At 65.2% G+C, this 56,419-nt stretch carries 51 protein-coding genes (2 of these 51 cut by a window edge); 22 read left to right on the top strand and 29 right to left on the bottom strand.

Annotated features, from left to right (window positions below):
• From upp to ACOZ9V_RS04405, 3 genes are all read left to right on the top strand, one after another.
• A protein-coding gene (upp, locus tag ACOZ9V_RS04415; RefSeq protein ID WP_139469287.1) for a uracil phosphoribosyltransferase crosses the window boundary here: on the top strand, positions 1-387 show its 3' portion. Its footprint begins 252 nt before the window's first position; 387 of the gene's 639 nt are visible here — the last part of the coding sequence; its start codon lies off the left edge, out of view; it ends in the stop codon at positions 385-387.
• A 287-nt stretch (positions 388-674) separates the two neighbouring features.
• Positions 675-1,493: a winged helix-turn-helix domain-containing protein gene (locus ACOZ9V_RS04410; RefSeq protein ID WP_434593994.1), complete on the top strand. Its 819-nt coding sequence runs from the start codon at positions 675-677 to the stop codon at positions 1,491-1,493.
• Between the two features lie 75 nt (positions 1,494-1,568).
• Positions 1,569-2,510 carry an endonuclease/exonuclease/phosphatase family protein gene (locus tag ACOZ9V_RS04405; protein ID WP_434593992.1) on the top strand — a complete coding sequence of 314 codons (942 nt, stop codon included), beginning with the start codon at positions 1,569-1,571 and terminating at the stop codon, positions 2,508-2,510.
• 24 nt (positions 2,511-2,534) lie between these two features.
• Here ACOZ9V_RS04405 and ACOZ9V_RS04400 read toward each other — a convergent pair whose 3' ends face one another.
• On the bottom strand, positions 2,535-3,725 hold the full coding sequence (locus tag ACOZ9V_RS04400) for a MarP family serine protease (RefSeq protein ID WP_434593989.1): 1,191 nt from the start codon (positions 3,723-3,725) through the stop codon (positions 2,535-2,537).
• A gap of 9 nt (positions 3,726-3,734) precedes the next feature.
• Positions 3,735-4,994, bottom strand: coding sequence for a PrsW family intramembrane metalloprotease (locus ACOZ9V_RS04395; protein ID WP_434593986.1), 1,260 nt, complete (start codon positions 4,992-4,994; stop codon positions 3,735-3,737).
• A gap of 880 nt (positions 4,995-5,874) precedes the next feature.
• Between ACOZ9V_RS04395 and ACOZ9V_RS04390 the strand changes: the two genes are divergently transcribed.
• Positions 5,875-7,839: an LPXTG cell wall anchor domain-containing protein gene (locus ACOZ9V_RS04390; protein WP_434593983.1), complete on the top strand. Its 1,965-nt coding sequence runs from the start codon at positions 5,875-5,877 to the stop codon at positions 7,837-7,839.
• A 9-nt stretch (positions 7,840-7,848) separates the two neighbouring features.
• On the opposite strand, the gene ACOZ9V_RS04385 is transcribed toward ACOZ9V_RS04390, so the two are convergent.
• Positions 7,849-8,574, bottom strand: coding sequence for a MerR family transcriptional regulator (locus tag ACOZ9V_RS04385; protein WP_434593980.1), 726 nt, complete (start codon positions 8,572-8,574; stop codon positions 7,849-7,851).
• Positions 8,575-8,621: 47 nt separating this feature from the next.
• On the opposite strand from ACOZ9V_RS04385, the gene ACOZ9V_RS04380 reads away from it, so the two are divergent.
• Entirely contained in the window at positions 8,622-9,095 is a 474-nt protein-coding gene (locus ACOZ9V_RS04380; RefSeq protein WP_216657199.1) for a DUF6194 family protein, read from the top strand.
• On the opposite strand, the gene ACOZ9V_RS04375 is transcribed toward ACOZ9V_RS04380, so the two are convergent.
• The 6 genes from ACOZ9V_RS04375 to ACOZ9V_RS04350 are packed head-to-tail and all read right to left on the bottom strand — an operon-like array spanning position 9,086 to position 15,493.
• A complete protein-coding gene (locus ACOZ9V_RS04375; protein ID WP_139469277.1) occupies positions 9,086-9,874 on the bottom strand; it encodes an HpcH/HpaI aldolase family protein in 789 nt (262 codons plus the stop codon). The two genes, ACOZ9V_RS04380 and ACOZ9V_RS04375, sit on opposite strands and share 10 nt — an antisense overlap.
• Positions 9,859-10,644, bottom strand: coding sequence for a fumarylacetoacetate hydrolase family protein (locus tag ACOZ9V_RS04370; RefSeq protein ID WP_139469275.1), 786 nt, complete (start codon positions 10,642-10,644; stop codon positions 9,859-9,861). Before ACOZ9V_RS04370 ends, ACOZ9V_RS04375 begins: the two co-directional genes overlap by 16 nt.
• A gap of 11 nt (positions 10,645-10,655) precedes the next feature.
• Positions 10,656-11,792: a 3,4-dihydroxyphenylacetate 2,3-dioxygenase gene (gene hpaD, locus ACOZ9V_RS04365; RefSeq protein WP_434593975.1), complete on the bottom strand. Its 1,137-nt coding sequence runs from the start codon at positions 11,790-11,792 to the stop codon at positions 10,656-10,658.
• A gap of 7 nt (positions 11,793-11,799) precedes the next feature.
• The gene (hpaE, locus tag ACOZ9V_RS04360) at positions 11,800-13,305 is read right to left on the bottom strand and encodes a 5-carboxymethyl-2-hydroxymuconate semialdehyde dehydrogenase (protein WP_434593972.1); all 1,506 of its coding nucleotides are present in this window, start codon (positions 13,303-13,305) and stop codon (positions 11,800-11,802) included.
• On the bottom strand, positions 13,302-14,042 hold the full coding sequence (locus ACOZ9V_RS04355; protein ID WP_434593969.1) for a GntR family transcriptional regulator: 741 nt from the start codon (positions 14,040-14,042) through the stop codon (positions 13,302-13,304). Before ACOZ9V_RS04355 ends, hpaE begins: the two co-directional genes overlap by 4 nt.
• On the bottom strand, positions 14,003-15,493 hold the full coding sequence (locus ACOZ9V_RS04350; protein WP_434593966.1) for a fumarylacetoacetate hydrolase family protein: 1,491 nt from the start codon (positions 15,491-15,493) through the stop codon (positions 14,003-14,005). The genes ACOZ9V_RS04355 and ACOZ9V_RS04350 overlap by 40 nt, the downstream gene beginning before the upstream one ends.
• Positions 15,494-15,611: 118 nt before the next feature.
• On the opposite strand from ACOZ9V_RS04350, the gene ACOZ9V_RS04345 reads away from it, so the two are divergent.
• Positions 15,612-17,015 (top strand): MFS transporter, encoded by a 1,404-nt coding sequence (locus ACOZ9V_RS04345; RefSeq protein WP_181271001.1) that lies wholly within the window; start codon positions 15,612-15,614, stop codon positions 17,013-17,015.
• A 45-nt stretch (positions 17,016-17,060) separates the two neighbouring features.
• Positions 17,061-18,995 carry an FAD-binding monooxygenase gene (locus ACOZ9V_RS04340; RefSeq protein WP_181271002.1) on the top strand — a complete coding sequence of 645 codons (1,935 nt, stop codon included), beginning with the start codon at positions 17,061-17,063 and terminating at the stop codon, positions 18,993-18,995.
• A gap of 19 nt (positions 18,996-19,014) precedes the next feature.
• Here the strand turns inward: ACOZ9V_RS04340 and ACOZ9V_RS04335 are convergent, their stop codons facing one another.
• From ACOZ9V_RS04335 to ACOZ9V_RS04315, 5 genes are all read right to left on the bottom strand, one after another.
• Positions 19,015-20,541: a hypothetical protein gene (locus ACOZ9V_RS04335; RefSeq protein WP_434593962.1), complete on the bottom strand. Its 1,527-nt coding sequence runs from the start codon at positions 20,539-20,541 to the stop codon at positions 19,015-19,017.
• A gap of 73 nt (positions 20,542-20,614) precedes the next feature.
• On the bottom strand, positions 20,615-21,118 hold the full coding sequence (locus ACOZ9V_RS04330; RefSeq protein WP_434593959.1) for a hypothetical protein: 504 nt from the start codon (positions 21,116-21,118) through the stop codon (positions 20,615-20,617).
• 132 nt (positions 21,119-21,250) lie between these two features.
• Positions 21,251-22,855: a DUF222 domain-containing protein gene (locus tag ACOZ9V_RS04325; RefSeq protein ID WP_434593956.1), complete on the bottom strand. Its 1,605-nt coding sequence runs from the start codon at positions 22,853-22,855 to the stop codon at positions 21,251-21,253.
• A gap of 86 nt (positions 22,856-22,941) precedes the next feature.
• Complete coding sequence (udk, locus tag ACOZ9V_RS04320) at positions 22,942-23,553, bottom strand: uridine kinase (protein ID WP_139469259.1); 612 nt, start codon at positions 23,551-23,553, stop codon at positions 22,942-22,944.
• A gap of 51 nt (positions 23,554-23,604) precedes the next feature.
• Entirely contained in the window at positions 23,605-25,146 is a 1,542-nt protein-coding gene (locus ACOZ9V_RS04315; RefSeq protein ID WP_181271006.1) for an FCD domain-containing protein, read from the bottom strand.
• Positions 25,147-25,300: 154 nt separating this feature from the next.
• On the opposite strand from ACOZ9V_RS04315, the gene ACOZ9V_RS04310 reads away from it, so the two are divergent.
• Both ACOZ9V_RS04310 and ACOZ9V_RS04305 read left to right on the top strand, forming a co-directional pair.
• Positions 25,301-28,708 (top strand): bifunctional proline dehydrogenase/L-glutamate gamma-semialdehyde dehydrogenase, encoded by a 3,408-nt coding sequence (locus ACOZ9V_RS04310; RefSeq protein WP_434593952.1) that lies wholly within the window; start codon positions 25,301-25,303, stop codon positions 28,706-28,708.
• Positions 28,709-28,949: 241 nt separating this feature from the next.
• Positions 28,950-31,631 (top strand): ExeM/NucH family extracellular endonuclease, encoded by a 2,682-nt coding sequence (locus ACOZ9V_RS04305; protein ID WP_181271007.1) that lies wholly within the window; start codon positions 28,950-28,952, stop codon positions 31,629-31,631.
• Positions 31,632-31,634: 3 nt separating this feature from the next.
• On the opposite strand, the gene ACOZ9V_RS04300 is transcribed toward ACOZ9V_RS04305, so the two are convergent.
• Genes ACOZ9V_RS04300 through ACOZ9V_RS04290 form a run of 3 tightly spaced genes read right to left on the bottom strand, consistent with a single transcriptional unit; the run spans position 31,635 to position 35,572 of the window.
• Complete coding sequence (locus tag ACOZ9V_RS04300; protein ID WP_434593949.1) at positions 31,635-32,801, bottom strand: PrpF domain-containing protein; 1,167 nt, start codon at positions 32,799-32,801, stop codon at positions 31,635-31,637.
• A 4-nt stretch (positions 32,802-32,805) separates the two neighbouring features.
• Positions 32,806-34,086: an MFS transporter gene (locus ACOZ9V_RS04295; RefSeq protein WP_434593946.1), complete on the bottom strand. Its 1,281-nt coding sequence runs from the start codon at positions 34,084-34,086 to the stop codon at positions 32,806-32,808.
• Positions 34,087-34,114: 28 nt separating this feature from the next.
• Positions 34,115-35,572 (bottom strand): benzaldehyde dehydrogenase, encoded by a 1,458-nt coding sequence (locus tag ACOZ9V_RS04290; RefSeq protein WP_181271010.1) that lies wholly within the window; start codon positions 35,570-35,572, stop codon positions 34,115-34,117.
• A 131-nt stretch (positions 35,573-35,703) separates the two neighbouring features.
• Between ACOZ9V_RS04290 and ACOZ9V_RS04285 the strand changes: the two genes are divergently transcribed.
• The gene (locus ACOZ9V_RS04285) at positions 35,704-36,474 is read left to right on the top strand and encodes an IclR family transcriptional regulator (RefSeq protein WP_181271011.1); all 771 of its coding nucleotides are present in this window, start codon (positions 35,704-35,706) and stop codon (positions 36,472-36,474) included.
• Between the two features lie 16 nt (positions 36,475-36,490).
• Here ACOZ9V_RS04285 and ACOZ9V_RS04280 read toward each other — a convergent pair whose 3' ends face one another.
• Together ACOZ9V_RS04280 and ACOZ9V_RS04275 are read right to left on the bottom strand one after the other, a co-directional pair.
• Complete coding sequence (locus ACOZ9V_RS04280; RefSeq protein ID WP_139907082.1) at positions 36,491-36,877, bottom strand: DUF1304 domain-containing protein; 387 nt, start codon at positions 36,875-36,877, stop codon at positions 36,491-36,493.
• Complete coding sequence (locus ACOZ9V_RS04275; protein WP_039207958.1) at positions 36,874-37,137, bottom strand: DUF2277 domain-containing protein; 264 nt, start codon at positions 37,135-37,137, stop codon at positions 36,874-36,876. The genes ACOZ9V_RS04280 and ACOZ9V_RS04275 overlap by 4 nt, the downstream gene beginning before the upstream one ends.
• Before the next feature lie 63 nt (positions 37,138-37,200).
• On the opposite strand from ACOZ9V_RS04275, the gene ACOZ9V_RS04270 reads away from it, so the two are divergent.
• Complete coding sequence (locus ACOZ9V_RS04270) at positions 37,201-37,950, top strand: GTP pyrophosphokinase (RefSeq protein WP_434593941.1); 750 nt, start codon at positions 37,201-37,203, stop codon at positions 37,948-37,950.
• Here ACOZ9V_RS04270 and ACOZ9V_RS04265 read toward each other — a convergent pair.
• Positions 37,931-38,509 carry a dihydrofolate reductase family protein gene (locus ACOZ9V_RS04265; protein ID WP_139469242.1) on the bottom strand — a complete coding sequence of 193 codons (579 nt, stop codon included), beginning with the start codon at positions 38,507-38,509 and terminating at the stop codon, positions 37,931-37,933. The genes ACOZ9V_RS04270 and ACOZ9V_RS04265 overlap by 20 nt on opposite strands.
• A gap of 198 nt (positions 38,510-38,707) precedes the next feature.
• Between ACOZ9V_RS04265 and ACOZ9V_RS04260 the strand changes: the two genes are divergently transcribed.
• Positions 38,708-39,466 (top strand): SDR family NAD(P)-dependent oxidoreductase, encoded by a 759-nt coding sequence (locus ACOZ9V_RS04260; RefSeq protein ID WP_167194120.1) that lies wholly within the window; start codon positions 38,708-38,710, stop codon positions 39,464-39,466.
• Positions 39,467-39,502: 36 nt separating this feature from the next.
• Here ACOZ9V_RS04260 and ACOZ9V_RS04255 read toward each other — a convergent pair whose 3' ends face one another.
• Together ACOZ9V_RS04255 and ACOZ9V_RS04250 are read right to left on the bottom strand one after the other, a co-directional pair.
• Complete coding sequence (locus ACOZ9V_RS04255) at positions 39,503-41,011, bottom strand: multicopper oxidase family protein (RefSeq protein WP_181271013.1); 1,509 nt, start codon at positions 41,009-41,011, stop codon at positions 39,503-39,505.
• Positions 41,008-41,412, bottom strand: a complete 405-nt coding sequence (locus tag ACOZ9V_RS04250) for a hypothetical protein (protein WP_039207963.1) — start codon at positions 41,410-41,412, stop codon at positions 41,008-41,010. Before ACOZ9V_RS04250 ends, ACOZ9V_RS04255 begins: the two co-directional genes overlap by 4 nt.
• Before the next feature lie 152 nt (positions 41,413-41,564).
• On the opposite strand from ACOZ9V_RS04250, the gene ACOZ9V_RS04245 reads away from it, so the two are divergent.
• The 3 genes from ACOZ9V_RS04245 to ACOZ9V_RS04235 all read left to right on the top strand — a co-directional run bounded on the left by ACOZ9V_RS04245 (position 41,565) and on the right by ACOZ9V_RS04235 (position 43,793).
• The gene (locus ACOZ9V_RS04245) at positions 41,565-42,743 is read left to right on the top strand and encodes a sensor histidine kinase (RefSeq protein ID WP_139469237.1); all 1,179 of its coding nucleotides are present in this window, start codon (positions 41,565-41,567) and stop codon (positions 42,741-42,743) included.
• Positions 42,740-43,420 carry a response regulator gene (locus tag ACOZ9V_RS04240; RefSeq protein WP_181271014.1) on the top strand — a complete coding sequence of 227 codons (681 nt, stop codon included), beginning with the start codon at positions 42,740-42,742 and terminating at the stop codon, positions 43,418-43,420. Before ACOZ9V_RS04245 ends, ACOZ9V_RS04240 begins: the two co-directional genes overlap by 4 nt.
• Positions 43,421-43,541: 121 nt before the next feature.
• A complete protein-coding gene (locus tag ACOZ9V_RS04235) occupies positions 43,542-43,793 on the top strand; it encodes a hypothetical protein (protein ID WP_139469233.1) in 252 nt (83 codons plus the stop codon).
• Between the two features lie 18 nt (positions 43,794-43,811).
• Here ACOZ9V_RS04235 and ACOZ9V_RS04230 read toward each other — a convergent pair whose 3' ends face one another.
• From ACOZ9V_RS04230 to ACOZ9V_RS04215, 4 genes are all read right to left on the bottom strand, one after another.
• Positions 43,812-44,165, bottom strand: coding sequence for a VOC family protein (locus ACOZ9V_RS04230; protein ID WP_139469231.1), 354 nt, complete (start codon positions 44,163-44,165; stop codon positions 43,812-43,814).
• 4 nt (positions 44,166-44,169) lie between these two features.
• Positions 44,170-44,703, bottom strand: a complete 534-nt coding sequence (locus tag ACOZ9V_RS04225; protein ID WP_139469229.1) for an O-acetyl-ADP-ribose deacetylase — start codon at positions 44,701-44,703, stop codon at positions 44,170-44,172.
• Between the two features lie 91 nt (positions 44,704-44,794).
• Complete coding sequence (locus ACOZ9V_RS04220) at positions 44,795-45,019, bottom strand: sulfurtransferase TusA family protein (protein WP_039207979.1); 225 nt, start codon at positions 45,017-45,019, stop codon at positions 44,795-44,797.
• A complete protein-coding gene (locus ACOZ9V_RS04215; RefSeq protein ID WP_139469227.1) occupies positions 45,016-46,071 on the bottom strand; it encodes a YeeE/YedE family protein in 1,056 nt (351 codons plus the stop codon). The genes ACOZ9V_RS04220 and ACOZ9V_RS04215 overlap by 4 nt, the downstream gene beginning before the upstream one ends.
• Positions 46,072-46,277: 206 nt before the next feature.
• On the opposite strand from ACOZ9V_RS04215, the gene ACOZ9V_RS04210 reads away from it, so the two are divergent.
• Both ACOZ9V_RS04210 and ACOZ9V_RS04205 read left to right on the top strand, forming a co-directional pair.
• Complete coding sequence (locus ACOZ9V_RS04210) at positions 46,278-47,678, top strand: MmgE/PrpD family protein (RefSeq protein ID WP_434593930.1); 1,401 nt, start codon at positions 46,278-46,280, stop codon at positions 47,676-47,678.
• 69 nt (positions 47,679-47,747) lie between these two features.
• Positions 47,748-48,584: a phosphosulfolactate synthase gene (locus ACOZ9V_RS04205; RefSeq protein ID WP_139469225.1), complete on the top strand. Its 837-nt coding sequence runs from the start codon at positions 47,748-47,750 to the stop codon at positions 48,582-48,584.
• A 626-nt stretch (positions 48,585-49,210) separates the two neighbouring features.
• Here the strand turns inward: ACOZ9V_RS04205 and ACOZ9V_RS04200 are convergent.
• The 3 genes from ACOZ9V_RS04200 to ACOZ9V_RS04190 are packed head-to-tail and all read right to left on the bottom strand — an operon-like array spanning position 49,211 to position 51,887.
• A complete protein-coding gene (locus tag ACOZ9V_RS04200; protein WP_258233273.1) occupies positions 49,211-50,551 on the bottom strand; it encodes a signal peptidase I in 1,341 nt (446 codons plus the stop codon).
• Between the two features lie 14 nt (positions 50,552-50,565).
• Positions 50,566-51,264 carry a SipW-dependent-type signal peptide-containing protein gene (locus ACOZ9V_RS04195; protein ID WP_139469221.1) on the bottom strand — a complete coding sequence of 233 codons (699 nt, stop codon included), beginning with the start codon at positions 51,262-51,264 and terminating at the stop codon, positions 50,566-50,568.
• A gap of 17 nt (positions 51,265-51,281) precedes the next feature.
• Entirely contained in the window at positions 51,282-51,887 is a 606-nt protein-coding gene (locus ACOZ9V_RS04190) for a SipW-dependent-type signal peptide-containing protein (protein WP_139469219.1), read from the bottom strand.
• Between the two features lie 287 nt (positions 51,888-52,174).
• Here ACOZ9V_RS04190 and ACOZ9V_RS04185 point away from each other — a divergent pair, with 287 nt between their 5' ends.
• The 5 genes from ACOZ9V_RS04185 to pcaDC all read left to right on the top strand — a co-directional run.
• A complete protein-coding gene (locus ACOZ9V_RS04185; RefSeq protein WP_434593924.1) occupies positions 52,175-53,359 on the top strand; it encodes a 4-hydroxybenzoate 3-monooxygenase in 1,185 nt (394 codons plus the stop codon).
• A 62-nt stretch (positions 53,360-53,421) separates the two neighbouring features.
• Positions 53,422-54,246 (top strand): protocatechuate 3,4-dioxygenase subunit beta, encoded by an 825-nt coding sequence (gene pcaH, locus ACOZ9V_RS04180; protein WP_434593921.1) that lies wholly within the window; start codon positions 53,422-53,424, stop codon positions 54,244-54,246.
• On the top strand, positions 54,239-54,823 hold the full coding sequence (pcaG, locus tag ACOZ9V_RS04175; protein ID WP_101546370.1) for a protocatechuate 3,4-dioxygenase subunit alpha: 585 nt from the start codon (positions 54,239-54,241) through the stop codon (positions 54,821-54,823). The genes pcaH and pcaG overlap by 8 nt, the downstream gene beginning before the upstream one ends.
• Before the next feature lie 6 nt (positions 54,824-54,829).
• Entirely contained in the window at positions 54,830-56,200 is a 1,371-nt protein-coding gene (locus tag ACOZ9V_RS04170) for a lyase family protein (RefSeq protein WP_434593917.1), read from the top strand.
• Positions 56,201-56,244: 44 nt separating this feature from the next.
• Positions 56,245-56,419: the 5' portion of a bifunctional 3-oxoadipate enol-lactonase/4-carboxymuconolactone decarboxylase PcaDC gene (pcaDC, locus tag ACOZ9V_RS04165; protein ID WP_434593914.1), read on the top strand. Its footprint extends 1,130 nt past the window's final position; the window shows 175 of its 1,305 coding nt (coding positions 1-175); the start codon lies at positions 56,245-56,247; the stop codon falls past the right edge of the window.

The following is a 56,419-nucleotide window of genomic DNA, read 5'->3' as shown; positions in this document are numbered from 1 at the left end:
GACGGAATGCTGCGCATCCTCCCCACCGCCGAGGTGGGCTTCCTCGGAATGGTCCGCGACGAGACCACTTTCGAACCCAGCGCCTATGCCGATCGCCTGCCCGATGACCTCACCGGCAGGCAGATCTTCGTCGTCGATCCGATGCTCGCCACCGGCGGCACCCTGGCCATGGCCATCGACTTCCTGCTCGCTCGCGGAGCCCGCGACGTCACCGCCGTGTGCCTCGTCTCCGCACCCGAGGGCGTCCAGCGCATCGAGCGCGACTACAGCGATTCCGCCGAGGTGAAGGTGTACACCGCGGCACTCGATGAGAAGCTCAACGAGAAGGGCTACATCGTGCCCGGACTCGGCGATGCCGGGGACCGGATGTACGGAATCGTCGACTGACGGCACCTGCGGATGACGATTTCGGTCGTCGACCCCGGCGACTGTGACGTCATATTTCGTCACAGTCGTCTCATTTTCGGGTTTTCCTTTGCGCGGCCGAAGTTTTGTGACAAATAATGAAGTCATGACTTCGACGATCCATCAGATGCGAATGCCGGGCGCACATATGTGTATGCCCTGCGTTCGTGGTCGGTGATCGTACTCCCGCTGTCCGGCCTCGAACGAGTTCACTCAAGCAGCGGACTCTTCCAGTCATATCGACCTCATGGTCGGAGCAAAGGACAGCCATGCCGAATCCAGAACCCGCCTACGTCCACCCCCGCAGTGCAGTGGCCACTCGACGTGCAGGAGCCAGGTTGAGCGCAGTCGACCCGCAGAACCCACCGCACACCTACGGGCCCGCCGGAGTCGTCCCCTCGCCGAAGGCCGCCCGCGGAATCATCGTCTACATCGGACTCGACGAGACCAAGGCCGCCGCCGACGGCACGAACCTCTCCGCAATCGCCGCTGAGCTGCAGGCCTACGCCAAGGAACTCGCCAGCCAGGCCGAGACCCAGGCCGTCATCGCCTTGGCACCGGAGGGCCGCGGCAGCGATATCGACGCCGTGCGAGCCGTGGCCAACGGCTCCCCCGCCGCGACCGGTGCACCGGCGGCGACACACGGCCCCGTGCGTTCGCGCATTCCCAACCGCATCCACCCGCCGGCCCTGCGCGAGGAGGCTGCTCCGGCGGCTCTCGCACCCCGCGGTTTCGGCGGACGGGCCGGCGACGCCTACACCCAGGCCACCGGCGAACGTCTGCGCATCGACATCCCTCGCCGCGAGGTCCGCATCGATGGCGACCTCGTCGATGTCACGACGAAGGAATTCGACCTGCTCGCCACCCTCGTCTCCCATGCCGATGAGACCCTGCCCCGTGAGGACCTCATCACCGCGGTATGGTCCGGCGGTGAGGTTCCCGACGAACGCACCGTGGACGTCCACATCCGCCGACTGCGGCGCCGCCTCGGCGAATATGCCTCCGTGGTGCGCACGATGAGGGGTTCGGGGTATCGCTACGACACCCACCCCGATGTGACTGTGTGGAGCGCGACAGCGCGTCGCTGACGTCGTGCGGCTGTGAGCCGCGTCGCAAGTCGCTTCCAGCGTGGGGCCAGACTTCCCGGTTAAGATCGTTGATCGATGAACCAGGCATATTCCTCACCGCGCAGAAGGCACAGCCCCGCGAAGGGCATCACCGCATTGATCTTCGGGATCCTCTATGCGGCATTCCTGCTTCTCCACGATCTGCTGCCGACGCGGATGGGCATCGCGCTCATCCTCGAATCGGTGCTGCCGTGGACGGGAATCTTCCTCGCGCTCGTGCTGCTCATGTTCCTCATCCGCTTCTCGTGGCTCTCGGCCATCGGGTTCCTCGTGCCTGCTCTCGTGTGGACGGGGATGTTCGGCCCTGCCCTGCTGCCGAATGAGGATTCCGGTGATCCGGACCTGACGGTGGCCACCCACAATGTGGGGGCGAGGATGCCACAGCCCACGGCTGCCGCGCAGAACATCGTCGGACGTGATCCGGACATCGTCACGATCCAGGAACTCGAATCCCTGTCCGGCAAGATCATCCACAAGGAGCTCGACTCCTCGTTCGAGCATTCGCAGGTCGTCGACACCATCGGCGTGTGGTCGAAATGGCCGATGTCGGAGCCCGAGGAGGTCGACCTCGGTCTGCAGTGGCCGCGCGCATTCGCGACCACGATCTCGAGCGATCACGGTGACATCCGCTTCTATGCCGTGCATATGCCTTCGGTGCGCCCCGGGCACGAATCGATGCGCAACGCAGCTCTGCGCCGCCTGGCCACGACAGTGGAGACCGATGGTGCCGAGCATGTCATCATCGCCGGCGACTTCAACACGGCGACCACGGACAACAATATGGAGACCTTGGTGCCGCCGCTGCAGGATACCCGGGAAGAGGCCCGAGGCGGCTTCGGCTTCACTTGGCCCTCCCAGTTCCCCGTCACCCGGCTCGACCATGTCCTCTACCGTGGTTTCGACGCCACCTCCGACGAGGTGCTCGAACGCGGATCGAGCGACCACCGCGCCGTCCTCGCCGGACTCGACCTCAAGTAGTCAGGGTCAGTTCGTGCACTGGTTTCAGTTCGTGCACTGCCCCGTCGGCTGCGGTGTGCGCTCGGCGGCACCGGCGTCGAGTTCGTCGGCGATCTCGGCTCGGGTGAGGGCATAGCCGGTTTCGTCATCGGTGGCGGAGCGGGCGAAGACCATGCCGACGACGTTTCCGTCGGCGTCGATGAGCGGTCCGCCCGAATTGCCTTCCCTCACGATTCCACGCAGTGCATAGACTTCGCGGACGACCGACTGCGAATCGTAGATGTCGAGTCCGCGGGCGTTGATCTTCTCCCGCACTCGGGTCGGTGAGATCGTATAGGGACCGTTCGCGGGGAATCCGACGACGACGGAGTCGTCTCCCGGTCCGAGCCCGTTGCCGAAGTCGAGAGCGGGAGCATCGAGACCCTGGACCCGGAGCACGGCCACATCGGCTTCGGCGTCGAATTCGACCACCTCGGCGCGGTAGGGCCTGCCCTTGCCCCCGACCTGTACGGCCAACTCCGTGGATCCGGCCACGACGTGGGCGTTGGTGGCGACGAGTCCGTCTTCATAGACGAAGCCGGAGCCTTCCGAACCGGCGGCGCAGCTGGTGGCCGTCGTCGTGATCTTGACGACCGAGTCCTCGACGCTGCGTCCGACGTCGACCATGCCTTCGTCGGGTTCTCCGACTCCGCGGATCTGTTCGGGCTGCCCGGAGAACACCTGAGGGAATCCGGAGGCGCTCAGTCCTTTCGCCAGTCCGCCCAGGGCGTTCTGGGAGGAGTAGGGAATGGTGCGGTCGATCGCGGCGATGACGGAGGAGTCGGCGACCCAGCGGTTGGGTTCGACGAGCGGGGTGGTGCGGATGAATCCGGCGGCGAGCCAGATGACGAGGACATAGACGATTCCGGCGGTGACGGTGCCGCCGACGGCGTCGATGCCCTGGCCGAGGTCGGAGTCCATATTGTTCTTGATCCACGCCCCGATGCCGCTGCCGGCGAAGGCGAAGAGGACGCTGAGGACCAACGGCATCGAGGCCAGCAGCATGAGCACGCCCTGGTTGTCCATGACGTCGGTGCCGGCGCTCAGCGATTCGACGAGCGGGGAGAGCAATCGGCCGAGGATCCAGCCGACGATGAAGCCCGCCGCCGTTCCGAGGGCGGTGATGATGCCCTGGCGGAACCCGGCGAAGAGCGCCCCGATGCCGAGGACGATGAGGAGAATGTCGAAGATCGTCACCGCTGGAACTTACCGCACAGTCTGTTGGGAGGCGGTCTGTTTGGAGGCCGCGAGCAGACGTTCACGGGCGTCGGCGAACTGCTGGAGTTCGGCCCGTTCGATCTTGCGTTCCTGTTCTCCGCCGATTCCGGCGAGCACGCGCATCCGCGTCGTCGACAGCTTGCCGGAGGTGCGGATCATGGTCTTCATCTCCTCCTTGCCGCCCGGGAACGACTTCGCCCAGTCGCGTCCGTTCTTCCGGCCCTTCCAGGTGCCGAGCATGTCGACCTCGGCATGAGTGAGCCAACCGGAGTTCGCATAGTCACCGAGCATGTTCTGAGTGTGCATGCGTTCGCTGCGGCGCAGGATGAGACCGAGCGTCACCCAGGCGGCGGAGAGGATGACGCTGAGGACGACGAGGCCGATGATCTGCGGAAGCATTCCGCCCATCACGTCACTGGTCGCTTGGCCGAGGACACCGAGGAACGTCATCGAGGCGTTCCAGAAACCGTGCAGGATCATGCCGAGTGCAAGTCCGGGCAGCCACATGAGGATGAGTGACCACCACGGCCATTTGCGGGCGGCGAGTCCGATCGACACACCAGCGCAGGTTGAGAACGCCGTGTGGAGCAGCGGCGATCCGAGGCAGCGCATGGCGAACGTCATGGCGAGGCCCAGAAACTCGCCGTCGTTCCACGACTGGCCGAGGTAGAGGATGTTCTCTGTGAAGGCGAAGCCCGCACCGATGAGCGAACCGTAGACGAGCCCGTCGAGGGGCCCTTCGAAATAGCGGCGAGCGGCAAGGACGATGACGAGGAGGAGGACGGTCTTCGTCGATTCCTCGAGGATCGGAGCTTGAATCACCGCACCGATGACGTCGGGCACACCATTGATGCCGATCATATAGAGCGCGACCTCACCGACGAGTGAGAAGCCGAGGGTGAGGATAACCGAGGCGACAGCACCCCAGAGGAGACAGATGCCCAGGAGGAGCTTCGGCTGCGGTCTCCAGCGGTCGAGCCAGAGGACGTAGGCGATTATGCCGAGAAGAGGGATCGCCGCGAGTCCGATGAGACCGAAGAGGCGGACGCCGAAGCTCAGTCCGCCGAGCAGGGCAAGTAATGCCAATCCGATGACAAGCCCGACGAGAACGAGGATTGCAGCGACGAGCCGGATGATGTTTCCGGTCGAGTCGGGTTCGGTCTCCGGTTGTGTTTTCCGCACGGCGCCGGTCCAGGGAGTGTCGGTGACGACCTGCTGGGGTGCCTGCATGCCTGCACGGATACGCATCTCCTGCGTCACCGTCGGAGCAAACCGCGGCTGAGCATAGACGCGGGCCTGCGCAGGCGGGTGCGCGTACATCACCGGTTGACCAGGCATGGGTTGACCAGGCATGGGTTGACCGGGCATGGGTTGGCCGGGGACAGGCTGCATCTGAGGCTGCATGGGTCGGCCGGGCGCCGGCATCGGCTGTCCCTGATGCGGCATCGGCTGCCACTGCCTAGGCGGCTGGTTCTGCTGCGGCATGGATCGGCCGGGTGCCTGCTGGGGGACTTGTGGCTGCTGCGACCCCTGTGGTCGCGGCCGGAACCGATCATGATTCTGCGACTGACCCTGCTGCGGATTGTGTGGCTGCGGCGGAGGGACCTGGCCCTGAGGCGGCATCTGTCCCTGTGCCGGGGGCACGTTCGGGTTCGGTGGGCCCTGCACCTGGGGCGGCTGCGGTCTCTGCGAACCGGGACCGTTCTGTGCCGACATAGTCTGTCCTTCTGCGATGGGGGAATTTCCGCTCACCTCAGTCTAGAGTCCCAGCCCGCCGTGAACGGCCCCGCCGTGTATCCGTCCAGCAACACTTCAGCCGACTGCCACGTTCTTCAAACGACGTCCCCCGCCCCACTCAAGCATTTTCGACTGTGGATGGACGCAGTTTCGTCGACTCTGTGTCGGCCGGGGAACCAGACCGCCCCTGCACCCACGACCGTCGCCCGACGGTCGGCATCGCCCACCACACGCACCCGACGCGGCCGTTCCTCCCCGGGGCCACTCCCCTCCCTGCAGCGACCAGCACCTCCCCCACTCACACGTCAGAACCTGTGGACGCTCAAAGCGGTATCCACAGCCCCTCAATCAGCCCTAGATGACCAGCCAGCGCCCAATGTCGAATCGGTCCATGACTACTCTCAGAATCGCATCGCTGCGCACCGCGCTGCTGCTCACCGTCCTCACAATCGCTTCGCTCATCGGGCTGGGACCGGCCATGGCCGCGGGACCGCCGGTCGGCCTCGGCGAGGTTCCGGTGCACACCGCACCCAACGCCTACGGTCCGGGCATCTGGCACCATGCGAAACAGGGCAAGACCTGGTACGGCTCCTACCGGACCTTCCCTGACACCTCCGCCTACTGCATCGATGCGGGCAAAAAGTCTCCGCTGCCGAAGTACTTCAAGAATGCGAAGGCCGACACGGTCACCTCGGCTCGCACAGCGTGGGCACTGCACGAATATGCCGGCTCGACGTCGAAAGATGTGCAGGCCGCGTTGAGCGCGATGGCCCGACTCGACAAGGCGCTCCCCCACGATCACAAGGTGCCGCCGCAGAAGCCGGCCGATCTGGGCAAGAAGTTCGCGGCGGCCGCGAAGAAGCACTCGACGATCCTCGCCGAGGCCAAGAAGTTGGCCGGTCCCTACACCCTCGACATCAGCCTCGAGCCGGTCATGCGCATGCCCGTGCTCGAACCCTATGCCGCCCCGGAATCCACCACTTCTCCTGACTCCTGGGCCTCCGACAAAACTGACAAGCCGAAGGTCCTCGGTACTCCCACCGATGAGGCGACGCTGACGGTCTCCCTGCTCAGCGCCTCAGGTGCACAGGTCCCCGACGTTCCTGTCACGCTCAAGACCACCGGCACTGCGAAAGCCCCGACGACTGTGACCACGGGGAAGGAACCCGTGACCACGACACTGCGGGCGAGCGCCCCCGGCACTCTGTCCGTGACCGCCTCGGCGAAGGTCGCCCCGCAGACCGTGCGCGTCTTCGAACCGACGTCCGGCACTCGGGTACAGCGAGTCATCACCCCGGACACCCCCGATTCCGTCACGGACAAGGCGTCACTGGAGCTGAGTTCCCAGCCGAAGGTGACCACCGAGATCTCCGACCAGACACCGACACCGGGTGAGACGGTCACCGACGAATTCACCGTCTCCGGCCTCATCGGCGACCACACCGTCACCGTCGAACACACCCTGTGGCAGACCGCGACGGCACCGAGGCAGGGCATCAAGAACGATGACGCTCGCGAAATCGGATCCGTGACCTCGAAGAATGTCGGCAACGGCACCCACACATCCGACGAGATCACCGTGCCCGAGGACTTCCGCGGCTGGCTGTACTTCACCGAGACGATCGCCGGGGACAAGGCAACGAAGGAATGGAAGGGAATCCACGGCCAACCCCGTGAGACGGGGTTCGCCCCGTGGACTCCGACCGCCGACACCGAGGCAGTGCTCGAGGGGACATCTACCCACGACGAGGTGGCCGTGACCGGACTGCGGCCGGGTTCCGAAGCCGTCCTCACCATCACCGCCTACCACGTGGAGACCGAGCCCGCGCAGTCGAAGAAGCCCGACGGCACCGAGCTGTCCGTGCAGGACTTCACCGTCAACGCCGACGAGGATGGCCGCGTCGAGATCGACACGGAGCCGATCGACATGTCCGTCGGCTGGGTCACCTATGTGACGGCGATCGAGGGCAGCGACGTCAACAAGGCGTGGACGAGCGACTGGGGCGTTCCCGCCGAGACCGTGCACCGCCCACCCGAGGAGAAGCCGTCGACTCCCCCGGAAGAACCCAGCACGCCGCCGGAGGAGCCAAGCATGCCGCCGGCTCCCCCGGAACAGCCGGAACAGCCCGAAAGGCCTGAAGCGCCCGAACGACCTGAGGAGCCAGACACCCCACCGGTCGAACCGGTCGCGGAAACTCCCGAGACCCCCGCATCTCCGGCGGCCCCGGCACCATCCGGTGAGCTGCCCCGCACCGGCACGACAGGCAACGGGATGCTCATCGGCTTGGGCATCGTCCTCGTCGGACTCGGCTCGACGATCCTGCTGATCTCCGGCAGCCGCCGCGAGAAGGACTGAGAAGTGAGCTCAGGGGTGTCCTCCGCCGATCGTCCCGGCGAGAACACCCCCGGCTCGCAAGACCGCCGCCCCACGCAACGCCAGATCGTCCAGTCTGTCGTCGAGTGCGGCGAGCATCGAGCTCGTATCACCGAGCCCTCGCACCACTGCCAAAGCTTCGCGGATCTCGTGAATGCCGTACCCTCCGGACCGCAGCGCGGCAGTGATCCTTGCATCTCTGATCGCTCCGAACCGATAGAGACGCGCGGTTCGAGCTCCGGAGCCCACCCGGAGCGGGGTAGTCAGTCCCTCCGATTCCCAGTATCGCAACGTGGATGCACGCACGCCCACCGCCTCAGCAAGTTCGGTGATCGTCATCGATTCGTCGGTCGTCTCGCGCCCATGCTCGCCGGCAGTTTCAGCTTCTGACTGGATCGAGAGCAGCATCGAGCGTGCTGCAACGACCTGACGTCGATGCTCGTCCACTTCAGTCACTTTGCCGGTGAGAAGGGCGATCGCCTCACGGGGATCGAGCCGCGGAAGTTCGGTCATCACCGATCGGGCCGCAACAGGACCGACGGCGAAAGCAAGATCACGGTATGCGGACAATGCACTGACATGCACGTCTGAATACCGCCGGTAGCCATTGTCCTCCCGAGCGGCTGCGGGAATGACACCGCGGGATTCGAGCTGACGGATCTGCTGCACCGAATACCCGCTGAGCGAAGCCACGTCCGCAGTGCGCAGAGTGATCACCTCCCGACAAAAACCCGACATGAACACTTCAAGTGCACACTTGAACCATGAGTATGCACGAGATCATCGACCGTTTCCACACTCTCGACGGACTGCTCCACATCGCTCCCGAGGCCGGCGGCCCGTACCCCGAGCTGACCTGGGGAGACCACTTCTTCTATTTCGCTCCCGACGGAGAAGTGCTTGCGAACACTCAGCCGTTCGCCACCATCATCACCAAGGACTACCCCGACGACACGGCCTCCGAGCTCTCGGCTCCCGATCGCTGGAGGCTCAATCTCCACATCGGGCGTGCCCGGTTCTCCGCACTCTTCGGCGAGCCCGGCCCCGATGTCGACGCGAACGCGGACACCCCGGGTCAGCAGTCCGTCACAGACGCAATCCACCCTCACCCGCTGTATCGCAGGCAGGGGTGGGTAGCGGTCGTGAATCCAGGCTCACGCACTGAGAAGCAGGTCGACGAACTCCTCATCGCCGCCCACGATGATGCCCGGCACCGCTGGGAGCGAGCTCAGTCCTGAACCCAAGTGTCGGCCCAGGCGCGGGCGCCGTTCATCATCAGACCGACGTCGGCTCCGACGAGGACGAAGGACGCTCCGGCTTCCAGGTACTTCCGTGCCTGCTCGGGGTCGAAGGCGTTGACACCGACGGGTTTGCCGGCGGCCTTCACTGCTTCGAAGGTCCGGGCCACCGCATCGGTGACGTCCGGATGGGTCTGCTGGCCGAGCAGACCCATCGACGCAGCCAGGTCGGAGGGCCCGACGAAGATCTGGTCGATTCCGTCGACCGCGGCGATCTCAGCGGCGTTGTCCACCGCGGTCGCCGATTCGATCTGCACCGTCAGGGACACGAACTCATCGGCGCGCCCCAGGTACCCGTCCACGGCGTTCCACCGGGAGGCCCTGGCCAGGGCCGAACCGACCCCGCGCACACCCTTCGGCGGATAATGGACGGCCGCCACAGCCGCCTCGGCGTCGGATTTCGTATCGACCATCGGCACGAGCAGATTCTGCGCGCCGAGGTCGAGGTGCTGCTTGATGAGCACCGTGTCGTTGACCGGCACCCGCACGACGGGGGTCGCCGGGTAGCCGTTCATCGCGCGCAGCAGACTCGTCGTCGTCTCGAGTCCGATCGGGGAATGCTCGGCGTCGATGAGCACCCACTGCATTCCCGAGGCGGCGGCGATCTCGGCGGCCACGGGCGAACCCGAGCACACCCACATCCCGGCCAGGTACTCCCCGTCGCCGAGGCCGGCCACCCGGTCGGCGAAGGTCTGCGGAAGCTCTACTCGAAACGGCATGTGATGACTCCCAGCTCTCCGTAGTCGGCGTGCACGGTGTCGCCGGGATGCACCCACATGGGGCGGGTGAACGACCCGGCGAGCACGGTCTCTCCGGCTTGCAACACATCTCCGTGCTCGGCGAGTTTGTTTGCCAACCACACGATTCCGCGGGCCGGATGGTCGAGGACGGCGGCGGCGACTCCGGAGTCCTCGATCGTCTCATTGCGGTAGAGCAGGGCGTTCACGCGACGCAGGTCGACGGCATCGACGGCAACGGGACGGCCGCCGAGGACCATCGCCCCCAGTGCCGCATTGTCCGAGATGGTGTCGACGATCGTGCGGCCCTCCATCTCGATGCGCGAGGACAGCACCTCGAGTGCGGGGACGACGTATTCGGTGGCCCGGAGGACGTCGAAGAGACTGACGTCGGGTCCGCGCAGTTCGTCGCGCAGCACGAAGGCGAGTTCGACCTCGATGCGTACGCCCGAATACTGCGAATGGTCGATCACGGACCCGGTGTCATAGACCTGATCGGCGAAGATCGCTCCGTAGTCGGGTTCGGTGATGCCGGTGGCCTGCTGCATCGGCTTCGAGGTCAGTCCGATCTTGTGACCATAGAGTCGACGACCGGCGGCTTCACCGCGACGGCGCCATTCGTTCTGCACCGCATACGAGTCCTCGACCGTCATGTCCGGATACTTCGCGGTGAGCAGACCGATCTTCGACCGAGTCTGCTCCGCCTGAGCGAGATCGTCGGCGATGACCGCGATCGTTGCCTCATCGAGCATGTGGATTCCTTTCAGAGCTGGTTGCCCAGCTTGCCCTCATTCTCATCCGCGCGGGTGTAGGAGAACCCGTCGGCACCGATCGTCACGGCCATCTCCGAATCGTCCGTGCGGGCGTGCACGGGCTGCGGGTTGCCGTCGAGATCGAGGACGAGCGAGGCGTCCGTGTACCAGGACGGCACGACGGGGTTGCCCCACCAGTCGCGGCGCTGATTGTCGTGGACGTCCCACGTGATGACCGGGTTGTCCGGGTCGCCGGTGTAGTAGTCCTGCGTGTACACCTCGACGCGGTGACCATCGGGGTCGCGCAGGTAGAGGTAGAACGCGTTCGAGACACCGTGGCGGCCGGGTCCGCGTTCAATCGAGTCGGATCGGCGCAGGGCCCCGAGCTTGTCGCAGATGGAGAGGATGTTGTGCTTCTCATGCGTGGCGAAGCAGACATGGTGCATGCGCGGTCCGTCTCCGCCGGTCATCGCTGTGTCGTGGACGGTGGACTTGCGGCGCATCCACGCGGCATAGACCGTGCCCTCCTCGTCCTGGATGTCCTCCGTGACACGGAAGCCGAGATCCTGCATGTACTTCACCGCACGCGGCACATCCGGGGTGACCTGGTTGAAGTGGTCGAGGCGGACGAGTTCGCCGGGGATGTGCAGGTCGTAGCGCCACGACATGCGTTCGACGTGATCGGACTGGTAGAAGAACTCGTACGGGAAGCCGAGCGGGTCGACCACCCGCACGGAGTCACCCACGCCCTTGACGAAGCCGTCGGGGTTGCGACGGACATCGCAGCCGAGTTCCGTGTAGAAGGCCACGGCCTTGTCGAGCTCTTCCGGGCTGCGCACCCGGTAGGAGAACGCAGCCACGGCAGCGACCTCGCCCTTGCGCAGGACGAGGTTATGGTGGATGAACTCCTCCGTCGAGCGCAGGTAGAGCGTGTTCTCATCCTCTTCGGTGACATAGAGTCCGAGCACGTCGACGTAGAACTCCCGCGAGGCGGCGAGGTCGGTGACGACGAGTTCCATATAGGCGCAGCGGAGGATGTTGGGCGGGCTCGACTGCGGTGTGGCGATGGGGTTGTCGGTGGCGATGCCCGTCTCCTGGCTGACGAAATAGCCGGCCGAGGTCCGGGTCATATCAGTGCGTTTGGTCATGGCTGCTTCACTGCTTTCCGAAGACGGGGTTATGGACCTCGCCGAGGTTGATGTGCACGGACTGCTGTTCCGTGTAGAAGTCGATCGACCGGTAGCCGCCTTCGTGGCCGAGTCCTGAGGCCTTGACGCCGCCGAAGGGGGTGCGCAGGTCACGGACGTTGTTCGAGTTCAGCCACACCATTCCCGACTCCACGGCCTGGGAGAAGTTGTGGGCGCGCTTGAGATCCGAGGTCCAGATATAGGCGGCCAGACCGTACTTCGTATTGTTCGCCAACTCCAAGGCCTCCTCGTCGGAGGAGAACGGGGTGATCGCAACGACGGGGCCGAAGATCTCCTCCTGGAAGATCCGGGCGTCGGGCTTCACATCGGCGAACACGGTCGGCTGGACGAAGTTTCCGGTCTCGAATCCTTCGGGGCGTCCGCCGCCGGCGACGAGGCGGGCCTCGGACTTGCCGATCTCGACGTAGGACATGACCTTCTCATAGTGCTCGGGGTGGACGAGCGCAGCCACCTCGGTGGCGGGATCCGACGGCAGACCGACCTTCACGCGCTTGGCCTGGGCGGCGTAGCGCTCGACGAATTCGTCGTAGATCGACTGCTCGACGAGGATGCGCGAACCGGCGGTGCAGCGCTCCCCGTTGAGGGAGAAGACACCGAAGATCGTGGCGTTGACGGCAGCCTCGATGTCCGCATCGGCGAAGACCACAGCCGGGGACTTTCCGCCGAGCTCCATCGACAGGCCCTTGAGCCAGGGGGCGGCATTGGCGAAGATCGTCTGGCCGGTCTTCGACTCACCGGTGAAGGAGATGAGCGGCACGTCGGGGTGCTTGACGAGCGAATCGCCGGCAAAGCCCTCCTCGCCGAAGCCGTTGACCATGTTGAACACACCGGTGGGCAGGCCGGCCTCTTCGAAGATGCCCGGCCACAGGGAGGCCGAGAGCGGGGTGAACTCTGCGGGCTTGAGCACGACGGTGTTGCCGGTCGCGATCGCCGGTCCCAGCTTCCAGGACTCGAGCATGAACGGGGTGTTCCACGGGGTGATGAGTCCGGCCACGCCGATGGGCTTGCGGTTGACGTAGTTCGCCTGGCGGCCGGGGACCTTGAAGGCGTCATCGACCTGGGCGACGATGAGGTCGGCGAAGAAACGGAAGTTCTCCGCCGCGCGCGCCGCCTGGCCCTTGGCCTGGGTGATCGGCAGTCCGGAGTCGAAGGACTCCATGGCGGCGAGTTCGTCCTTGCGGGATTCGACGATATCGGCGATCTTGTTGAGGATGCGGGCACGCTCACGCGGGAGCATCCGCGGCCATGGGCCCTCATCGAAGGCCGTCTTCGCCGCTGCGACGGCGGCTTCGATATCGGCCTTCTTGCCCGAGGCGGCCTTGATGTAGGGCTCGTTCGTCACCGGGTTGAGGACATCGAATTCGTCTCCGTCGATGGAGTCGACGAATTCTCCGCCGATGTAGTGGCGGATCTTCTCCGGCAAATCGGCCGGCGGGGTGGTGGACTGTGTCATGACTTGTCCTTTCCTGTATCTGTCTGCAAATCCGTGGTTGGGGCTGTGGTCGTCTGGGAGTTCTGGAAGCTGTGCAGAGTGGCCGAGCGGTGCTCGCGCACGGCCCGTTCGACCTCCTGCGCCGAGGCGCGAGCTCGAATGAGGGCGACGATGCGGGAGTGTTCCTCCACCGACTCGAGCGCTCGTTCGGGGACGAAGGAGAACGTCGAGTCCCGCAGGTGGTTGAGCCGGTCCCATTCGAGTTCGACGAGGGTGCACAGCCGCTCGTTCGGGCAGCGCCGGTAGAGCATTTCGTGGAACTCGTGGTTGAGCCGGGTGAACTCGGCCGGCTCGAAATCATCGAGCAGAGCCCGCATCCGATCGTTGATCTGCTCCGCGGCATCGAGATCATCGACGCCGAGGTGGCCCTGTGCTTGGGCGACGGCCGCGGCCTCGAGGATCGCGACCGTTTCCATCGACTGGGTGTAGGACCCTTGGTCGACCATGGCCACGCGGGCCCCGACGTTGCGTTCGAAGGTCACGAGCCCGTCGGCTTCCAGCCGGCGGATGGCCTCACGCACCGGCACCACTGAGGTGTCGAGTTCGAGTGCGATCTGCGCGAGCACGAGCTTGTGCCCGGGCTGATAGGTCTGGTCGGCGACGCGTTCGCGGATCCACCGGTAGGCGGTCTCGGCCTTGCTCAGGGACGCAGTCGCAGTCACCGTGAGGCCTTCCACTCGTCGAATTTCGCCTTCCATTCGCCCTTGGGCGGGAAGAGCTCTTCGATCGGGTTGCCGGCGGCGACCTGTTCGGCCACCCAGCCGTCCTCGATCTCCTTCGCCAGTGCCGCGTCGACGACTTCTTCAACGAGGTCACGAGGGATGACGATGGCTCCGTCGTCATCGGCGACGATCACATCGCCGGGCAGGACGGTGGCGTTTCCGCAGGCCACGGCCACGTCCGATTCCCACGGCACGTGCTTGCGGCCGAGCACGGCGGGGTGCTTCGCGGTGGAGAACACGGGCAGGATCTCGGCCACCTCGGCGGAGTCGCGGACTCCCCCGTCGGTGACGACGCCGGCGGCGCCGAGTGATTTCGCGCGCAGGGCGAGGATGTCGCCGAGGGTGCCAGAGCCGGATTCGCCTCGGGCCTCGATGACGACGACCTCGCCGGGGCGGATCGAGTCGAAGGCCTGTTTCTGTGCGTTGTAACCGCCGCCGTGGGACTTGAACAGGTCTTCGCGGTTGGGCACGAAGCGCAGCGTCTTCGCGGTGCCGACGATCTTCGCGCCCGGCTTCAGCGGGGCCACGCCTTCGATGACGACATTGTTGAGTCCGCGCGACCGCAGCTGAGCCGACAGACCCGCGGTCGGAGCCTCGGCGAGTTTGGCGATGAGGTCATCGCCGAGTGCCGTCGCGGCAGTGTCATCGGCATCGCCCTCCGGGGCGAGTAGGGCGGCTTCGCGTGAGCCCCAGGCATCGACGGTGAGTGCTTCGTTCACTGCGGGCAGGCTGCCGAGGTTCTCGTCGAAGTCTCCGGGGCCGTCGACGACCGTGGTGGTCAGTCGTCCTGAGCTCAGCTCTTCCCCGTTCGCCGAGGCGGCCGTGACCTCGACCTCGACCGTGTCACCGGGGGCGACGACGGAGGATCCGGCAGGGGTGCCGGTGAGGATGACGTCGCCGGGCTCGAGGGTGAGGTGCTGGCTGAGGTCCGCGACGATGCGCGGGAGGGTGAAGATGAGCTGATCGGCTCGCGTGCCGTCGTCCTGGACGACCTCGCCGTTGACCCAGGTGCGCAGGCGCAGGGAGTCGGGGGCCGCCTCGGCGGCGGGGATGAGTTCGGGGCCCAGCGGGGTGTATCCGTCGCGGCTCTTCGAGCGCACGTTCGATCCCTTGTCCGGGGTCTTCATGTCGTAGAGGCCGAAGTCGTTCGACGCGGTCACGCCGGCGACATACGACCAGGCCTCGGCCTCGGTGACGTTGCGGGCGGAGGCGCCGATGACGATGGCGACCTCACCTTCGAAGGCGAGCAGCGAGGTGCCGGCGGGGCGTTCGATGGTCTGGCCGGTGGCGGCGACGGAGCTGGCCGCCTTGAGGAAGTACGACGGCTGGGCGGGGCGCTTTCCTCGTTGTGCCGCACGGGACTCATAGGCCACATGAACGGCAATGATCTTGCCCGGACGGGTCGGAACACCTGCTGGAGTCGACATCGATCTCACACCTCATTTCGATTGGCTTCACTACAGATCGTATATGATACGGTTCCCGGGAACAAGTAATCCAGGCCACAGAGAACGTGGTTGGGACGCACGACAGGACACAGGAGTCATGGCAGCACAGAAGCACACTCAGACCCGGGTGGCATTCGCGACGATCGTCGGCACGAGCATCGAGTGGTACGACTATTTCCTCTACGCGGCGGCCTCGGGGCTGATCTTCAACGAGCTCTTCTTCGGCCCGCTCGGATCGACGCTCTCGACCATGGTCGCCTTCGCGACGGTCGGGATCAGCTTCCTCTTCCGCCCTTTGGGCGCATTCCTCGCCGGACATTTCGGTGACAAGCTCGGCCGCCGGGTGGTCCTCATCATCACCCTCATCGCCATGGGTGCCGCGACCGCGCTCATCGGCTTCCTGCCGACCTTCGAAACCGCGGGCGTCCTGGCTCCGATCCTGCTCATCGCACTGCGCATCGTCCAGGGAATCTCGGCCGGCGGAGAATGGGGCGGAGCCGTTCTGCTCGCCGTCGAACACGCTGATGAGAAGTCACGCGGACTGCGCGGTTCCTTCCCGCAGATCGGGGTGTCCATCGGCCTTCTGCTGTCCTCGGGCGTGCTCGCCCTGATGACCTCGATCGCCCCGGGCGATGCCTTCCTCGAATGGGGCTGGCGGGTGCCGTTCTTCCTCTCCATCGTGCTCGTCTTCGTCGGCTACTGGATCCGCCGCGGAGTCGAGGAATCCCCGGTCTTCCACGAGATCGCCGAGCGCAAGGAACAGGTCACGAACCCGCTGGGCAAGCTCATCAAGAGCCATTGGCTGCTCGTCATCCTCGCCTCCCTCGTGTTCATGGGCAACAACGCCGCCGGGTACATGACCACCGGCGGATACATCCAGAACTACGCCACGGATCCGACCGGACCCATCGGCCTCGAACGCGGTCCCGTGCTCTGGGCCGTCGCCGCCTCGGCGGTGTCCTGGCTGGTCTTCACGATCATCGCGGGAGCCGTCTCGGACAGGATCGGACGCCGGAACACCTACATCCTCGGCTGGATCCTCCTGTTCGCGGGTATCTTCTCTCTGTTCCCGCTGGTCAACACCGGCTCGGTGGGCATGCTCCTGCTCGGTCTCGTCGTCCTCACGATCGGTCTGGGCTTCACCTACGGTCAGCAGCCGGCGATGTACGCCGAGCTGTTCCCCTCCAGCGTCCGCTTCTCCGGGGTCTCGGTGTCCTATGCGATCGGGTCGATCCTCGGCGGCGCCTTTGCTCCGACGATCGCGAAGGGGCTCGTGTCATCGACGGGAACGACCGCCTCGGTGGCGGTGTACCTGGGCGTCGTCGCCGTGCTCGCCCTCGCCGCGACTCTGCTGCTGCGTGATCGCACCGGCATTCCGCTCGGTCCAGACCACGAGGACGAGCAGTCAGTGAGCCCGATCATCGGAATCGGGTCGCCGCAGCTGACCAGCGATGACGGTGATCGGCACCACCCCGCCGACACCAGATCGTATATGAACTGATAGCATTCAAACATCACGACGACGTGTCACGAACCGGAGGTTGACATGCATTTCCATCAGAACGGCTACGTGTCCGCGGACCCGCGGATCGAGGAAGCCGCTGGCTACGGGATCGAGCGCGCAGATGATCTGCCCGATGAAGTCGATGTCCTCATCGTCGGCAGCGGCCCTGCGGGGATGATCGCGGCGGCACAGCTGTCGCAGTACCCGCACGTGAACACTCGGATGATCGAGAAGCGCGATTCGCGGCTGGTCATCGGTCAGGCCGACGGCATCCAGGCCCGTTCTGTCGAGACCTTCCAGGCGTTCGGCTTCGCCGAGGAGATCATGCGCGAGGGCTATCACATCACCGAGATGGCGTTCTGGAATCCGGATCCGGAGAACCCCGAGAACATCATCCGCACCGGTCGGCCCAAGGATGACGAGCACGGCATCAGCGAATTCCCCCACCTCATCGTCAACCAGGCACGCGTGCTCGACTACTTCGCCCAGTTCGCCGCCCAGTCCCCCGGCAAGATCACACCCGACTATGGGATCGAATTCGTCGACCTCGCGGTCGACCAGGACGCCGCGGCCGCCTCGGCGAAGGATCATCCGGTATCCGTCACCGTCCGCTACACGGCCGGCGAGCGCGCCGGGGAGGAACGCACCATCCGCGCCGGCTACGTCGTCGGCTGCGACGGTGCCCGGTCGAAAGTCCGATCGTCGATCGGACGGACGATGTCCGGTGACCAGGCCAATCACGCCTGGGGCGTGATGGATGTGCTCGCGAATTCCGATTTCCCCGATATCCGCACCAAGTGCGCGATCTCGTCGAAGCACGGAAACATCCTCCACATCCCCCGCGAGGGCGGGCATCTGTTCCGGATGTACGTCGATCTCGGCGAGGTGCCCGAGGATGATGCGCGCAAGGTGCGGGCGACGAGCATCGACGAGATCATCCGCCGGGCGAATGCGATCATCTCGCCCTACAGCATCGATGTGAAGAACGTGGCCTGGCATTCGGTCTACGAGGTCGGGCACCGGCTCACCGATGCCTTCGACGACACCGACGAGACCGTGCCCGATTCTCAGTGTCCGCGCGTGTTCATCACTGGCGATGCCTGCCACACTCACTCGGCGAAAGCCGGTCAGGGAATGAACGTATCGATGCAGGACGGCTTCAACATCGCGTGGAAGCTCGGCCAGGTCATCTCCGGTCGGTCGTCGACGGAACTGCTGCGCACCTACTCGGCCGAACGTCAGGTGGCGGCGAAGAACCTCATCGAGTTCGACAAGGAATGGTCGACGCTCATGGCGACTCCGCAGGAGGAGCTGCCGGACAAGACCTACCTCGAGGACTTCTACGTCAAGACCGCGGAGTTCCCGGCAGGGTTCATGACCGAGTACACGGAGTCGATGATCACGACGCCGACGACTCATCAGGAGCTCGCGGCCGGATTCCCGATCGGCAAGCGGTTCAAGTCGGCTCGGGTCAAGCGCAGCTGCGATGCGAACTTCATCCACCTCGGACATGAGGCCCGCGCCGACGGTCGTTGGAGGGTCTATGTCTTCGCCGATCGGGCCGCTCCTGTCGTCGACGGCAGTGCTGGCAACTCGGGCGGTGAGTCGAAGGTGGCAGCTCTGGCTGCGTGGCTCGAATCGGATCAGGCCTCTCCCCTGGTCGCTTACCGCAGGGAGGGTGAGGACCTCGATGCCCTCGTCGAGCTCAGCGTCATCTACCAGCAGGAGCACAAGGAATTCGCGTTCCCCGATGTGCCGAAGGTCTTCCGTCCGCATATCGGTGCCTTTGACCTCGAATACGTGGAGAAGATCTACGCGACCCTGCCCGACGAGGACATCTTCGAAGCCCGTGAGATCAGCCGCGATGGTGCCGTCGTCGTGGTCCGACCCGACCAGTATGTCTCTGGCGTCTTCCCCTTGGACGCACATACCGAGATCGGCGACTATTTCGCGGGAGTCTTCGAACCCGTGAAGTGATTTCGGAACGATTCTGTTCTCAAACGCCTCCGGCTGGTGGTCCCTGGACTGCTGGCCGGACGCATTTGGTCTGCGTGAGGAGTCCGCAGATCCCAGCTGCGACGAGGGCTGCGGCGCCGATGAGCCACAGCCCGAAGCCGAACGACGGGCGATCGACTTCCATCCCTCCGGTCGGTGTTCCGTCAGGCAGCTGCCCGTCCCACATCAGCACCGGAGGACTGACGAGGTAGCTGAAGAGGACCAGGACGATGAGTGCTGCGATGATCACAGCTGTCACGTCCCACCAGCGGGCAGGGGCGAAGGCGGCCCCGAGCGCGGCGATGGCGACCACGAGTGCCCAGATGATCAGGAAGAACAGATCGACGTCACCGCCGTCATCAATCGTCCATTCTCCCAGTGAAGTCACTCGAATGCGCGGACCGTCGTCGTTGAAGCTGTCGACGACGGGGACGAAGACAGTCACGGTCCACACTCCGACCGCGGTGAACGGAAGCAGCCGGGCCCACTGCTGCAGCTTGCGTTGGCGTCTGCGGTTGATCTTTTTCGTCGGACGCTGTGCCTGCCTCTGCATCTGCCGGTCGATCCGCCGTCGATCGCTGAGGAGTCCGCAGATGCCTGCGGCGATGAGTGCCCAGCAGCCGATCGTCCAGAGATAATGACCTGCTGACGGATACCCGACGATAATGGCACTGAGCGTTTCACCGGTGGCGTCGGTGCTTTCGACGCGCTCTCGCGGAAGATCGATGACCATAGTCGCCTGCTGGATGAACAGACCGACTCCGACTGCCACCGACAAAAGAGGCCAGTGGGCAAAGGTGTCGAACCGTTTCGCGGTCGCTGCGCAGGCGAGAACGACCACCCAGGGCAGGATGACCCCCGGGGTGCGGTCGGCGAGATCGAAGGGTACCCGTCCGAACGATGTCACCGTCAATCGATCATCACCATGGTCGCCGCTGTCGAAGAGCGGCACCCAGATCATCAGCACCCAGCAGGCGAGCGCGACCCACGGCAGCCGCTGTGCGAGACGATGTGTTCGGTTCCCTCGGGGCCACGGGGTGATTCTGGCGTTTGCGCAGTGAGCGGGTGCTGCCTTCCTCCGCCTGACCTCGCCGAGGAGGCCGCAGACTCCCGCGGCCAGCAGACTGAGGCCCCCGATAGCCCAAAGGACTGCGCCCAGCGCCGGTTCGGCGACGACTATCCCGAAGACCGGGCGTCCGCGATCATCGACGGCGTCCCACATGAACGTCGGCATATTGGCCAACATGTCGGCCGATACGAGGAAGACGCAGACGCTCAGAAAGAGATTTCCCACCGACCATAGGCGCCCGACGACGTCCGGCCACGGGTGCGAATCGGGCCGAGACCTGACGGTGAGCAGGGGCGAAGCAGCCGCACATATGAGAACGCCGGCGGCGACCAGGACCATCGAGCCCCGAGCCTCATCGAGGTCGAACGGCGGTCCGCCGAGAGCAGTGACGATGATGCGCGGCGGCTGCGGCTCTTCCGACGTGTCCTCAGGGCTGGCAGCCACTGGAACCCACAGCATGACGATCCACAGACAGAGAGCTGACAGTGACAGCGCTTGCGCGAATCGCACAAGCAGTCGGCCGGATCGAGCCTCACCCGGCGGGACCATGACGCTTCGACATGCAGCGTTTGATCCGTTCACGACGGTGATGGTCCTGTTGGGCGGCTGCGACCAGACCACAGATACCAGCGGCGAAGAACAGCAGGCTGCCGAGCACCCAGAGGCCGAACCCTGCCGCCGGGTAGGCGACCTCCATGCCTCCTGTGGGCATGCCGTCGGCCGTCTGCCCGTCCCACATCATGATCGGCGGATCGGCGACCATCTGCAGGAGTCGCAGTCCCAGAACCGTGCCCAGAACGATGGCCGCGATCGACCACCACTTCGACGCTGACAGCAGCCAAGCAGTGAACGCGCCGGTGAGGATGACGATCCAGAGCACGAGGTAGACCTCGTCAAGGTCGTTCATATCGATCGGCGAGAAACCGAGAGACGTCACGCGGATCTGCATCGATCCGGGGCCTCCGCTGTCGAGGACCGGCACGAAGATCGTGATCACCCAGCAGGCCACCGCCCCGAATGGGAGCACACGCGCCACGAGGTTGAGACTTCGCCCCCGCGCCGTCGTCAGTCGTGTGCTTCCGCTCTTACCCGCCCTGTCCATAACTACGATTCTCTGCAGTGTCCGTGTGACAGGTGTTCCCGCGATGTTCCAGATCCGACACGCGGCTCAGTCGGGCCCGAACACCATCCGAACCAATTGCCTTTCGACCGGGCTGCCGTTGCAGTCCTGTGCACTCGGTCGTCGGTGCGCATTGCGGCTACGCCAACCGGCGATCTTCTCGGCACGAGTGCAGTAGCGGGGTGGCAGCTGCTCGGGCAGCACGCACTTCGGTTCGATCGTCTGGTATTCGACCGGCTGGTCCGGCTGAGCCGCCTCTTGCGGTTGGTCTTTCCCGACCACTCTCCTGGCCTCATCCCTATCGGGTTCGAGGAAACGGGAGAAGGTCTGCCGCCAATCCGGCCCCGGCGGCGAACCACCCGGTTCGGACACCGCTTCGGGACGCGGGAACCGCATGCGGCGGACCACCGCGGGCGTGGTCACCTCGTACGATCGTCCGCTCGGCGTGGTGACGCGCAGCCCGTCCGCTGTGGCCTCATGCTTCCACCCGGGATGTTCCTTCGCGTAATTGCAGGATGCACACAGACCTGAACCGTTCTCCCAGGTGGTAGCTCCGCCAGCGGCAACGGGAAGGGCATGATCGGCATGCCGGATCGGGGCGTCGCACCACGGTGTCCGGCACACATCGTCGCGGAAGGTGATCATCTGCCGCAGTCGGCCGGTGAACTCCCGACTCTTCGCATCCATCCCCACCAGCTGCCCGTCGTCGGGACGAGTGAAGATCCGGCTGATGAACATCTTCGCTTCGTTCGCGACGATGAACTTCCGTGCCGTCTGCGCCGGCAGCGGTCCGAACCCGGGCAGCCAGGCGGGTACGAGCCCGTCCGAGAGCAGAGATTCGGCCTCGACGAGCACATGGATCTCCGCAGGCACCGCCGTCGCACTCGTTTGGCCGCTCAATCGTTCGACGAAGGTGTCGGCGAGCACCTGCTGGCGATTCCGCCCGCCCGCGTCACCGGCGGCAGTGATCGACTCGGCGCCGGCACGGAGACTCTCATAGGCGGCGACGGCCTGAGCCAGCGGCAGGATCGCAGAGATCCTGGCCATCCCGTCATCGATCACGGTCAGATTCACACGACGATTGGACTCAGCTCTCGCCGCCCGCTTCGCGGCCGCCTCGGCGTCCATCTCCGCACTGAGCGCACGCACTTCGGCGCGCAGGCTGCGCAACCCGGACGGTTCCAGACTGCGCTTCATCCGCGTGTCCACCTTGCGCCGATCGGCGGCGGCAAGGACCGCGGTCTCATCGACCATGATGCGCGCCTTGTCCTCGGAGATCTCCCCCTTGGACAGGGCTTTGAAGGTATTGGGCATCCCGATGACGATCGAGCGGGCGGTGCTGAGGAACTTCCGCCCCGATCCGGGCGAGACCTTCTTCGCCAGCCCGACCTCGTCTCCGGCACGTTTTCCGCAGTCGATCGCGGGCACCCTGTTGTGCCGGTCCCGCTCGATGCGCAGCGCTTCGAACGCCACTGCCTCCCGCGACTGTGCGGCGACGACGGCAGACTTGAGCTCCTCGAGCGCAGTGATCCGCTCGAGTGTCTCAGCCTCGGTGCCACCCGGGTCAAGACCGCGCAGGAGCTCACCGAACCGAGTGATCTCGGTCAGCGGATCCGGAACCGGCGCTGGTTCCCGTGCGGGGTCGACGTCCATATAGAAACGGTACCCGTCGGCACTGACACGACTTCGCGAACGGCCCCGAATGACCCAATACGGCCAGGTCAGACCCTATTTCAGCCTCAGCCGACTCCGCGCTGGATGCGGTTGAGAATCATGTCCATGGCGACGATGTTGTGGCCGCCGTCGGGGATAATGAGGTCGGCATTGCGCTTCGACGGCTCGACGTAGAGTTCGTGCATCGGCTTGACCGTGCCCAAGTACTGGTCCTCCACCGACTGCAGCGTCCGCCCACGGTCGACGACATCGCGTTTGATCCGGCGCAGCAGACGCACATCGGCGTCGGTGTCGACGAAGAGCTTGATGTCGAGCAGCCGGCAGATGCGCGGTTCGGCGAAGATGAGGATGCCTTCGACGATGATGACCGGCGCGGGTTCGACGCGCGTCGTCTCGTCGCTGCGGTTGTGGATCGAGAAGTCGTAGACGGGGCTGTCGACCGCCTCGGAGTTCCGCAATGCGGTGAGATGGTCGACGAAGAGGTCATTGTCGAAGGCATCGAGATCGTCGTAGTTGACCTTTTCGCGCTCCTCGTAGGTAAGCTCGTCGCGCCGCTTGTAGTAGTTGTCGTGGAAGAGCACGGACGGCGGTCCTTCGCACTTGTCCAACAGCGCCTGAGTCAGCGTCGTCTTTCCGCTGCCGGTTCCGCCGGCCACGCCCACAACCAAAGTCTCCACGGCACAAATATAGACCACGACCCCCGCCGAGGCGGGTCCCGGCTTCCGTACTCACCCGAGGCTGCGGGTCAGCTGGGTCCACAGCTCCTGGTCGAAGCGCCGCCTGCCCAGCAGACCGGCCATATGTCTCACCGCATTGTCGACCTTGCCGCGCCAGACCTCGATCGCCGTCTTCGCATCCGCTCGGCTGAGCGCACGGAACATGGCCCGATCATCGCTGACGATACGGTCGCTGGCCGGAGAATAGTCGAGCTGCAAGATGGAGATGAACAGACGCAGCCGCAGAGTCAGGGCTTCGAAGGCACGCGCCGATTCCCGCAGACCCGAAGCACGGGCCAGTTCCTGCTGGAAATGGAGGTCGGCGTCCTCGACATCGATTCCGCTGCGCGTCGGCGCCGAGGCTTCGACCTGTCGCAGGGCCAGCTGCACGGGCACGAGGTAGCGCTGCGGACGCAGGGCCAGGGACCTGAGCACAACCTCCCCGATGGCCATGCGCGCGGCGTAGAGGTCGAGCACGTCGACGGTCGTGATTAGAGGAATCCGCGCGCCGCCGCGGGATCCGTCGAGCAGTTTGTCATCGACCATCCTTCGCAGCGCCGCATCGACCGAGGCCCTGGGCACCTGCATTCGGCGGGAGAGCAGGCGCGGATTGATCCGGTCCCCCGGCTCATATCCGGAGTCGATGATCTCCTCGCGCAGCGCGATCGCCAGATGCTCGGTGATCGATCGGGTCTCCTTCGGCAGCCACGACGATATCTCCATTGAGTCAGAAGTAATAGAACTTCTCTGAGGCTCGTACGGAGCCGATTCCCACCACAGCACACCTTCGAGTCCGTTCCGGACGCGGTCGGCGAGCAGATCGAGCAGAGACCCGGGAATGTCCTGACACTCGCCGAGGCGGCTCTTGAGTACGGTGACGAAATCGTCGAATTCCGCGCACGCCCTCACCCGGGCTCCCGCCCCGTCGGAGAGGTCGTCAGGAACCTCGCCGAGGGGGTCGAACACGAGGAAGTCACCATCACCGTCGAGCAGGGCGAGCAGTTCGGCGGTTGGCACCTGCCGATGCTCGCTGTCGAAGCGCTGCGCCCACCGCCCGACGCCCGCGGTGCGCAGGGCCGCGGTGATTCCCGCGATGCGCCGCTGAATTCGCCGAGGCGGCACGATCGTCGCGGACTCTCCACGATCTCCGCCCCCACCTGCATCGTTCCTGCGAACGCCGACGATGACGAGGGGAAACCCGCTGGCCGCGAGGATGAGCTCCGAGGCACCGGCCACCTCGGCGACGGGGACCGTCAGCGCCCGCACCGACCGGGAGACGATGCTCTGACTCAACCCCGTCGCCTCGGCCAGGGCACGAGTCGAATAGTCCCGTCCGGAGATCCTGGCCCCCGCGGTGGCGACGAGTGCTTCGACGACCCGGTCAGCGGTCTCCTGGATCGGCGGGCGGCCGCTGCGGGGACGATCCGCGAGGTCGGATCGGCTCGCCCAACGACGCAGGGTCGACGGCGATGCTCCCGTGCGCGCGGCCGCCTCGGCGAGGGTCGACGTCGTCAGCAGCGCCACGGCGTCACGACGGAACTCAGCGGAATACATCACTCTATCTTAGGACTTCTGACTCAAACATTCACGGCGGTCGACTCCATCTCTTCACCCCCGGATTTCGGCGGCGCATACTGATCTCACACCCAGGTTCCACGGTCAGCGCCGACGCGTGAGAGCACCGAATCCGAGCACCGAAGGAGCACAGTTGCTGCACACCGAAACCGACCTCGCCACGCTCACTGCCCAGTCGATCGACACCGTCCGCCGGTGGCTGCGAGTGTCGACGTCGATGACCACGGCGAAGAACCCCGCGGCCGAACGCCTCTCCGCCGTCCTCTCCGACGACAACGGCCTCGACTTCACCGTCGGGTTCGTCGATCGGGTCGTGCGCACCGATGATGTCCACGCCGCCGCCGACGCCTTGACCGAGGTCGGCAAGCTAGCCCCTGAGACGATGTCGTACCTCGACCGTGCACAGATCAAGGCCGGTGCCGCACTGGCCAAGATCGCCCCGCAGGTCGTCGTGCCCGCCGCCCGCACTCGCCTGCGTCAGATGGTCGGCCACATGGTCGTCGACGCCCGGGACAAGCAGTTCGGCAAGACCGTCGCCGCCCTCACCGCCGACGGTCACAGGCTCAACATCAACCTCCTCGGCGAGGCCGTGCTCGGTGACGGCGAAGCCGACAATCACCTGGAGCAGACCCACCGGCTGCTCGCCCGCGACGATGTCGACTACGTGTCGGTGAAGGTCTCCTCCGTGGCCTCGCAGATCTCGATGTGGGCCTTCGACGAGACCGTCGACTATGTCGTCGACCGCCTCCGTCCGCTCTACCAGCAGGCCGCGAAAGCCCCGACCGGCGCGAAGTTCGTCAACCTCGACATGGAGGAGTACCAGGACCTCGAGTTGACGATCGCGGTGTTCACGCGACTGCTCTCCGAACCGGAATTCAAGGATCTCGAGGCCGGAATCGTCATCCAGGCCTACCAGCCCGATGCGCTCGGAGCGGTGCAGCGGCTGAGCGAATTCGCTTCCCGCCGTGTCGAGAACGGCGGAGTCGGGATCAAGGTCCGCCTCGTCAAGGGCGCGAACCTGGCGATGGAGACCGTGCACGCCAAAATCGCGGGCTGGCCTGCAACGACGTGCGATTCGAAGCAGTCCACGGACGCGAACTACAAGCGAGTCCTGCACTGGCTGTTCACCCCGGAGCGGATGAAGGGGCTGCGCATCGGCGTGGCCGGGCACAACCTCTTCGACATCGCCTTCGCCCACCACCTCTCCGTCGAACGCTCCGTGACCGACCGCGTCGAGTTCGAGATGCTCCAGGGTATGGCCAGCGAACAGGCCGCCGCCGTGACCGAGGACGTCGGAGACCTCCTCCTCTACGTTCCGGCCGTTCATCCGAAGGAGTTCGACGTCGCGATCTCCTACCTCGTGCGCAGGCTTGAAGAGAACTCTGCGTCCGAGAACTTCATGTCCGGCATCTTCGACCTCGCCAACGGCAACGACGTATTCAAGCGCGAAGCCGACCGGTTCACCGCGTCGGTCGACCAGCTCGAATCGATCCTCGACACCGAGGGCGAGACCGCACCGGCCCCGAACCGCCACCAGAACCGGTCGACCGAAACACTCGGCGAGACCGTGGTGCCGACCCAGTTCTTCAATGAGCCCGACACCGACCCGTCCCTTCCTGCCAACCAGGAGTGGGTGCGCAGCATCATCGCCGAGGCGACCGCCCCCGGCTACCTCGACGATCGTCCGAACGCGCCCAAGGTCGAGTCCACGGACGAGCTCGATGAGATGATCGCCCGCGGTCGCGCCGCGGCTGCCGACTGGCGGGCCCTCGGCGCCGCCGGTCGCGCCGAGATCCTCCACCGCGCCGCGGACATCTTCGCTGCCCGTCGCGGCGAGTTCATCGCCGTCGAGGCCGCGGAGGTCGGCAAGATGCCGTCGCAGTCCGATCCCGAGGTGTCCGAGGCCATCGACTTCATCCGCTACTACGCGCTGAATTCGCTCGAGCTCGAGAACATTGAGGGCGCGACCTTCACTCCCGATGAGATGGTCGTCGTCACTCCCCCGTGGAACTTCCCGGTGGCCATTCCCACCGGCGGAACCGTGGCGGCGCTGGCGGCGGGATCTGCTGTCATCCACAAGCCGTCGAAGCCGACCCCGCACTGTTCGGCGCTCATCATCGACTGCCTGTGGCAGGCCGGCGTGCCCAAGGACGTGCTGCAGCTGTGCGCTCCGGTCGAGCGGGACCTCGGCCAGCACCTCGTCTCGCATCCCGACGTCGACCGGGTCATCCTCACGGGTGCCTCGGAGACCGCAGCGATGTTCAAGTCCTTCCGACCCGAACTCCACGTCAATGCAGAGACCTCGGGCAAGAACGCCCTGGTCATCACCCCGGCGGCGGACCGAGACCTCGCCATGGCCGACCTCGTGTATTCGGCCTTCGGACATGCCGGACAGAAGTGCTCGGCCGCCTCGTTGGGCATCATGGTCGGTTCGACCTACGATTCCGAGCGCTACCGTCGCCAGCTCATCGATGCCGCCTCGTCGATGGTCGTCGACTGGCCGTCGAATCTCGCATCGACCATGGGTCCGCTGACCGAGGATCCCTCGGACAAGCTGCGTCGGGCGCTGACGTCGCTCGAACCTGGAGAATCCTGGCTGCTCGAGCCCAAGCAGCTCGACGATTCGGGTCGTCTGTGGAGCCCGGGTATCAAGGACGGGGTCAAGCCCGGTTCCTTCTTCCACCTCACCGAGGTCTTCGGTCCGGTGCTCGGTCTCATGCATGCCAAGGACCTCGATGAGGCCATCGAGTTCCAGAACGCCGTGGACTTCGGCCTCACCGGCGGCATCCATTCCCTCGACCCCGAGGAGGTCACCACCTGGCTCGACCGCGTCGAGGTCGGCAATGCCTACGTCAACCGCGGAATCACCGGTGCGATCGTGCGTCGGCAGTCGTTCGGCGGCTGGAAGCAGTCCTCGGTCGGCCTGGGTTCGAAGGCCGGCGGGCCGAACTATCTCATGCTCTTCGGCCACTTCGCCGATGCCGGCAGCCAGAATCTCGAGGCGGCCAAGGCCGATGACAAGCGCTGGTTCGAGGCCGAATTCGGTGCGGCGAAGGACCATACGGGACTGCGCGCGGAGGCGAACATCTTCCGCTACCGTCCTCGGCCGGTCACCTTGCGCGTCACTGCCCAGGCGAGCCTGTTCGATCTCGAACGCTCCCTCCACGCCGCCACCACGGTGGGGTCGACGGTGCAGCTGTCCGTCGCCGAGGATGTGCCCGCCGAGGTGAAGATCGCCGTGACGAACGCCGGTGTCCCCGCCCGCACGGAGTCGGCGGATCTGTTCGCCGAGATGGTCGGACAGGGTCGCTACGACGACACGGTGGGTGCCCGCATCCGCGTCCTCGGTCGGTTCGAGGACGAACTGTTGGCTGCGGCCGCGCCTCGCCCGGAGGTCGCGATCATCGATGAGCCGGTGACCACCTCGGGGCGGGTGGAGCTGCGGTACTACGTGCAGGAGCAGGCGGTGTCGATGACCCTGCACCGCTTCGGCAACCCGAGCCGCGACTTCCACGAGCTCGCCGCCACCCTCACCTCCTAATTGCTACCTGACGGCGGCCCAGCAACCTCGCGCGAGGTTGCTGGGCCGCCGTCAGGTAGTTCTGGGGCAGGGCGGGTTGTGTAGGATGAGTGCCACCCGTGGCACTCAGTGGACTGTTCGACTGTTCACAAGTTGTTCACATCTTCGCCGCTGTCGTCGATGAGTGAGCCGCTAGGGTGCAAGGGACTGCGTACGTGATCATCACGGTGCGCACAGCCGCTCATCCGCCCGAAAGGCTCCCATGAAAGTCACGACCACCCTCTCTTCCGCCGCGGCGCTCAGTCTCGTCGCGGGCCTGGCCCTCCCCCTCGCACCGGCAGCCGCAGCAGATGCCGCCGCAGACAGCGACATCCACATCTCCGAAATCGCCTACACCCTCGCGACCGACTTCATCGAAGTCGCCGCCGACCCCGGCACCGACATCTCCGGGTGGACCTTCGGTTCGGTGACACGCGGCGGCAGCGTCCAGGCGCAGGAGAACACCGTCACCGTGCCCGAGGACACGACGGTCGGCGATTCCGGTGCCGTCGCGATCGACGTGTCGATCACGAACTCCGTCAAGGCCGGTTCGGCCGCCGACGGCGAGTACGGCTCGAGCGCCTTCGTCATCGACGATGACGGCGAGCTGGTCGACTTCCAGCAGATCGGCGGCGTCGTCGACGGCAAGGGCGTTACCGGCACGAAGAACACCTTCACCCCCGCGCCCGTCATCGGCCAGGAAGCCGAACCGACCGGTGCGACTGCCGCCGGCGGCCAGTCGATCCAGCTCACAGGCGACGCATGGAAGTCGGCAGCCCCCACCCCGAACGCCCTGCCCGACAGCAGCGACGGCGGAGAAGGCAACGACGACGATGGCGACGACGGCGAAACTCCCGAAGGCGTCACGCCGATCGCCGACATCCAGGGCACGGGCGACGCCAGCCCCATCCAAGGCAAGACCGTGACCACCCGCGGTGTCGTCACCGCCGCCTACCCCGAGGGAGGGCTGAACGGCTACTACATCCAGACCCCGGGCACCGGCGGAGCCGACCGTGCCGACGGTGCAGCATCCGACGGCATCTTCGTCTACTCCCCCGACACCGTCGCCGATATCAGCATCGACGACCACGTCGAGGTCACCGGCACCGTATCCGAACACTACGGTCAGACCCAGATCTCCGTATCCGCGTCCGGTCTCAAAACGGTCGACGAACCCGCCGAGGCGGTCAAACCCGTCGAAGACGCCTTTCCTGCAGGAGATGAGAAGCGCGAATCCCTCGAAGGCATGCTCCTGCAGCCGAGCGAATCGCTGACCGTGGCCGACAACTACAACACGAATACGTACGGCGAGGTCGTCCTCGCCACCGGTGAGGGCACGCTCGACCAACCCACCGACGTCCACCGCCCCGGCACCCCCGAGGCGAAGGCTCTGGAAGCCGAGAACCTCGACCGTGAGGTCGTCCTCGACGACGGCGCCACCGTGAACTTCCTCAAGGCCGACAAGGACATCCCCCTGCCCTACCTCAGCAAGGAGGACCCGGTCCGCGTCGGTGCGCAGGCGAACTTCACCTCCCCGGTCGTGCTCGGCTTCGATCACGAGAAGTGGCGATTCCAGCCGACGACCCGTCTGACCGGGGACAACGCCGAGGCGGTCCAGCCGACCACTTTCACCGACACTCGCACCGAGGCCCCCGAGGCCGTCGGCGGGCAGGTCAGCCTCGCCAGCTTCAATGTCCTCAACTACTTCACCACCACCGGTGACCAGCTCTCTGGCTGCCAGTACTACGACGACCGCGAGGGCAACCACATCACCGTCCGCGGCGGCTGCGATGCCCGCGGTGCCGCGAATGCGGAGAGTCTCAAGCGTCAGGAGACGAAGATCGTCACCGCGATCAACAAGCTCGACGCCTCGGTGGTCTCGCTCATGGAGATCGAGAATTCCGCCGCGTTCGGCAAGGACCGCGACGACGCGCTGGCGACCCTGGTCAAGCGCCTCAACGAGGCCGCCGGAACCGAGAAATGGGACTTCGTCGACTCCCCTGCCGCCGTTCCGTCCGATGAGGATGTCATCCGCACGGCGTTGATCTACCAACCCGCCGAGGTGGCCCCGCAGGACGAATCCACGATCCTTGATGACCAGGATGCGTTCTCCAATGCCCGCGAACCCCTGTCCCAGGCGTTCGCGCCGAAGGACGGTACCGGTGAGGTCGAAAAGGACAAGACCTTCGTGACGATCTCCAACCACTTCAAGTCCAAGGGATCCGGTTCAGGTCCGGGCAACGAGGACTCCGGTGACGGTCAGGGCGCGTCGAACGCCGACCGCGTGAAGCAGGCCGAAGCGCTCGTCGGGTTTGCCGGTGACCAACAGGAGGCAACGAACAGCGACCTGGTCTACCTCCTCGGCGATTTCAACTCCTACACTCAGGAGGACCCGATGCAGGTCTTCTACGAGGCCGGATACAAGGACATCGCGGCGGAGAAGACGGACGAATCCACGTATGTCTTCGGTTCGCGCACAGGCAGCCTCGACCATGTCCTCGCCCTCGACGCCTCGGACGAAGCCGACGGTGCAGGCACGGAGGCAACGGCCTTCGGCTCCGTCACCGGGGCCGATGTCTGGAACATCAACTCGGTCGAGTCCCTGGCGCTCGAATACAGCCGCTTCAACTACAACGTCAGCGACCTCTTCGCTCCGGACCAGTTCCGGGCTTCCGACCATGATCCGGTCGTCGTCGGCCTCTTCGACTCCTCAGATGAAGGCGGGGACGACGACGCCGGAGCAGACGCTGCGGAAAACGCCGACGCCGACGGTTCGAGCGACCACCCCGGCGGAAAGAACGCGGGGAAGAACGGTGGCAAGAACGGCAACCATTGGGGCAGCCGCGACGGTGATCACCCTGGAGGCAAGAACGCCGGGAAGAACGGTCGCCACAACGGTTGGTGACGCTTAGTCGGTGACGGCCACCTGCCCCCGCATGAGCACTCGTGCCGTGCGAAAGAGGGAGGCGGCCGTCACCGTGTCCGCGTCGAAGACGGCACCGGCCGTGACGACGCCCGAAGGGGTGGCCAGCCGCACTTCCGGCCCGACATTTTTGTCTTCGTCCCCGGTGTCGGACCCGGGCCTGGAGCGTCGGATGATGCGGTTGATGATCGTGTCCGGGATCTGCGCGGCCGCGGCCAGGCACATGGCTCCGGTTCCGGGCACGGCTTTGTGCGTCTGCCCCATGGAGATCATTCGCACGAGCAGGTCGGCCTCCTCGGCGGCCAGGGTCGTTCCGTCGAGCAGTCGGGTGGGCTGTGGGGCGGTGACCACGGCGACCTTCGGCACGACGTCCGGCGCTTCCTCCGGTGACTCACACAGCCCCATCCGCACAGCGGCGTTGCGGCGCAGCTCCGCGATCATGCCCATCGCGTGCTTGTTCGCGTCGATCTCCTCCGGAGATTCGGTGCCCTTGAGTCCGATCGCAGCACCCGGGACGATGACGACGGGCAGGGTGGCGTCGACGAGGCTGACCTCGAACATCGCCCCACCGGCAGTGATGGACTCGGCTGCCTTCCCCGTCGGTAGGAGTCCGGCGGTGCGGCTGCCGGCCGGGTCGGGGTAGATGAGTTCGAGCGGTGCGCCCGTTCCGCTGACTCCGGGCAGCACCAGATCTCCCGTAACGTCGGCCTGCCCATCGACGACGCCGAGGCCGACGTCGACGAGTTTCTGCGTGTTCGTATTGAACAGCCGGAAGACATGCCATCCATCGGCTGCGGAGATCAGCCCGGCCGACAAGGCGAAGGGCACGACCCCGGACGACAGATTTCCGCAGTTGCCGGAATAGTCGACGGCCGCCTCGGTGACGGAGACCTGACCGAACGTGTAGTCGAGGTCGACCCCATCCCTCGCCGAGGCGGCCACGACGACGATCTTCGACAGCGAGGAGATTCCCCCGCCCATTCCATCGAGCTGACGGCCGAACGGATCGGGCGAGCCCATCGCCTGGCAGAAGATCGTGTCCCACTCCGCCGTGTCCCCGTCGGGACTCAGCGACGGCAGCGCGGATTCGCTGAAGAACAGTCCCTTGCTTGTGCCGCCGCGAACGAACGTGGCATCGATCCACCGAGTCATGCTTTCAGCGTAGCGACTTCGGCACGATCGCCATGGCAGCGAACCCGAGGACTGCCACGACGGCGAAGAGGTAGAAGCCCCACGGATAGGCGATGCCCGCGGTGACGAGGGCGCCGGTGATGAACGGACCGACGATGGCACCGATCCGCCCGATTCCCGAAGCCATGCCCAGCGCGGTGCCGCGGGCCTGAGCCGGATAGACGGCCGAGACGAAAGCGTAGACGAGCACCTGGGCGGAGAAGACGAAGACTCCGGTGATGAACACGGCGATGTTGAGCAGCACCTGGCTGGTCATCGGAATCGACAGTGCGGCGAGGAAGATGGCTGCGAGGACGAACCACATGAGCACGATCTTCTTCGTTCCGTGCTTGTCGGCCAACCAGCCGGCCAGGACGAGCCCGACGACGGCGCCGATATTCATGACGAAGAGCATGACCAGCGAGTCCGAGACCTCGTAGCCGGCGTCGGCCATGATCTTCGGCAGCCAGGTGTTAAGTCCGTAGACCAACAGGAGTCCCATGAAGCTCGCTGCCCACACGCCGATGGTCACCAGTGCCAGCTTGCCCTCGAAGAGTCCCGCCATTCCTGTCTTCGCCTGTGCGTCGACGGTGCCGGACGGATCGGCGGCGTCGGCGTCCACCGTCTGCGCGGCTGCGGGGTTGCGTTTGAGTTCCTGAGCGATGAGGAAGACCTCGGATTCGGGCAGCTTGAAGATCAGGAGGGGCACCATGACGAGGCCGGCGATTCCGCCGGCGAGGAAGAGCAGGTGCCAGTTGTGGGAGTAGGCGACGGCGAGCAGGGAGATCGCGACGGCGCCGGCATGGTAGCCGGTCATCGTCAGCGTCGTGGCCTTTCCGGTCTTACCCGACTTGTTGTACTCGCTGATGTAGGCGAGAGCGCTGGGCATCACGGCACCGAGGAACAGCCCGGCGATGAACCGGTAGATGGTGAACAGTGCAACGTTCGGAGCGAACGCGACGAGCAGAGTGAAGACGCTGAAGCCGATGACGCAGCCGATGATCGCCCACCGTCGTCCGATCCGGTCGACGACGGGGCCGACGGATACGGCGCCGAGGCCAACGCCCACGAGGCTGAGCGTCGCCACCATCGTGGCCGCCTCGGGGGTGAATCCGAGGGCCTCGGTGGCCAGCAACTCAGGGATGACCGCGCCGAGGACGACGAGGTCGAAGCCCTCCAAAGCGACAGCCAGCCAGCACAGGACGGCCGGCCAGCGGCCCGCCGAGGCGGAACCGGTCGTGGATGCGGATGGGGTGGTTGCGGACATCGGTGTCTCCGGGGTGTTGTCGTGCAGGTCAGAACGGGTAAGGCGCGATGGACGAGCGCATCGTCACCCATTGGGTTTCGGTGAAGGCTTCGATGTTGGCTTCGGCTCCACCGAAACGGGATCCGTTGCCGGAGTCCTTCATGCCACCGAAGGGGACGTTGGCCTCATCGGAGACGGTCTGTTCGTTGATGTGGACCTTCCCTGTGTCGACGAGGTCGGCGAGGTCCATGGCCAGACCCACATCGCCGAGGATGCCCAAGGAGAGTCCGTATTCGCTGGCATTGACCATCTCGGCGGCTTCGTCGAGGGTGGAGAAGCGGGCCACCGGGGCGATGGGTCCGAAGATCTCCTGCGCCCAGGCGGGGTTCGAGGGGCTGAGATCGGTGAGCACCGTGGGCGGGACGAAGGCCCCTTCGCCCGGCCCGCCGGCGACGAGCGAGGCGCCGTCGGCGGTAGCTTTGTCGAGGATGTCGCGAACGTGGGTGCGCTGTTTCTCGTCGATGATCGGTCCGATCGCAACCTCCTCGGTGGCGGGGTTGCCCACCGGCAGATTGCGGGCGCGTTCGGCCAGCTGTTCGACGTATTCGTCGTAGATGGATTCGTGGACGAGGTGGCGGCCGGTGGTCATGCAGATCTGGCCTTGGTGCATCCACGATCCGAAGGCCCCCGCCGAGGTGGCGGGACCGACCTCGGCTCCGGGAAGGACGACGAGCGCATTGTTGCCCCCGAGCTCGAGGTGGCAGCGCTTGAGGAGGCGACCGGCGGCTTCGCCGACCTTGCGTCCGGCCGCGGTGGAGCCGGTGAACGAGATGACGGAGACCTCGGGTGCGGCGACGACGGCTTCACCGGCGTCGAGGCCGCCGGGCAGGACCTGGAGCAGTCCTTCGGGCAGTCCCGCCTCGGCGAAGACCTTCGCGATCGTCACTCCGGCGCACACGGCGGTGCGCGGATCCGGCTTGAGCAGGACCGCGTTGCCCAGGGCCAGGGCCGGGGCGACGGAGCGCATGGCGAGGATGAGGGGGAAGTTGAACGGGGCGATGACGGAGACGACTCCGGCGGGCACTCGGCGGGCGAAGGACCAGCGGGGTTCGTTCGATGTGAGCACCTGCCCCTTGGGGTGGCTGGGCAGGGCGGAGGATTCGAAGCAGATGGCTTCGGCCGAGGAGAGTTCGAGTGCGGCCTTCGGCGGGATGGAGCCGGCTTCGCGGATGATCCATCCGGAGAGCTCTTCGGCGTGTTCGGCCCACAGAGCACCGGCGCGGCGCAGCACTGCAGCCCGTTCGGCCGGGGTGGTCTGCGCCCATTCCTTCTGTGCAGCGGCGGCTCGCGTGGCGGCGGCGGTGACGTCGTCGGCGCTGGCGGCACCGAGGCGGCCGAGGGTCTCACCGGTGGCCGGTTCGATGACGTCGTAGGTCTCTCCTGAGCCGGCGGCCCAGGTGCCGGTGAAGATCTTCTCGTGCCAGTCGGTTCCCAGGAAATCAGTCATTGTCTGTCCTCACTTCTTTGTCGGGGCGGGACTGTGGTGCACCTCTCGTCAGAGTAGTGACCGAGACCACCCGAAGCCACATTGCTCCCATTCATTGAGAATTTTGCTTGAGAACCGCTAGAATCCGAGGCATGGCGAACTCTCCTTCCGGCGACTCGATGATCGATCGGCTCGTGCGCGTGCTCGCATCCTTCGACCCGGACCATCAGACCCTGAGCACCGACGAGATCGCCGAGCGTGCCGAACTGCCGAAGTCGACGGCCTACCGACTCATCGGTGAGATGATGCGTCACGATCTGCTCCAGCGCGACCCCAACGGCCGCATCCGGATCGGCGTCGGGATGTGGGAGCTGTCGAACCGCGCCTCCGATGCCGTCGATCTGGCTTCGGTGGCCAGGCCGCACATGATGGGTGTACACGAGTTCGTCGGTGAGAACACCCAGTTGGGCATTCTGCGGGAGCGGGAGGTGCTCATCATCGAGCGCATGTCGGCGCCGAATGCGGTCATCCACCGGTCGAAGACCGCCGGTCGACTGCCGGCTCATGCGTCGTCCTGTGGACTCGTGCTCTTGGCTTATGCGCCCAAACATGTGCGTGAGGCGTATCTGCGGGGGCCGCTGTCTGCCATCACGGAGAAGACGACAACGGATCCTGCAGCTCTGCGCAAGATGTTCACTTCCATCCGGTCTCACCATTTCGCCGAACTCTCCGGCCATATCGATGAGGGCACGACAGGAATCACGGTTCCTGTCTTCGACGCCGGCGGGGCGGCGATCGCCGGGCTCGGCGTCGTCATCGATTCGGAGCACCGTAAAGGCGTGCCCGCGATCATGCGGGTCCTGCGGACCGCCTCGGCGAGGATCACGCAGGACCTTACCGCCGATCATCGATTCGCCGGCTGAGTCAGATCGCTGCGACTCAGACCAGCACACCGACGAGCAGGCAGACCACACCGAACAACGGCAGCGTGCCCTGTTTGAGCGCGGAGGCGAGCAGCTCACGGCTTGAGAGTGCGAGCACCAGCGCTGCGGCGAGCATCGATCCTGCCCCGACGAAGACGAGGGTGAGACCGACCGCGGCAGAGCCTGCGCCGAAGACGATGAGGCCGATGAACACAGCGAGGGCCAAGAAGAGGTTGTAGAAGCCCTGGTTGAAGGCCAGGGACTTCGTCGCCGCAGCCTCGGCTTCGGTCGTGCCGAACGTGGCGCGGGCACGTGGACTCGTCCAGGCGATGGACTCCAAGTAGAAGATGAAGACGTGCAGGGCGGCGGCGAGGCCGGCGAGGACAAGTCCGGCGATCGTCATGCGCGAGCCGCGAATCTGGCTCGCCGCTTCTCCGCTTCCTCCTCTCGATTCTTCGGCGGCGCGTTCGTCACCAGCGCATCGAGGAGGTGCTGGGTGGTGTGGGCGATCTCCTCGACAGCAGCGTCGAAGGCCTCAGCATTGGCCTGCGAGGGCTTCGTCGTGCCGGCGATCTTGCGCACATACTGCAGTGCGGCGGCGTGGACTTCGTCGGAGGTGGCGGCAGGTTCGAAATTATGGAGGGTCCTGATGTTTCTGCACATGCCAAAACGGTACTCCTCGCCACTGACACAGAACAGATGTTCCGCCGATACACTGAGGCCACAATGGAGATCGGGAAAGAGATGACGCCAGCAGAGACCGCACTGACACCACAGCAGATCGAAAGCATCCGTCAGCTGCGCCTGGATTTCTCGCAGCTGATCATGCACCACCGCTTCGTCATCGACGAGGTGCTCACGAAGATCTCGATCCTGCGCGAGGAGTCCGTCCACACGCGCAGCTACAACCCGATCGAGCACATCTCCTCTCGCGTGAAGTCGCCACGGAGCCTGCTGGAGAAGGTCCACCGTCGGGGCCTGCCGCTCGACACCGCGATCATCCGCCGCGAGATCACCGACATCGCAGGCATCCGCATCACCTGCAGCTTCATCGCCGACACCTACCACGTCCTCGAGCTGCTCACCGCGCAGAACGACGTCCGCCTCGTCGAGGTCAAGGACTACATCGCAGAGCCGAAGCCCAACGGCTACCGCAGCCTGCACGCGATCCTCGAGGTACCGGTGTTCCTCCGCAGCGGGCCGACCCCGGTCATCTGCGAGGTGCAGATCCGCACGATCGCGATGGACTTCTGGGCGAGCCTCGAACATAAGATCCACTACAAGTTCGACGGCGACGTTCCCGAACGTCTCGTCGGCGAACTCACCGAGGCGGCCGACGCGGCCAGCGAACTCGACCGGAAGATGGAACGCCTCCACGCCGAGGTCAGGAGCGGTTCACCGGATGTCGATTCCGGTGAGGAGTTCGACCAGGAGGCTCTGCGGATCCTTTGGGACCTCAGTCGGCGGGAGGGCTAGACCTCTTGGGTCGGTACGTGCGACCGAAGCTGCGGGCGTTCGCCGTATCGATCGTCTCGAGCTCCCAGTCGACCCGCCGTCCGCCGGGAACATCGAAGATCCGCACTCCGTCGCCGAGGAAGACCGGCGCGACGTAGACCTGGAGTTCGTCGATGAGGTCGACCTCGAGTGCCTGCCGGGCAATATCGGCGCTGATGATCTGGATGTCACGGTCACCGGCGATCTGCTGGGCCTTCTCGACTGCCTCGGTGATGGTGCAGTTCATCGCGGTCACCGAGGCGTCCCCGGCCAATTCCTCGGGACGATGGGTGAGGATGATCTCCGTCCCCGACCAGGCTCCCCCGTAGGCCTCGGACGTCAGCTCATCGCGTTCGTCGGCCTGATCCTTGGCCGCGTCGTAGCCGCGGCGGCCGGAGATGATGACGGCGACCTTCGACGCCATGCCCTCGGTGGTGCCTTCGGCGTTCGGCTCGGAGGCCGAGAGCCACGACATGTCATGGCCTGGCCCGGCGATGAATCCGTCGATCGAACAGGTGAAACCCCATGCCACTTTTCCCATCGCTCCCCCTCGAGCCGCAGCGATCATCAATCTAGTTGCAGATTGCAACCAGTTAACCATTGTTGCCGGCCTCGATCAATGCCCCGTGTGACCGAACAGGCCGACTTACAGCGGAATGTTCTCCGACTCTTCCTCGTTACGCCTGGTGAGGGCCACATCAGCTGGGCCCGAGGATTTTCGAGAAAGAGAGTCACCACCATGGCAGATTTCACGAACAAGGTCGCACTCGTCACCGGAGGCGGATCGGGCCTCGGAGAGGCGATTTCCAAGGACCTCGCCTCCAAGGGCGCGAAGGTCGTCATCACCGACATCAACCTCGAGGCAGCCGAGCGTGTCGCCGGTGAGGTCACCGAGGCCGGAGGCACCGCCTCGGCAATCCAGCAGGACACGTCCTCGAAGGAGGACTCGGAGAAGGTCGTCAAGTTCGCCGTCGACACCTACGGCGGACTCAACTTCGCCGTGAACAACGCGGGCATCGGCGGCAAGCAGGTGCCCGTCGGCGAGACTGACCTCGATTCGTGGGACAAGGTCATCGACGTCAACCTCAACGGCGTCCTCTACGGAATGCGCTTCCAGATCCCGGCCATGCTCGAGAACGGCGCAGCGGAGTCGGCGATCGTCAATATGGCTTCGGTTCACGGAACCGTCGCCGCGATCAACAACGGCGCTTACACCGCAGCCAAGCACGGCGTCGTCGGCATCACGAAGAATGCCGCCGCCGAGTACGGCGCCGAAGGCTTGCGCATCAACGCAGTCGGCCCCGGCTACATCACAACTCCCCTGCTCGAATCGAGCCTGGACGCCGAAACGCTTGAAGGACTCAAGGCCAAGCACCCTCTCGGCCGCCTGGGCACCGCCGATGAAGTTGCAAAGGTCGTATCGTTCCTGCTCTCCGACGATGCCTCGTTCGTCACCGGCGCCTATTACCTCATTGACGGCGGCTACACCGCGGTGTGATCGCTCTGTCGATGACGCACGAGCACTGTCACCGCCTCAGTGCTCGTGCCCGGCCCCGTCATGCCCGGACGGCACCCCGACTTCTGCCTCCTGACCTCGCTCGATGACGACGAACTGGCCCATCATGCCCTCATCCTCGTGCAGCAGCATGTGGCAGTGATACATGTACGGCATCGTCGGGTCGGCGAAATCCTCGAATCGCATGAGCAGTCGGTAGTCGCGATTCGGTTCGAGGTAGATCGTGTCCTTCCTTCCGCTCATCTCCACCGGCGGCGCCTCCCCATCGACCGAGAGCACCTCGAACTGCACATCGTGGATATGGAAGCTGTGCGGGATCGGCTGCCTGCTGCGCACCTCCCACACCTCGGTGTCGCCGACGTAGGCCACCTCGTCGATGCGGTTCATGTCCATCCGCTCGCCGTTGATCTCACGTTCCTCGAGTTCGAACTTGCGGGTCTTGGCCGCCTCAGCCTCAATTAGAGCATCCTCCTCGGCATGCGACGACGGCGACCACGCTGGCTCGGGAGCAGGTGTCAGGGTCTCGGCCGCACGAAACTCGAGAACGTCGAAGGAATCGTGTCCGCCCATCGTCGCCGGCACCGCCACCCCGCCGAGGTCGACCTCGGCCGAGCGCATCCGCACCGTCTCACCTGCGGTGAAGTCGACGACCACCTCGGCGCGCTCACCCGGTGCCAACCTCAGCCGATCGACCTCGGCAGGTTCGTCGAGGAGTCCGCCGTCACCGGCGATGAGATCCATCGACCGATCGGGGAATTCGAAGGCGTACGTCCTCGCCGTCGATCCGTTGAGCAGACGCAGCCGCACCTTCTCCGATGTCACCTCCTGCACCCCGCCGATGGTGCCGTTGACCATGACGGTGTCGCCGAGCATCCCCGGTTCGGCCCCGTCGTCGCTGAGCTCGAGCTCACCATCGTCGAAAGACTTGTCCTGGACGATGAGCGGGAGATCGTCGACGCCGTACTCGTCCGGCAGATCCGCGTCGGCGCTAGCATCGTCGTCGAGGATGACCATCCCAGCCAACCCCTTGTACACGTGATCTTCGGTCTTCCCGTGGGGATGCGGGTGGTACCACAGGGTCGACGCCTGCTGGTCGATCGTCCAGTGCGGCTTCCACGTCTGACCAGGATCGATCATCTGGTGCGGACCGCCGTCCATCGTCGCCGGCAGATGCATCCCGTGCCAGTGCACGCTCGTCGGTTCGTCGAGGTCGTTCGCAACGTCGACGGCGACTTTCTCCCCGCGTTCGGCCCGCAGGGTGGGTCCGAGAAATGACCCATTGAATCCCCAGGTCTCCGTCGGTCCGTCCTGACCGGGAAACTCCGTCGACCCTTTCTCAGCGGTGAGGTCGAAGGTGCGCACTCCGCCGTTGACCGTCGATTCCGCCAACGGCGGGATGGCCAGTTCATTCGTGAACTCGGCCTCCGTCACCGAGGTGGTCGACACTCCGCAGGCAGCCAGCCCGACCGCGACGACCACCGCGACAGCGGCCCCGGCAGCGACCGAGGCGTGCGGGCGCCGTCTCATCGCTGCTCCCGCTTCCCGAGCATCGCCTGGATTCCGTAGGCTGCCAGTCCGGTGAGGGCGCCGATCCCGGCGCCCATTCCGAGGCTCGGGATGAGTGCCATGAACACCGCCGGCCCGCTGCTGATCAGCCCGGTCCCGGCGAGCAGTCCGCCGAATGCGAGGGTGAGGAAGCCGTGCGCCGCGCCGCAGATCGTCAGGGTGAGTACGGGCCGAGCGACGCGGGCGAAGCCGACGGTCCCGATCCACACCGCTCCGGTGAGACCGAGCAGAGTGAGGGCGCGGACGGCACCGTCACCGAGGATGGGCCACAGTCCGGTCAGCGGCCACAGCAGTGCCAGAGAGGACAGACCGACGATGAGCGGCCAGGACAGGGGACGTTTCGAATGTGTTGTCGTATTCATGTCCTCTACTCTTCCGGTCGGCCGGATCTGCCACATCGACGCTGAGGCGTCAGTTCCTCCCGCCCCGAGGCGAGGCTCGAGTCGCCTGGAGGCGATTGCCCGACCGACGCCGAACGACTGCGGCGGACGCGTTTGCTCCGTAGTCTTGGACTATGGGTTCGGCAGATGTGAGTGAGACGGGTGAGGAGCGCGAGCGCCTCGAACCGTGGCTGACCGATACCTCCCTGGCTGTTGCGGTGACCCTGGTGATCTCGCTGGTCATCGCCGCCGATGCCGAGTCCTCCCCGCTGCCCGGCGTCGCCTGGGCGATCGGTTTCGGTGCCCTGATGCTCCTGCGTCGCCGTCTGCCGCTGACCGTTCTGGCCGTGACCGTGTTCGGGATCTTCGCCTACTACGCTCTGAATCTGCCGCCGATCGGCATGGTCCTGCCCGCGGTCGGTGCCCTCTACTCGACTGCCGAGGTGCGGCGCACCTCATGGGCGGTGCTCGGTGCTGCGGTCTTGATTGCCGTGTCGACGTTCTACCGGTTCGATGACCTCGATCCGCGCGCCCAACTGACCGGGTACGGCTTCGTCACTGAACTTGCCCTGGCAGCCGCCGCGATCGCCCTGGGGTCGGTGGTCCGTTTGGTCCGGGAGACCCGTACGCAGTCGGCGCGCATCGCCGCCCTCACCACTGCCGAGGAGTCCCGAGCCGCCGAGGCGCGGATGCACTCCGAACGAGTGCGCATCGCCCGCGACCTCCACGACACGATCGGCCATACCCTGTCCGTGGCTTCCCTGCACACCTCAGTGGCGGCCGAGGCCGTGGACCCGGACGACCGCGCGGCCGCACTCGAACGGGTGCGCGGTGCCACCTCGGAGGCACTGCGGGAACTGCGTCGCACGGTCAAGGTCCTCCGCGAGGAGTCCGCAGGTGTGACCGACCCGGGACCTGCCTCGGCGCTGGGGTTGGCTTCGATCTCCACCGTCATCGAGGCGGCCCGAGCCGCCGGCCTCGACGTCACGGTCGACCTCGGTGTCGATCCGGCACGGCTGCCGCGGGCCGTCGATGCGGCGGCATTTCGGATCGTCCAGGAGTCGGTGACGAATGTGCTCCGCCATTCCGGGGCGAGCGCGGCCCGCGTCTCCGGGCAGGTGCACGGCGACGAGCTCATCGTGCGCATCCACGATGACGGTCACGGCGGGCCCGCGGACACGGCCGCCGGTGCCGGCATCCGCGGGATGTCGGAACGGGCGGGGCTGCTCGGGGGTCGCCTCGCTGCTGGACCGAACGGTGAAGGATTTGAAGTGATCGCGCATCTGCCGATCGAGGTTGAGGAGGACGAATGACCGAGACGATTCGCGTCGTCATCGTCGACGATCAGGAGCTGGTCCGAGCGGGTCTGCGGCCTCTGGCCGAACGCGACGGAGACATTTCGGTCATCGCCGAGGCGGCGGACGGGAGGTCAGGGCTGTCGCATGTGCGGGAGCTGCGCCCCGATGTCGTGCTCATGGACATCCGCATGCCCGTGATGGACGGGATCGAGGCGACGCGGGCCATCGTCGACGATGGCGCGTTGGACGGGGTCAGGGTGCTCGTGCTCACCACTTTCGACGAGGACGAGAACGTCTTCGCCGCCATCCGTGCCGGTGCTGCAGGCTACCTGCTCAAGGACGTCTCACCCGACGATCTGCGCGCTGCGATCCGCACGGTCGCAGCAGGTGATGCCCTGTTGTCTCCATCTGTCACCGCCGCGGTCATGCGGGTCGTCGCGGAGGGGCATTCACCCGATCCGGACGGGCATGGGCTCGATGAGCTGACTGAACGGGAGGTCGAGGTCCTCAGCGGAATCGGGCGTGGGCTGACCAATGACGAGATCGCTGCCGAACTCTTCCTCAGCCCCGCCACTGCTCGCACCTATGTCAGTCGTCTGCTCACTCGTCTCGATGCCCGGGACCGCGCTGCCCTGATCGTGCTCGCCTATGAGACGGGGCTGGTTCGGCCGGGCGGTGCTTCACGCGGGTGATCGTCGGCTGCTCCCATCGAACGTCCTCAGATCCCCCAGTGCACACTCTGCTTGCAGGCGTAGCGTGGCAGGCACAGCCCAAATGGTTTGGACCGTGGACGAAAACATCAGGTGATCGACCATGAGCACGACACAGACCTATCAGTATCCGAAGCCCCTGGCGGTGGTTCTCGGCAAGAGGGCGGCGCTGTTCCTCTTCATCGGCGTCCTCGGTTTCCTCCTCGTCAAGATCGTCGGTCCGGTTCTGCAGACCGGCCCCGAATATGTCGTCGAGGCCGCCGTCTCCGGAATTCCGCTGCTCATCGCCGCCGGGTGTGCCGTCAGCGCACTGGCGCTGGCGGTCGTACACAGAGTGCGGCACAGGGCAGCGTGAAAACTGCCCCGCGTGGGTTCACTCCGGATGCGCGACGATATTGAACACGTTGCCGTCGGGTGCGCGGACGAAGAACCGCCGTACTCCCCATTCCTCGTGGGTGAGCGGGTGGACGATCTCGATGCCCTGTTGCTGGGCTTCGGCAAAGGCAATGTCGACGTCCTCGACGAGCACCGAAGCCACGGGATTCGTCTGCCCGGTCTCATCGTCGGTGAGCACCTGCACGCTGGCGCCGGTGCCCGGTGAGGTGAAGCGTGCGACCCAGCCGAGATTGAATTCCTCGCTGCTCAGCCCGAGGAAGCCCGCATAGAACTCCCGCGCCGCGTCGAGGTCGTCGACCGCGATGTCAGGAATGACTCTGTTGACCTTCATGACATCACCACTGATCGTGGTCGAAGACCTGGCAGAACACGCTGGTCATCTGATCGCTGAAGAGAACGAACTGGACGTCGTCGATCGATTCCCAGCGGCCGCGCGATCGTCCGTCGACGATGACGGAGTGAGCCGCCTCGGCGACGTCCCTGGGCGACCAGCCGTAGACTCCGCCGCCGATGGCCGGGAACGCGATCGAAGAGGCTCCGAGTTCCTCGGCGAGGTTGAGGCTTGATTCGAAACAGGACTCGAGGATCTCAGGATCAGCCTCGCCCGCGTTCCGATTCGGTCCGACCGTGTGGATGACCCAGCGGACGGGCAGATCCCCCGCCGAGGTGGCCACGGCCTGACCCGGCGGCAGACCGCGCACATGGGTGGTCTGCCTGACCTCGCGGCAGGCTTCGAGGAGCGCGGGACCGGCCGCGCGGTGGATGGCTCCGTCGACTCCGCCGCCACCGAGCAGCGAAGAATTCGCGGCGTTGACGATCGCGTCGACGGCCACCTCGGTGATATCGCCTTCGAGAACCGTGATCTTCATGTCTTGAGTCTATGCATCGACACTGACATTGCACATCGGCCGGCGCAGCTTTGCAGCTGCGCCGGCCGATGTGGTTGGCATCTCCTGCGATTCAGGCCTTCTGGACGGTGATGGTCCAGCTCGCGTCGGTGACTCGGTCGAAGTGGGTGACGGGGTAGCCGTTCTCGGCGGCCCACTGCGGGATCGCCTCGGTGGCCTGGGTGCAGTCGAAGTTGATGACGAGTTCGTCACCGGCTTCCAGACCGGTCATCGCGTCCTTGGCTTCCACGAGGGGGAAGGGGCAGACCTGGCCGTCGGTTTCGAGTACTTGCTTCATACTGTCCTGCTTTCCGCCGCGGGCGCTGCGGCCTGCGACTTCTTCGGTTTGATGGAGACCTTCGCTGCGATTCCGGAGCCGACGATCATGAAGACCATCGACACCCAGCCCTGGTATTCGAACTGTGCGGTCGAGACCATCGCGTTGCCGACGGTGCAGCCGCCGGCGATGGCTGCGCCGACGCCCATGCCGATACCGCCGATGATCGACTTGATGATCACGCTCTTGTCCGGCACGCGGACCCGGAACTCGCCGGAGGCCTTTGCTGCGATGAAGGAGCCGACAAGGATGCCGATGACGAGCATGACGCCCCAGTCGATGAGCTGCGTGTCACCCGTGGTGAGGTATCCGACGAGGTTCGCCGAGGGGGTGGTGATGCCCAGACCCGAGTTGCGGCCCGTGGCGGCGGAGAGCGGCCAGGCGATCGTGGCGATGATGCCGATGACCACGGCTGTGGCGAAGGGGTTCCAGCGCTTCTCGGTGAGCAGGTGCGCCAGGCCTGTCTTGCGCGGAGGCAGGGTGGCCATCGGAGTCTTGAGTTTGCGGGCATGGTGGACGGTCAGCCAGATCGCCACTGCAGAGATGATGGCGACGAAGACCCAGGGGCTCATGCCGGTGCTCGCCTGCAGGCTGCCGTTGTCCAGGGTGATCGCGCGGATGCCCTCGGTGAAGCCGGCGAGCGGGCCGAGCTTCATCACCGCGGAGAAGAGGGCGTAGAAGATGAGGGCGAACCAGCTGCCGACGAGTCCTTCACCGGCCCGGTAGTAGGTGCCAGTCGCGCAGCCTCCGGCGTAGACCATGGCCCAACCGAAGATCAGTCCGCCGACGATCGAGGCCAGCCATGGGAACGGCGTCGCCTCGAGGGTGATGACTCCGAAGCTGTTGAGCAGGAACAGGCCGATGGAATGCACGGCGATGAGCACGATGAGGGCGGAGAACCAGCGCGTGTTCCCCGTCAGCGTGAGGTCACGGAAGGCGCCGGTCACGCAGAAACGTCCTCGCTGGAAGACGAATCCGAGGACGAGGCCGACGATGAGTCCGGTGATGATCATTGAGCTGCTTTCTGTTCACGGCAGGTTCGCGGACGAACACAACAACCGTCCATTTTGCTCAACAATCAATGATCAGTCAACCACGGCCGGGCACAGCGCCTCCCACTCAGCCCGATGTGACTCAGGTCTCACCAAAAGTATCTTGACGTCAAGATACTTATGGAGTCATTATTTAGGTACGCCTTACCTAATAAGGAGGGGTCACAATGAAGGTCACAATGGACCAGCACCACGCACCGACAGAGGTGCAATCACTCGCTCAGTTCGTCGCCGATGCCTCGCTGGACACGCTCAGCGATACCGCCCTCGAACAGCTCAAGATCCGCGTCCTCGACACCATCGGCGTCGCCATCGGCGCCCTGGACGCTGCCCCACTGCAGGAAATCAGAACCCTCATCGACGGCCTCGGGGACGGACGCGGAGCCACGCTCATCGGCGGTGGCCAGGCCAGCCCCGATCACGCCGCGTTCTTCAATTCCGCCCTGAGCCGATATCTCGACTTCATGGATGCCTACCTGGCCAAGGGCGAAACCAACCACCCGTCGGACAATATGGGCGCGGTCCTCGCGGCCGCGGAACTGGCCGACGCCTCGGGCGCGGACTTTCTCACGGCCTTCGCCGTGGCTTATCAGATCCACACCCGGCTCTCGGATGTCGCACCGGTGAGAGACCTCGGCTTCGACCACACGACACAGGGCGCTTTCGCTGCGGCGGCCGCCTCGGCGAAGGCGTTGGGTCTGGGTGTCGAACAGATCGCGAATGCTGCCGCCATGGCCGGCACCGCGAACGTCGCACTGCGGGTCACCCGGACCGGAGACCTCAGCCACTGGAAGGGCCTGGCCTATCCCCACGTGTCGAAGGAGGGTGTCTTCGACGCACTCCTTGCCTCACGCGGAATCACAGGCCCGGCCGAGGTCTTCGAAGGCAACAAGGGCTTCAAGGCCCTGGCCGGAGACTTCGAGCTCGACTGGTCTGCAGAGGATCTCGAGAAGGTCACGGACACGATCATCAAGAAGCACAATGCGGAGATCCATTCGCAGTCGGCCCTCGACGCCGCACAGGACGTCCGCTCCCAGGAGGGATTCCGTGCCGATGCCATCGCCAGCGTCGAGCTGACGACCTTCGATGTCGCATACTCGATCATCGGCGGCGGCGAAGAAGGCGACAAGCGCTCCATCCGCACGAAGGAGGAGGCCGATCATTCGCTGCCGTGGATGCTCGCGGTCGTCCTCCTCGACGGTGAGCTCAATCCGGCGCAGTACGAGACTGAACGGATCGTCGCCGACGATGTCCAAGACCTCATGCACAAGGTCACGATCACTCCCTCCACGGAGTTCAGCGATCGGTTCCCCGAGCAGATGTGCGCCGACCTCGTCGTCACTCTCGGCGATGGGACCCAGTTCCGTGCGAACACCGACGACTATGAGGGTTTCACCACGCATCCTCTCGACTGGACGGGAGCCCGGAAGAAGTTCGATGCACTGACGTCCCCCTTCGCCGAGGCGGAGCTGCGTGACGAAATCGCCGACCTTGTCCACGACCTCGAGAACCATCAGATCCGAGAGCTGACCGCGGTCCTCGCGCACGTCCCCCAGGCTCGCAGCTGAAGCTGAGTCACCCGCCGGAGAACCCGGCACCCAGTCGGCGACCGCCGACACCCGAAGAAAGGAAAGACCATGTCGAACGCCATCGATTTCGATGTGTCCATGAACTTCGTTCCCCGCGCCCACCGCTCGGCCAAACCCCGCACCATCGGGATGACCGAGATTCGCGCCCCGTACTACTCAACCTTCGGCACACGACATCTGCAGGACGTCTTCGATGTCGCCGGTCAGTGGGTCGACGGCATCAAGTGGGCGGGCGGATCGTTCTCCCTCGTCCCGGCCGAGCAGGTGAAGGCCTTCAGCGACATCGCTCATGAGAACGGGGCGTACGTGTCCTCGGGCGGATGGATCGAGACGGTCCTGCGCTACGGAGATGACGCAGTCGATCAGTATCTCAAGGAGGCCAAGGAGGTCGGCTTCGACGTCATCGAGATCTCGACCGGATTCATCATGCTCCCGACCTCAGGCCTTGAGCGTCTCGTCGAGAAGGTCGTCAAGGCCGGGCTGAAGGCGAAGCCGGAGCTGGGCATCCAGATCGGCTCCGGCGGAGACTCCGGTGAGGCCGAACTGGCGGCGGAGTCTGCAAAGGACATCGGCGATCTCGTCGACCGCGGCAAGCGGGCGCTCGATGCCGGAGCCGCGATCATCATGATCGAGTCCGAGGGCATCACGGAGAACGTCGACGAGTGGAACACCGCCGCGGCCGCCTCGATCATCAACGGTCTGGGCCTCGAGAACGTCATGTTCGAAGCCGCCGACGGGCCGGTCTTCGAGTGGTACATCAAGAACTACGGCAACGAATGCAACCTATTCGTCGACCACTCGCAGATCCTCCAGCTCGAGGGGCTGCGCCAGAACATCTGGGGCAATAAGTCAACCTGGGGTCGGGTGATCAACCCGGCGCCGTGATCTGAAGTCGCGTCGAAATGTGCGAGGGTGTCCGTCCTTTCGGACACCCGCGCATCCGCCTGCAAGAAGGAGTGTCGGTTCCCGAAATCACGTCAGATTGCGGCAGCTTCCGCCAACTCCGGCCAGTAGACCAGCGCTACTCTCGACTAATGCTGAGGTAGATCGCCAACCGCTGACCTGCTCGACATAGAGTCCGATCTCCACTTTAGTTCCCAGCCCCAATAGCCCACCAAGGAGGTTGGTGCGCACTTCCGTGGTGTAAGTCCCATCTCCGTTGGGGATTGTGTTCGACGCCAGATTGAATCCAGTTAGCGGAGCGAGAACGGAGCCTAGGCCATTTGTGGACGTTTCTACGACTACGTCACCGAGTTGATAGCCTGCCGGAAGCCGCCAGAAGATCTCCACTCGCCCATAACCCAGGAGTGGATATCGATATTGACACTGAGCTGTCAAGACAGGTGCCGGGACCTTGCCCGCAGTGAACGCTCCCTGGCTCATCTTCGAATCAGTCCACCCGGCCAGCGTGCCATTCACTGCAGCTGGACCCGCGACGAGGGCGAGCAAGGCGACGACCGCGAGCAGCAGACGAGCTCGTCTCCAAGATTGTCGCGGCGAGTTCCTGCCCGTCATGACGTCCTCGCCTTCCTGGTTCGCGACACGATCGCTGAGCCGGTGACAACGAGCAAGAATGCTGCGAGCAGAATCCACTGCCAGCCGTCGATTCCGGTCCACGGCAGCTCGCCGGAACTGCCGCCATCGGCCGCGCCCTCGACAGTGCCGTCAGAGTCAGTGCCAGAATCGCCCGGCGCGCCAGGATCACCTGGGTCCCCAGGATCTCCTGGACCTGTCGAAACCTTGTCGCCGAGTCCTTCCACCAGCACGCGCACACCCGCGGTGGCACCAGCTACCGCGCGAACATCAGCGTCGCCAGCGAGAGTCGCCGTTATCTCGATTCGGCGAGAGTCATAACTGTCCATTTCCAGCAGGTTGAGACCGTCGTCAACAGCTGGCTCCAATTCGCTGAGCAGCATTCCGCGAATCAACATTTTCGAACCACTTGGACACGGGGCCTCCGCTTCAGTCATCGCGCATTCCCGCACATCGATCGACAGCGAATCCGCCAGCGCCTCCGCCCCTGCCCCCGACGCGATTGAGACCGTTATGTCTCCAGGTTCGGGCGCGTCGGCCCAGACGTCAACCGACCATGTGGCCGAGCTTCCGGGACTGAGGTTGCGCATCTTCTCGGCATCACCGAAGTCGCGCATACGCAGGATGTCATCTGCCGCTCCTGACGACGCGGACAGGGAATGATCCGCGTCTACGGACAGAGCATCCTCGGCGAACCATGGCCCAGGAATAACCTGCCCTCCAACGGCCATGGCCAACACCATTGGCAGTGCAATCGCATGCCGCGGTGACCGTGCCCGGGGGCGAGCCACCTCAGCGAGATTGTCTTCGTCATCCTCATCTCGCCGTGGCCAGAATGCCCACACGACGAGGAGGCTCGCCACGATCGTGATGCCGCCGAGCAGGAACGGGTTGCGCCACTGCTGGAGGATCGGAGCAACCCCGGGAACGGAGAACATCACCGTTCGGACCGTCTCGGCGGTGTAGGGGTCAGGGTCTTTCTCGGCGTTCGCGTCACCCTTCATCTCGAAAGTCACGGCACCGGTGGACTCATCAATGTGCTGGATCTCGGTGATGCGGTGGGTCACCGGTAGGACCTTATCCCCGCGATCGACGGTGACGATGTCGCCGATCTTCATGTCCTTTGCGGGGATCTCACGGACGAGCGAGGCCGATCCGGCCGGGATCGTCGGACTCATCGACCCGGTTTTGAACATGATGATCGACACGTTGAACACGAAGCTGAGGACGACAAGCACGATGCAGACTACGCCGAGGACGGCGAGGATGTTGAGCACGGCTCCTCCGAGCCATGCACCCACGTTCCTCTTGCGTGTCATAGAGCCTGGCATGGTCAATTCCCCGGCGCGGTGGACTCGGCTGTGAACGTCCAGGTGTGGCCCGCCTGCAGACCCTGAGCAGAGCTCGGAGCGTTGCTTGCCAGTGTCACCTCGAAGCAATAGTCCTGGACCGACGCTGAGGCGGCTTTGAGGGTCTGGGTGGAGTCGGCTGTGGTCGTGGAGCTCAGCGGGATTGCAGCAGCAGCGCTGCCGAAGACGAAGGCGCCCGGACCAGGAAAATTGCCCGCGTTACAGGCGACACCCGACGTCGATCGGGCCACGACTCGGTATGAGAGTGCAGAGGCGAAGCTATTCGGATTGGAGATTCCGCGTGCTGAGACCGTGAGCTTGCCGTCAATCGACGTATTCGACGTGGTGCGCACTGACACTGGCGCGTAGACCTTCTGCCCCGGGTACATGTTGCCCGCATTGAAGGTCATCTCATTCGTGCCGTTCCATTCGCCGCCGACCCGGAGCTCGATGTTGAACCGTCCGGCTTCGAAAGAGCCGGAGGCCTCTTCCGAGTCCGTCCACGCGGCGACCGTGGCCGTTGCGCCCACGCCGAGTACGAGGCCGCCAGCGAGAATCGCCTTGATGCGGCGGCCTCGCAGCTGCTGTCGCTGACGCAGCTGCCGTCGACTGACCGGGCGGGCGTCATCAGGCGCCCGCCGGGACGAGAAGAATCTATGCAGCGTCGGCAGAAGCGACCTCATCGATCAGCTCAGAGTCGTCATTCGGCCGAGGTGGCGGTGAACTGCCACTGAGCGGTTGTGTTCTGCCCCTGCTCCAGCGAGTCACCGGCAGTGACCTGGAAGCACAGCGTGACCGGGTCGCCGGTCGCAGTGTCTGCGCCCGCGGTGAGATTGAATTCCGCAGCGCCCGTAGTCGAGTCCAGCGCCGTCCCCTCGGGCACAATCGAAGTGCCCTCTGCGGTGGCCGAGCAGTCACCCGCCGAGGCGACCTGAACGATCGCGTAGGTCAGCGCCGCAGCGTTGTCCCCGCCTCCTGCCGCCGACTCGAGAGAGACAGTCGCGTCGTAGCTCGTCGGTCCGTCGAGGCGCAGCACGAAAGGCGCCGCCACGGTATCGCCGGGCGACATATTGTCCCCACCGTCGAGGTCGAAAGTCAGCGCCGCGGCACCGTCACTGCTCTCATGGTCAGCGAATGTCGTTCCGTCGGTGCTGCCCTGGACGTTGAATGAACCTGCGCCGAAGACGCCTTCGGCCCATTCGTCGTCGGTCCAGGCCGCCAGCGTCACGGCAGCGCCGACGCCGAGGACGATGCCGCCGGCGAGGATGGCTTTGAATTTGCGCGAACGCGTGGTCTTTGTGGTCACTGGGGACTCCTCATTGTCGGGCGCTCCAGCGCCTTGTCACGATGAAATATTGTGGGGAATGACTTCATGATGACTTATGAATTACTTTCGTAGAACTTTTTTCCATCACTTCTGTAATCTGTTATCGAAAAGTGACTTTGGGAAGTAATGCCCAAAAGCGCCACACCGATAATCCCGTTGGCCCCTCCGCCCACCCCAACCCCCTCCTCCCATTCATTGAGAACATCATCGCCTCGTGTCCGTGACTGGGCGCACACTGTTGAGAAGAGACAGGCAAGGAGGCCAAGGTGGCACAACTTCAGACAGACGTCGCGATCGTCGGAGCCGGACCCGCGGGACTCATGCTCGCGCACCTGCTGCACAATGCAGGAATCGAATCCGTCGTTATCGACAACCGCAGCCGCGACGACATCGCACACACCCACCGTGCCGGCATCCTCGAAGCAGGATCCGTGCGCATGCTCGAGGCCGCAGGCGTCGAATCCCGCGTCCACACCGACGGGCACCGACACGACGGAATCGACATCCGAGTCAACGGCTCCTCGAACCACTTCGACTTCCCCGAGCTCGTCGGCGAATCCGTTTGGCTCTACCCCCAGAACGAAATCTTCGTCGACCTCTCCGCCGCCCGCGAACGGACCGGCCGCCCCACTTATTACTCGGTCGCGGACACCCGCCTCGGCGATATCGAAACCGAGCGCCCCTGGGTCACCGCCACGACTGAGGGCGGCGACGAGCTGCGCATCGATGCCCGCTACGTCGTCGGCGCCGACGGCTCCCGCGGACCATGCCGCTCGATGATCCCCGACGGCACCCGGCAGCGTTTCTTCCACGAGTACCCGTTCGCCTGGTTCGGCATCCTCTGCGAAGCCCCACCCAGCCACGAAGTCCTCATCTACTCCCGCTCCGAACGCGGCTTCGCACTCATCTCCCAGCGCTCAGACAATGTCCAGCGCATGTACTTCCAGGCCTCCCCCGACACCGATGTGGCCGAATGGTCCGACGATCGGATCTGGACCGAACTCCAGGCCCGCGTCTACGGCCCCGACGGGTTCGAACTCAAGACCGGGCCGATCTTCGACAAGACCGTGCTCCCCTTCCGCTCGGCCGTGACCGAGCCGATGCAGCACGGTTCGATGTTCCTCGCCGGCGACAGCGCCCACACCGTCCCGCCGACCGGAGCGAAGGGCCTCAACCTCGCCTTCGCCGACGTCGCCGTGCTCGCGCCCGCCCTGATCTCGGCACTCAAGGACTCCGACGCCGAGGCGCTGGCCGGCTACTCGCATACCGCGACCAAACGCGTGTGGAAGGCCCAGAACTTCTCCTACCAGATGACACGGATGCTCCACACCGACCCGACTCAGGATGCCTTCGAAACGAAGCGCAGCCTCGGCGAACTCCGGTCCATCCTCGAATCCGACCACGGTCGCCGCTACCTGGCCGAGTGCTACACCGGCTGGCCCCACGGCTGAGCCGCTCCCCCACCGACCCCACCACGATGTCAACCGACGAAGAGACGAAGAAAGGTTCGACGATGAGTCAGCACCAGTCCTCGGAGAACGATGTTCAGACTGTGAAAGGCCCCGACGACGCAGCCGAGTCCCAGGCGACGCTGTCCGCCGAAATCGACGGAATCGAAGCGCAGTACAAGCAGAACGTCACCGGCGGCAAGAAGCCCGAGACCCAGCCGCGCCTGGACTACCGGCCCTACCGGTCATCGATCCTGCGTCACCCGACGAAGGATCCCCGCCACACCGACCCCGAGACGATCGAGCTCTTCTCCCCCGCCTTCGGGCACAGGGACATCGGCACCCTCGAATCCGACCTGACGATCCAGGCCGACGGCGAACCCATCGGCGAGCGCATCCGCGTCACCGGTCGGGTCCTCGACGGCGAAGGACGCCCCGTGCGCAACCAGCTTGTCGAAATCTGGCAGGCGAACTCGGCCGGACGCTATATCCACAAACGCGACCAGCACCCGGCCCCGATCGACCCGAACTTCACCGGCGTCGGTCGCACCCTGACCGGCGACGACGGCTCCTACTCGTTCACGACGATCAAACCGGGTCCCTACCCGTGGAAGAACCACCACAACGCCTGGCGGCCGGCCCATATCCACTTCTCGCTCTTCGGGTCCGAGTTCACCCAGCGGATGATCACCCAGATGTACTTCCCCGGGGATCCGCTCTTCGCCCTCGACCCGATCTACCAGTCGATCACCGACCAGAAGGCGCGCGACCGCCTCGTGGCGACCTATGACCACAACATCACCGAGCACGAATTCCTCATGGGCTTTAACTGGGACATCGTGCTCACCGGCGCCAACCGGACCTGGATGGAAGAAGAGGACGATGACTGACACCCCCACGACCCCTGATCTCACACCGACCCCGGGCCAGACCGTCGGCCCGTTCTACGGCTACGCGCTGCCGTTCGAGCACGATAATGAGCTCGTCCCGCCCGGTTCGGCTCGCGCAGTGCAGCTGACGGGAACCGTCTTCGATGGGGCAGGTGACCCGGTCCCCGATGCCATCCTCGAGATCTGGCAGCCCGACGAGCACGGCGCTGTCCCCCGGGAGACGGGATCGCTGCGCCGCAATGGCTTCACCTTCACCGGCTTCGGCCGCGCCGCCGTCGACCCGGAAGGCGAGTTCAGCTTCTCCACGGTCGATCCCGGGCCCACCGAGGCGGGCAAGGCACCCTTCATCAGCGTCGTCATCTTCGCCCGCGGGCTGCTCAACCGGCTGTTCACCCGCATCTATCTGCCTGAGGACACCGCGGCACTGGCCGCCGACCCGCTCCTGTCCTCACTCGACGAAGACGAGCGATCCCGCCTCATCGCCACTCGAGGGGCTGACGGATCGCTGCACTTCGACATACGGTTGCAGGGTGAGGAGGAAACCCCCTTCCTCCGATTCCCCAGCCACGAGGACTGACGCGATATGACCGACACCGCCCACACCCGGTTTCTCTTCGCCCCCGGCGATCTGCGCGGATCCGAAGCCATCGACGACGCCGCGTTCATCACCGCGATCGGCCAGGTCGAGACCGCATGGATCGTCGCGCAGGCACGGGTGGGGCTGGTGTCGTCGGAGATCCGCGCCGAGGTGGCCGCCGCCAACGATGCCACGATCCGCACGCTCACGGACGATCACACCGAACTCGAGTCCTTGGGCGAGGCCGCCGAATCCGGCGGCAACCCACTCATCCCGTTTCTTGCCCTCGTCCGCTCCCGACTCTCCCCCGAGGCCTCACGATGCCTGCACCGGGGACTGACCAGCCAAGACGTCATCGATACGGCCATCGGCCTGCTCGTCTCCCGCGTCGTGCGGCAGATGCAGGCGCGCCTCGAAGTCATCGGCACCTCCCTCGTCGAACTCTCCGACGCTCACGCGAAGACCCTGTGCCTGGCCCGCACCCTCACCCAGCCGGCCCTGCCGACGACCTTCGGCCTCAAGGCCGCCGCCTGGGCCGCCGAGGTCAATGAGGTCCAAGGCCAGGCGCCCTACGTCGACTATGTGCAGGTCGGCGGGGCCGCCGGCACCCGTGCCGCGATCCGTTGGTTCGCCGGCGACTCCACCGAATCCCTGCTCCGCGAATTCCACGTGCAGATGGTCGGTCCCGACGCGGCGCTCACCCAGATCCCCGTCCCCTGGCACACCGATCGCGTTCGCATCCTGTCTTGGGGCTCCCACCTCGCCCAATGCGTCACCGTCGGGGCCTCCATCGCCCGCGACATCCTCATCGGCGTGCGCCCCGAGATCGGTGAGCTGTCCCTGGCCTCCACCGGCGGATCCTCGACGATGCCGCACAAGTCGAACCCCACCTCGGCGGTGCTGCTCCACCGCAACGGAATGCGCGTCCCCGGATCACTGTCCACCCTGACCACGGCCGCCGCCGAAGCCATCGAAGAACGCTCCGACGGTGCCTGGCATGCCGAATGGCCTGCCCTCTCCGAGCTCATGACCCTGGCGATCTCCTCGCTCATCATCCTCGACGAGATGATCGCGGGCCTGCAGGTCAACGCCGAGGCCATGCGCGCGAACCTCGACGCCGCCTCCCCCGGGATCTATGGGGAGAAGCTCGGCATCGTCTTCGGCGACCGGATCGACAAAGACACCCGCGCAGCCATCATCGCCCCCGGCTCCGACCCTGTCGCAGCACTGCGCGCCGAGATCGGCGACGAGGATGGAATCAAGGAATTCTTCACCCCCGAGTCCTACCTCGGTGAGGCCGAGGACATCCGCCGCACCATCCTGGCGACCATCGACAGCTCCGGACCGCAGGAGATCGACCTGCCGTCCTTCGACTGAGACCCGTATTCCGACTTGAGAACCGACCGAAGAAAGTGACACCCATGGACCTCACCGCATCCGTTCTTTCCGCACCCGCCTCCCCCGCTGCCGATGCCCGAGTGCTCGTCGTCCTGCCTTCGCTGGGTACCTCCGTGGCAGCCCTATGGCAGCAGGCCGCCACCGAACTGACCGCGCTCAGTCCGGAGACGACGGTCATCGGCATCGACCTGCCCGGTC

Origin of the sequence: Brevibacterium sp. 1718 (assembly GCF_051131255.1) — a bacterium.
Lineage (GTDB): Bacteria > Actinomycetota > Actinomycetes > Actinomycetales > Brevibacteriaceae > Brevibacterium > Brevibacterium sediminis.
This window is presented reverse-complemented; position numbering and strand designations above follow the sequence as displayed.

Bases quoted from the DNA above. Each gene is read 5' to 3' on its own strand.
- ACOZ9V_RS04410 (WP_434593994.1), top strand. From the start codon at position 675: ATGCCGAATCCAGAACCCGCCTACGTCCACCCCCGCAGTGCAGTGGCC.
- ACOZ9V_RS04405 (WP_434593992.1), top strand. From the start codon at position 1,569: ATGAACCAGGCATATTCCTCACCGCGCAGAAGGCACAGCCCCGCGAAG.
- ACOZ9V_RS04395 (WP_434593986.1), bottom strand. From the start codon at position 4,994: ATGCGTATCCGTGCAGGCATGCAGGCACCCCAGCAGGTCGTCACCGAC.
- ACOZ9V_RS04390 (WP_434593983.1), top strand. From the start codon at position 5,875: ATGACTACTCTCAGAATCGCATCGCTGCGCACCGCGCTGCTGCTCACC.
- ACOZ9V_RS04380 (WP_216657199.1), top strand. From the start codon at position 8,622: ATGAGTATGCACGAGATCATCGACCGTTTCCACACTCTCGACGGACTG.
- ACOZ9V_RS04375 (WP_139469277.1), bottom strand. From the start codon at position 9,874: ATGCCGTTTCGAGTAGAGCTTCCGCAGACCTTCGCCGACCGGGTGGCC.
- ACOZ9V_RS04370 (WP_139469275.1), bottom strand. From the start codon at position 10,644: ATGCTCGATGAGGCAACGATCGCGGTCATCGCCGACGATCTCGCTCAG.
- hpaD (WP_434593975.1), bottom strand. From the start codon at position 11,792: ATGACCAAACGCACTGATATGACCCGGACCTCGGCCGGCTATTTCGTC.
- hpaE (WP_434593972.1), bottom strand. From the start codon at position 13,305: ATGACACAGTCCACCACCCCGCCGGCCGATTTGCCGGAGAAGATCCGC.
- ACOZ9V_RS04355 (WP_434593969.1), bottom strand. From the start codon at position 14,042: ATGGAAGGCGAAATTCGACGAGTGGAAGGCCTCACGGTGACTGCGACT.
- ACOZ9V_RS04350 (WP_434593966.1), bottom strand. From the start codon at position 15,493: ATGTCGACTCCAGCAGGTGTTCCGACCCGTCCGGGCAAGATCATTGCC.
- ACOZ9V_RS04345 (WP_181271001.1), top strand. From the start codon at position 15,612: ATGGCAGCACAGAAGCACACTCAGACCCGGGTGGCATTCGCGACGATC.
- ACOZ9V_RS04340 (WP_181271002.1), top strand. From the start codon at position 17,061: ATGCATTTCCATCAGAACGGCTACGTGTCCGCGGACCCGCGGATCGAG.
- ACOZ9V_RS04335 (WP_434593962.1), bottom strand. From the start codon at position 20,541: ATGCTGTGGGTTCCAGTGGCTGCCAGCCCTGAGGACACGTCGGAAGAG.
- ACOZ9V_RS04325 (WP_434593956.1), bottom strand. From the start codon at position 22,855: ATGGACGTCGACCCCGCACGGGAACCAGCGCCGGTTCCGGATCCGCTG.
- ACOZ9V_RS04315 (WP_181271006.1), bottom strand. From the start codon at position 25,146: ATGTATTCCGCTGAGTTCCGTCGTGACGCCGTGGCGCTGCTGACGACG.
- ACOZ9V_RS04305 (WP_181271007.1), top strand. From the start codon at position 28,950: ATGAAAGTCACGACCACCCTCTCTTCCGCCGCGGCGCTCAGTCTCGTC.
- ACOZ9V_RS04300 (WP_434593949.1), bottom strand. From the start codon at position 32,801: ATGACTCGGTGGATCGATGCCACGTTCGTTCGCGGCGGCACAAGCAAG.
- ACOZ9V_RS04295 (WP_434593946.1), bottom strand. From the start codon at position 34,086: ATGTCCGCAACCACCCCATCCGCATCCACGACCGGTTCCGCCTCGGCG.
- ACOZ9V_RS04290 (WP_181271010.1), bottom strand. From the start codon at position 35,572: ATGACTGATTTCCTGGGAACCGACTGGCACGAGAAGATCTTCACCGGC.
- ACOZ9V_RS04285 (WP_181271011.1), top strand. From the start codon at position 35,704: ATGGCGAACTCTCCTTCCGGCGACTCGATGATCGATCGGCTCGTGCGC.
- ACOZ9V_RS04280 (WP_139907082.1), bottom strand. From the start codon at position 36,877: ATGACGATCGCCGGACTTGTCCTCGCCGGCCTCGCCGCCGCCCTGCAC.
- ACOZ9V_RS04275 (WP_039207958.1), bottom strand. From the start codon at position 37,137: ATGTGCAGAAACATCAGGACCCTCCATAATTTCGAACCTGCCGCCACC.
- ACOZ9V_RS04270 (WP_434593941.1), top strand. From the start codon at position 37,201: ATGGAGATCGGGAAAGAGATGACGCCAGCAGAGACCGCACTGACACCA.
- ACOZ9V_RS04265 (WP_139469242.1), bottom strand. From the start codon at position 38,509: ATGGGAAAAGTGGCATGGGGTTTCACCTGTTCGATCGACGGATTCATC.
- ACOZ9V_RS04260 (WP_167194120.1), top strand. From the start codon at position 38,708: ATGGCAGATTTCACGAACAAGGTCGCACTCGTCACCGGAGGCGGATCG.
- ACOZ9V_RS04255 (WP_181271013.1), bottom strand. From the start codon at position 41,011: ATGAGACGGCGCCCGCACGCCTCGGTCGCTGCCGGGGCCGCTGTCGCG.
- ACOZ9V_RS04250 (WP_039207963.1), bottom strand. From the start codon at position 41,412: ATGAATACGACAACACATTCGAAACGTCCCCTGTCCTGGCCGCTCATC.
- ACOZ9V_RS04245 (WP_139469237.1), top strand. From the start codon at position 41,565: ATGGGTTCGGCAGATGTGAGTGAGACGGGTGAGGAGCGCGAGCGCCTC.
- ACOZ9V_RS04240 (WP_181271014.1), top strand. From the start codon at position 42,740: ATGACCGAGACGATTCGCGTCGTCATCGTCGACGATCAGGAGCTGGTC.
- ACOZ9V_RS04235 (WP_139469233.1), top strand. From the start codon at position 43,542: ATGAGCACGACACAGACCTATCAGTATCCGAAGCCCCTGGCGGTGGTT.
- ACOZ9V_RS04230 (WP_139469231.1), bottom strand. From the start codon at position 44,165: ATGAAGGTCAACAGAGTCATTCCTGACATCGCGGTCGACGACCTCGAC.
- ACOZ9V_RS04225 (WP_139469229.1), bottom strand. From the start codon at position 44,703: ATGAAGATCACGGTTCTCGAAGGCGATATCACCGAGGTGGCCGTCGAC.
- ACOZ9V_RS04220 (WP_039207979.1), bottom strand. From the start codon at position 45,019: ATGAAGCAAGTACTCGAAACCGACGGCCAGGTCTGCCCCTTCCCCCTC.
- ACOZ9V_RS04215 (WP_139469227.1), bottom strand. From the start codon at position 46,071: ATGATCATCACCGGACTCATCGTCGGCCTCGTCCTCGGATTCGTCTTC.
- ACOZ9V_RS04210 (WP_434593930.1), top strand. From the start codon at position 46,278: ATGAAGGTCACAATGGACCAGCACCACGCACCGACAGAGGTGCAATCA.
- ACOZ9V_RS04205 (WP_139469225.1), top strand. From the start codon at position 47,748: ATGTCGAACGCCATCGATTTCGATGTGTCCATGAACTTCGTTCCCCGC.
- ACOZ9V_RS04200 (WP_258233273.1), bottom strand. From the start codon at position 50,551: ATGACACGCAAGAGGAACGTGGGTGCATGGCTCGGAGGAGCCGTGCTC.
- ACOZ9V_RS04195 (WP_139469221.1), bottom strand. From the start codon at position 51,264: ATGAGGTCGCTTCTGCCGACGCTGCATAGATTCTTCTCGTCCCGGCGG.
- pcaH (WP_434593921.1), top strand. From the start codon at position 53,422: ATGAGTCAGCACCAGTCCTCGGAGAACGATGTTCAGACTGTGAAAGGC.
- pcaG (WP_101546370.1), top strand. From the start codon at position 54,239: ATGACTGACACCCCCACGACCCCTGATCTCACACCGACCCCGGGCCAG.
- ACOZ9V_RS04170 (WP_434593917.1), top strand. From the start codon at position 54,830: ATGACCGACACCGCCCACACCCGGTTTCTCTTCGCCCCCGGCGATCTG.